The sequence below is a fragment of the Paraburkholderia fungorum genome (assembly GCF_046027215.1).
Classification (GTDB): Bacteria; Pseudomonadota; Gammaproteobacteria; order Burkholderiales; family Burkholderiaceae; genus Paraburkholderia; species Paraburkholderia fungorum_D.
This window is the reverse complement of sequence record NZ_JAQQEN010000001.1, coordinates 749731-806993: the sequence shown is the minus strand read 5'-3', so window position 1 is coordinate 806993 and position 57263 is coordinate 749731. Positions and strand designations below refer to the sequence as shown.

General features: G+C 62.4%; 53 protein-coding genes, 1 other RNA gene, 1 pseudogene and 1 riboswitch (2 of these 56 only partly in view). Of the genes and pseudogenes, 30 read left to right on the top strand and 25 right to left on the bottom strand.

Translation table 11 applies throughout. The features are described 5' to 3' along the window. Positions 1 to 771: the 3' portion of a threonine-phosphate decarboxylase CobD gene (gene cobD, locus PQR27_RS03630; RefSeq protein ID WP_408522351.1), read on the top strand. 252 nt of this gene lie to the left of the window's left edge; 771 of the gene's 1023 nt are visible here — the last part of the coding sequence; the start codon falls outside the window, past its left edge; it ends in the stop codon at positions 769 to 771. Between the two features lie 5 nt (positions 772 to 776). Next, complete coding sequence (locus PQR27_RS03625; protein WP_408522350.1) at positions 777 to 1691, top strand: cobalamin-binding protein; 915 nt, start codon at positions 777 to 779, stop codon at positions 1689 to 1691. Between the two features lie 28 nt (positions 1692 to 1719). On the opposite strand, the gene cobC is transcribed toward PQR27_RS03625, so the two are convergent. The 6 genes from cobC to PQR27_RS03595 are packed head-to-tail and all read right to left on the bottom strand — an operon-like array spanning position 1720 to position 8048. Further along, positions 1720 to 2310 carry an alpha-ribazole phosphatase gene (cobC, locus tag PQR27_RS03620; RefSeq protein WP_408522349.1) on the bottom strand — a complete coding sequence of 197 codons (591 nt, stop codon included), beginning with the start codon at positions 2308 to 2310 and terminating at the stop codon, positions 1720 to 1722. Next, entirely contained in the window at positions 2295 to 3071 is a 777-nt protein-coding gene (locus PQR27_RS03615; protein ID WP_408522348.1) for an adenosylcobinamide-GDP ribazoletransferase, read from the bottom strand. Before PQR27_RS03615 ends, cobC begins: the two co-directional genes overlap by 16 nt. Before the next feature lie 60 nt (positions 3072 to 3131). Beyond that, complete coding sequence (gene cobT / locus PQR27_RS03610; protein WP_408522347.1) at positions 3132 to 4193, bottom strand: nicotinate-nucleotide--dimethylbenzimidazole phosphoribosyltransferase; 1062 nt, start codon at positions 4191 to 4193, stop codon at positions 3132 to 3134. A 37-nt stretch (positions 4194 to 4230) separates the two neighbouring features. After that, positions 4231 to 5076 carry an ABC transporter ATP-binding protein gene (locus tag PQR27_RS03605; RefSeq protein ID WP_408522346.1) on the bottom strand — a complete coding sequence of 282 codons (846 nt, stop codon included), beginning with the start codon at positions 5074 to 5076 and terminating at the stop codon, positions 4231 to 4233. Then, positions 5073 to 6119: a FecCD family ABC transporter permease gene (locus PQR27_RS03600; RefSeq protein ID WP_408522345.1), complete on the bottom strand. Its 1047-nt coding sequence runs from the start codon at positions 6117 to 6119 to the stop codon at positions 5073 to 5075. The genes PQR27_RS03605 and PQR27_RS03600 overlap by 4 nt, the downstream gene beginning before the upstream one ends. A 27-nt stretch (positions 6120 to 6146) precedes the next feature. Beyond that, on the bottom strand, positions 6147 to 8048 hold the full coding sequence (locus tag PQR27_RS03595) for a TonB-dependent receptor domain-containing protein (protein WP_408522344.1): 1902 nt from the start codon (positions 8046 to 8048) through the stop codon (positions 6147 to 6149). Positions 8049 to 8140: 92 nt separating this feature from the next. Next, positions 8141 to 8396, bottom strand: a riboswitch (cobalamin riboswitch). 196 nt (positions 8397 to 8592) lie between these two features. On the opposite strand from PQR27_RS03595, the gene PQR27_RS03590 reads away from it, so the two are divergent. The 5 genes from PQR27_RS03590 to PQR27_RS03570 all read left to right on the top strand — a co-directional run bounded on the left by PQR27_RS03590 (position 8593) and on the right by PQR27_RS03570 (position 11042). Beyond that, on the top strand, positions 8593 to 8949 hold the full coding sequence (locus PQR27_RS03590; RefSeq protein ID WP_408522343.1) for an ATPase: 357 nt from the start codon (positions 8593 to 8595) through the stop codon (positions 8947 to 8949). Continuing rightward, positions 8946 to 9260 (top strand): cell division protein ZapA, encoded by a 315-nt coding sequence (locus tag PQR27_RS03585; RefSeq protein ID WP_064269037.1) that lies wholly within the window; start codon positions 8946 to 8948, stop codon positions 9258 to 9260. Before PQR27_RS03590 ends, PQR27_RS03585 begins: the two co-directional genes overlap by 4 nt. Positions 9261 to 9350: 90 nt before the next feature. After that, a non-coding RNA gene (ssrS, locus tag PQR27_RS03580) (6S RNA) lies at positions 9351 to 9532 on the top strand. A gap of 104 nt (positions 9533 to 9636) precedes the next feature. Then, positions 9637 to 10095: an EVE domain-containing protein gene (locus tag PQR27_RS03575; RefSeq protein WP_408522342.1), complete on the top strand. Its 459-nt coding sequence runs from the start codon at positions 9637 to 9639 to the stop codon at positions 10093 to 10095. Between the two features lie 215 nt (positions 10096 to 10310). Next, positions 10311 to 11042 carry an SIMPL domain-containing protein gene (locus tag PQR27_RS03570; protein ID WP_408522341.1) on the top strand — a complete coding sequence of 244 codons (732 nt, stop codon included), beginning with the start codon at positions 10311 to 10313 and terminating at the stop codon, positions 11040 to 11042. 87 nt (positions 11043 to 11129) lie between these two features. Here the strand turns inward: PQR27_RS03570 and lgt are convergent, their stop codons facing one another. Together lgt and PQR27_RS03560 are read right to left on the bottom strand one after the other, a co-directional pair. Next, entirely contained in the window at positions 11130 to 12035 is a 906-nt protein-coding gene (gene lgt / locus PQR27_RS03565) for a prolipoprotein diacylglyceryl transferase (protein WP_408522340.1), read from the bottom strand. Between the two features lie 60 nt (positions 12036 to 12095). Then, positions 12096 to 13085 carry a LysR family transcriptional regulator gene (locus tag PQR27_RS03560; RefSeq protein ID WP_408522339.1) on the bottom strand — a complete coding sequence of 330 codons (990 nt, stop codon included), beginning with the start codon at positions 13083 to 13085 and terminating at the stop codon, positions 12096 to 12098. Positions 13086 to 13255: 170 nt separating this feature from the next. Here PQR27_RS03560 and ilvD point away from each other — a divergent pair, with 170 nt between their 5' ends. After that, on the top strand, positions 13256 to 14929 hold the full coding sequence (gene ilvD, locus PQR27_RS03555; RefSeq protein WP_408522338.1) for a dihydroxy-acid dehydratase: 1674 nt from the start codon (positions 13256 to 13258) through the stop codon (positions 14927 to 14929). 171 nt (positions 14930 to 15100) lie between these two features. Continuing rightward, positions 15101 to 15442, top strand: coding sequence for a c-type cytochrome (locus PQR27_RS03550; RefSeq protein WP_408522337.1), 342 nt, complete (start codon positions 15101 to 15103; stop codon positions 15440 to 15442). Between the two features lie 45 nt (positions 15443 to 15487). On the opposite strand, the gene PQR27_RS03545 is transcribed toward PQR27_RS03550, so the two are convergent. From PQR27_RS03545 to PQR27_RS03535, 3 genes are all read right to left on the bottom strand, one after another. Then, positions 15488 to 16081 (bottom strand): DUF2486 family protein, encoded by a 594-nt coding sequence (locus PQR27_RS03545; protein WP_408522336.1) that lies wholly within the window; start codon positions 16079 to 16081, stop codon positions 15488 to 15490. A gap of 93 nt (positions 16082 to 16174) precedes the next feature. Then, a complete protein-coding gene (locus PQR27_RS03540) occupies positions 16175 to 16591 on the bottom strand; it encodes a DNA polymerase III subunit chi (RefSeq protein ID WP_408522335.1) in 417 nt (138 codons plus the stop codon). A gap of 37 nt (positions 16592 to 16628) precedes the next feature. Further along, positions 16629 to 18155, bottom strand: a complete 1527-nt coding sequence (locus tag PQR27_RS03535; RefSeq protein ID WP_408522334.1) for a leucyl aminopeptidase — start codon at positions 18153 to 18155, stop codon at positions 16629 to 16631. A gap of 137 nt (positions 18156 to 18292) precedes the next feature. On the opposite strand from PQR27_RS03535, the gene lptF reads away from it, so the two are divergent. From lptF to PQR27_RS03515, 4 genes are read left to right on the top strand one after another with little or no spacing between them, the layout of a single operon-like run. After that, on the top strand, positions 18293 to 19390 hold the full coding sequence (gene lptF, locus PQR27_RS03530; RefSeq protein WP_408522333.1) for an LPS export ABC transporter permease LptF: 1098 nt from the start codon (positions 18293 to 18295) through the stop codon (positions 19388 to 19390). A gap of 3 nt (positions 19391 to 19393) precedes the next feature. Continuing rightward, entirely contained in the window at positions 19394 to 20542 is a 1149-nt protein-coding gene (lptG, locus tag PQR27_RS03525) for an LPS export ABC transporter permease LptG (protein ID WP_408522332.1), read from the top strand. 10 nt (positions 20543 to 20552) lie between these two features. Next, positions 20553 to 20933 carry a sirohydrochlorin chelatase gene (locus PQR27_RS03520; RefSeq protein ID WP_408522331.1) on the top strand — a complete coding sequence of 127 codons (381 nt, stop codon included), beginning with the start codon at positions 20553 to 20555 and terminating at the stop codon, positions 20931 to 20933. Beyond that, positions 20821 to 21072: a hypothetical protein gene (locus PQR27_RS03515; protein WP_408525531.1), complete on the top strand. Its 252-nt coding sequence runs from the start codon at positions 20821 to 20823 to the stop codon at positions 21070 to 21072. Before PQR27_RS03520 ends, PQR27_RS03515 begins: the two co-directional genes overlap by 113 nt. Before the next feature lie 412 nt (positions 21073 to 21484). On the opposite strand, the gene PQR27_RS03510 is transcribed toward PQR27_RS03515, so the two are convergent. The 7 genes from PQR27_RS03510 to PQR27_RS03480 form a co-directional block, all read right to left on the bottom strand. Further along, positions 21485 to 22848 (bottom strand): IS3 family transposase gene (locus PQR27_RS03510; RefSeq protein WP_408522330.1). Its coding sequence is split into 2 segments (ribosomal slippage): positions 21485 to 22386 and positions 22386 to 22848, totalling 1365 coding nucleotides; the frame shifts between segments, so codons are not numbered across the junction. Positions 22849 to 23055: 207 nt separating this feature from the next. Then, positions 23056 to 23811 (bottom strand): uroporphyrinogen-III C-methyltransferase, encoded by a 756-nt coding sequence (gene cobA / locus PQR27_RS03505; RefSeq protein ID WP_408525393.1) that lies wholly within the window; start codon positions 23809 to 23811, stop codon positions 23056 to 23058. A gap of 55 nt (positions 23812 to 23866) precedes the next feature. After that, a complete protein-coding gene (gene cysN / locus PQR27_RS03500) occupies positions 23867 to 25180 on the bottom strand; it encodes a sulfate adenylyltransferase subunit CysN (protein ID WP_408522329.1) in 1314 nt (437 codons plus the stop codon). 22 nt (positions 25181 to 25202) lie between these two features. After that, the gene (gene cysD, locus PQR27_RS03495; RefSeq protein WP_408522328.1) at positions 25203 to 26165 is read right to left on the bottom strand and encodes a sulfate adenylyltransferase subunit CysD; all 963 of its coding nucleotides are present in this window, start codon (positions 26163 to 26165) and stop codon (positions 25203 to 25205) included. Positions 26166 to 26288: 123 nt separating this feature from the next. Further along, positions 26289 to 27035: a phosphoadenylyl-sulfate reductase gene (locus tag PQR27_RS03490; protein ID WP_408522327.1), complete on the bottom strand. Its 747-nt coding sequence runs from the start codon at positions 27033 to 27035 to the stop codon at positions 26289 to 26291. Beyond that, the gene (locus PQR27_RS03485) at positions 27032 to 27571 is read right to left on the bottom strand and encodes a DUF934 domain-containing protein (RefSeq protein WP_408522326.1); all 540 of its coding nucleotides are present in this window, start codon (positions 27569 to 27571) and stop codon (positions 27032 to 27034) included. The genes PQR27_RS03490 and PQR27_RS03485 overlap by 4 nt, the downstream gene beginning before the upstream one ends. A 25-nt stretch (positions 27572 to 27596) precedes the next feature. Further along, positions 27597 to 29276 carry a nitrite/sulfite reductase gene (locus tag PQR27_RS03480; protein WP_408522325.1) on the bottom strand — a complete coding sequence of 560 codons (1680 nt, stop codon included), beginning with the start codon at positions 29274 to 29276 and terminating at the stop codon, positions 27597 to 27599. A gap of 234 nt (positions 29277 to 29510) precedes the next feature. Here PQR27_RS03480 and PQR27_RS03475 point away from each other — a divergent pair, with 234 nt between their 5' ends. The 6 genes from PQR27_RS03475 to PQR27_RS03450 all read left to right on the top strand — a co-directional run bounded on the left by PQR27_RS03475 (position 29511) and on the right by PQR27_RS03450 (position 37765). Then, positions 29511 to 30452 (top strand): CysB family HTH-type transcriptional regulator, encoded by a 942-nt coding sequence (locus tag PQR27_RS03475; protein ID WP_408522324.1) that lies wholly within the window; start codon positions 29511 to 29513, stop codon positions 30450 to 30452. A 43-nt stretch (positions 30453 to 30495) separates the two neighbouring features. Beyond that, on the top strand, positions 30496 to 31656 hold the full coding sequence (locus tag PQR27_RS03470) for an ABC transporter substrate-binding protein (protein ID WP_408522323.1): 1161 nt from the start codon (positions 30496 to 30498) through the stop codon (positions 31654 to 31656). Positions 31657 to 31850: 194 nt separating this feature from the next. Beyond that, positions 31851 to 33044, top strand: coding sequence for an efflux RND transporter periplasmic adaptor subunit (locus tag PQR27_RS03465; RefSeq protein ID WP_408522322.1), 1194 nt, complete (start codon positions 31851 to 31853; stop codon positions 33042 to 33044). 15 nt (positions 33045 to 33059) lie between these two features. Further along, the gene (locus PQR27_RS03460) at positions 33060 to 36254 is read left to right on the top strand and encodes an efflux RND transporter permease subunit (protein WP_408522321.1); all 3195 of its coding nucleotides are present in this window, start codon (positions 33060 to 33062) and stop codon (positions 36252 to 36254) included. A gap of 61 nt (positions 36255 to 36315) precedes the next feature. Continuing rightward, positions 36316 to 36576, top strand: a complete 261-nt coding sequence (locus PQR27_RS03455) for a hypothetical protein (protein WP_012432018.1) — start codon at positions 36316 to 36318, stop codon at positions 36574 to 36576. A 319-nt stretch (positions 36577 to 36895) separates the two neighbouring features. Then, complete coding sequence (locus PQR27_RS03450) at positions 36896 to 37765, top strand: molecular chaperone DnaJ (protein WP_408522320.1); 870 nt, start codon at positions 36896 to 36898, stop codon at positions 37763 to 37765. Between the two features lie 39 nt (positions 37766 to 37804). Here the strand turns inward: PQR27_RS03450 and PQR27_RS03445 are convergent, their stop codons facing one another. The 6 genes from PQR27_RS03445 to PQR27_RS03420 form a co-directional block, all read right to left on the bottom strand. Further along, complete coding sequence (locus tag PQR27_RS03445) at positions 37805 to 38950, bottom strand: Gfo/Idh/MocA family protein (RefSeq protein ID WP_408522319.1); 1146 nt, start codon at positions 38948 to 38950, stop codon at positions 37805 to 37807. Positions 38951 to 38980: 30 nt separating this feature from the next. Beyond that, complete coding sequence (locus PQR27_RS03440) at positions 38981 to 40030, bottom strand: sugar phosphate isomerase/epimerase family protein (RefSeq protein ID WP_408522318.1); 1050 nt, start codon at positions 40028 to 40030, stop codon at positions 38981 to 38983. 58 nt (positions 40031 to 40088) lie between these two features. Continuing rightward, positions 40089 to 41051, bottom strand: a complete 963-nt coding sequence (locus PQR27_RS03435) for a substrate-binding domain-containing protein (protein ID WP_408522317.1) — start codon at positions 41049 to 41051, stop codon at positions 40089 to 40091. A 133-nt stretch (positions 41052 to 41184) separates the two neighbouring features. Then, complete coding sequence (locus PQR27_RS03430) at positions 41185 to 42198, bottom strand: ABC transporter permease (protein WP_408522316.1); 1014 nt, start codon at positions 42196 to 42198, stop codon at positions 41185 to 41187. Beyond that, positions 42179 to 43666 carry a sugar ABC transporter ATP-binding protein gene (locus PQR27_RS03425; RefSeq protein WP_408522315.1) on the bottom strand — a complete coding sequence of 496 codons (1488 nt, stop codon included), beginning with the start codon at positions 43664 to 43666 and terminating at the stop codon, positions 42179 to 42181. The genes PQR27_RS03430 and PQR27_RS03425 overlap by 20 nt, the downstream gene beginning before the upstream one ends. A 3-nt stretch (positions 43667 to 43669) precedes the next feature. Then, positions 43670 to 44656 carry a LacI family DNA-binding transcriptional regulator gene (locus tag PQR27_RS03420; protein WP_408525392.1) on the bottom strand — a complete coding sequence of 329 codons (987 nt, stop codon included), beginning with the start codon at positions 44654 to 44656 and terminating at the stop codon, positions 43670 to 43672. A gap of 385 nt (positions 44657 to 45041) precedes the next feature. Here PQR27_RS03420 and PQR27_RS03415 point away from each other — a divergent pair, with 385 nt between their 5' ends. The 7 genes from PQR27_RS03415 to PQR27_RS03385 all read left to right on the top strand — a co-directional run bounded on the left by PQR27_RS03415 (position 45042) and on the right by PQR27_RS03385 (position 51809). Further along, positions 45042 to 45695, top strand: a complete 654-nt coding sequence (locus PQR27_RS03415) for a protein-L-isoaspartate O-methyltransferase family protein (RefSeq protein ID WP_408522314.1) — start codon at positions 45042 to 45044, stop codon at positions 45693 to 45695. Between the two features lie 75 nt (positions 45696 to 45770). Beyond that, positions 45771 to 46094, top strand: coding sequence for a rhodanese-like domain-containing protein (locus PQR27_RS03410; protein ID WP_408522313.1), 324 nt, complete (start codon positions 45771 to 45773; stop codon positions 46092 to 46094). A 12-nt stretch (positions 46095 to 46106) separates the two neighbouring features. Continuing rightward, complete coding sequence (locus PQR27_RS03405) at positions 46107 to 47648, top strand: TolC family outer membrane protein (RefSeq protein WP_408522312.1); 1542 nt, start codon at positions 46107 to 46109, stop codon at positions 47646 to 47648. Between the two features lie 237 nt (positions 47649 to 47885). Then, entirely contained in the window at positions 47886 to 48362 is a 477-nt protein-coding gene (locus PQR27_RS03400; protein WP_408522311.1) for a DUF2844 domain-containing protein, read from the top strand. 32 nt (positions 48363 to 48394) lie between these two features. After that, positions 48395 to 49696: a DUF3443 domain-containing protein gene (locus tag PQR27_RS03395; protein WP_408522310.1), complete on the top strand. Its 1302-nt coding sequence runs from the start codon at positions 48395 to 48397 to the stop codon at positions 49694 to 49696. A 136-nt stretch (positions 49697 to 49832) separates the two neighbouring features. Then, the gene (locus PQR27_RS03390; RefSeq protein ID WP_408522309.1) at positions 49833 to 50285 is read left to right on the top strand and encodes a DUF2844 domain-containing protein; all 453 of its coding nucleotides are present in this window, start codon (positions 49833 to 49835) and stop codon (positions 50283 to 50285) included. A 423-nt stretch (positions 50286 to 50708) separates the two neighbouring features. Then, positions 50709 to 51809, top strand: a complete 1101-nt coding sequence (locus tag PQR27_RS03385) for a DUF3443 domain-containing protein (protein WP_408522308.1) — start codon at positions 50709 to 50711, stop codon at positions 51807 to 51809. 56 nt (positions 51810 to 51865) lie between these two features. On the opposite strand, the pseudogene PQR27_RS03380 reads toward PQR27_RS03385, so the two are convergent. Continuing rightward, positions 51866 to 52194 (bottom strand): annotated as a pseudogene (locus tag PQR27_RS03380) (hypothetical protein); the annotation flags it as partial. Between the two features lie 370 nt (positions 52195 to 52564). Between PQR27_RS03380 and urtA the strand changes: the two are divergent. From urtA to urtD, 4 genes are all read left to right on the top strand, one after another. Further along, positions 52565 to 53860 (top strand): urea ABC transporter substrate-binding protein, encoded by a 1296-nt coding sequence (gene urtA / locus PQR27_RS03375; RefSeq protein ID WP_408522307.1) that lies wholly within the window; start codon positions 52565 to 52567, stop codon positions 53858 to 53860. A gap of 95 nt (positions 53861 to 53955) precedes the next feature. Next, a complete protein-coding gene (gene urtB, locus PQR27_RS03370) occupies positions 53956 to 55581 on the top strand; it encodes an urea ABC transporter permease subunit UrtB (RefSeq protein WP_408522306.1) in 1626 nt (541 codons plus the stop codon). A 1-nt stretch (position 55582) separates the two neighbouring features. Beyond that, complete coding sequence (gene urtC, locus PQR27_RS03365; protein WP_408522305.1) at positions 55583 to 56767, top strand: urea ABC transporter permease subunit UrtC; 1185 nt, start codon at positions 55583 to 55585, stop codon at positions 56765 to 56767. Next, a protein-coding gene (urtD, locus tag PQR27_RS03360; RefSeq protein ID WP_408522304.1) for an urea ABC transporter ATP-binding protein UrtD crosses the window boundary here: on the top strand, positions 56764 to 57263 show its 5' portion. The gene runs 364 nt beyond the window's last position; 500 of the gene's 864 nt are visible here — the first part of the coding sequence; its start codon is at positions 56764 to 56766; its stop codon lies beyond the right edge, outside the window. Before urtC ends, urtD begins: the two co-directional genes overlap by 4 nt.

The following is a 57263-nucleotide window of genomic DNA, read 5'->3' as shown; positions in this document are numbered from 1 at the left end:
AGCCAGGCGGCGATTCGCGCGCTACCCTCGCTGCTGCCGCGCGCAACGGTCGGCATTGCGCCACTCACATACAGCGAATATGCACCCGCCTTCGAGCGAGCCGGCCATACGGTGATGCCGCTCGACGTGTCCTGCGAAACCCTGCCCGAGACGCTCACTCACGCGGTCATCGTGAATCCGAACAATCCGACCGCCGAGCACCTCAGTGCCGCCAGGCTGTTGCATTGGCATGCGCAACTCAGCGCACGCGGCGGCACGCTGCTGGTTGACGAAGCGTTTGCCGATGCGATGCCTGCGGCTTCGCTCGCGGCGCGCTGCCATCTCGGCGGGTTAATCGTGTTGCGCTCGCCGGGCAAATTCTTCGGGCTTGCCGGCGTGCGCGCGGGCTTCGTACTCGGTGCGCCGGCGCTGCTGGATGCGTTGCGTCATACGCTCGGGGCGTGGACGGTCAGCGGACCGGCTCGTCATGCCGTGCGGGCGGCGTTCGAGGACCTATCCTGGCAACAGCAGATGCGTGTCCGGTTAGCAGCAGACAGCGCCCGTCTCGTGGACCTGCTGCATGCGCAAGGTCTCGTCATGCAGAGCACGCCGCTCTTCGCCTGGAGCGACGATGCGCGCGCCGCTGCCTTGCACGGCGAATTGGCGCGGCGCGGTGTCTGGACGCGGCTCTTCACTGCATCGGGCAGCGTACGTTTCGGCCTGCCTGCGGACGAGACGGAATGGGTGCGTTTCGGCGCCAGTCTGCGCGACAGCATCCGGGCGATTGCATGAGCTGGATGAGCCGACTGCCTTTCTTCGCTAGCGCTGCCGCCGCGTTCTTCGTTAGTGCCATGCACGCGCAGGCCGCGATCACCGCCACCGACGATACCGGTGCGACCGTCACCCTGGCCGCGCCCGCACAACGCGTCATCAGCCTCGCGCCGCATGTCACCGAGTTGCTCTATGCCGCGGGTGGCGGCGCGAAGCTGGTCGGTGCCGTGTCCTACAGCGACTATCCGCCAGAAGCGCAGCAATTGCCGCGCGTCGGCGATAACAAGGCGCTCGACCTCGAACGCATCGTCGCCTTGAAGCCGGACCTGATCGTAGTGTGGCGGCACGGTAATGCCCAGCGTCAGCTCGAGCGTTTGCGCGACATGCATGTGCCGCTGTTCTTCAGCGAGCCGCATCGTCTCGACGACGTCGCGGTGTCGCTGACAAAGCTCGGACAATTGCTCGGCACGTCGCCGACCGCTGACGCCGCAGCGGCTCAATACCGGCACGACATCGCTCAATTGCGAACGCAGTACGCAAGCCGACCGCCTGTCAGCGTGTTCTACCAGGTGTGGGATCAGCCGCTGATGACGCTCAACGGCAAACATATGATTAGCGACGTGATCGCGCTGTGCGGCGGCCGCAACGTGTTCGCGAAACTCGAACCGCTGGTGCCGACGGTCTCGACGGAAGCGGTGCTCGCCGCGAACCCCGAAGCGATCATCACGGCCGCGCCGGGCGCGACCGCACCGGACACGACGCTGCCGCAGCTCAGCACATGGCGCGCGTGGCCAAGCCTCACAGCAGTGGCGAACAACAACCTGTTTGCCATCGACGGCGATCTGATCAATCGACCGGCACCACGGATCGCGCAAGGGGCGAAGCAGCTATGCGAAGACCTGGAGCTGGCGCGCTCGCGAAGGAAAGGCGGCGCGCCGTGATGGGCAGGCGTGCGGCCGAGGTTCTCCCTCACGCATTCCACCGCACCAGCGACCACTGCTGCGCTTCGTCGTCCCTGCGCAGCCAGACAATCCCGGCCATCGCGAGCGACCATCGCAAACAGCGCTCAAGCGGCACGTCCAGCACCATCGAAGCGATGGCCCGTATCACACCGGCGTGCGTCACCACATAGGCCGGTGTCAATTCACGCGTCAGTGCGAACGCATCGAACCATGCCCGCACACGTCCGACGAATTGCGCCACGCTCTCGCCGCCATGCGCGCGCGCGTGATCGAAGTTGGCCGCCCATTCGTCGAGTTCCGCGCGATCGATCGCGTCCCAGCGCTGCTGTTCCCACGTGCCGAAGTCCATTTCCTTCAGACGGTCGTCGTGACTCAGCGCGCAACCGAAATCATTGGCCATGACGCTGGCGAGCGTCGCGCAGCGCGTCAACGGACTCGACATCAGCACGCGCGGTGGTGGCACCTGCAAAGTGGCGAGCCGCAATGCCAGCGCGCTTGCGGACGCTTCGGCGTCACCGGCCAGCGCTACGTCGCTATAGCCATAACATACGCCTGCATCGAGCGCGACGGCCGGATGGCGAATCAGGACGATATCCATGCGAGCCCCACCAGGTAGATGCTCAATTCGAAAATCTGTTGCGCGAAGCCGAGACAATCGCCCGTATATCCGCCGATGCGTCTAACGAAATAACGGCCCAACGCAAATCGCAACGCCGCCAGTACCGCGAGCGTCACGCAGGCAAAGCGCCAATCTGGCAAACCCGCCACGTTCGGCCACAACAACCACGGCAAACCGAACACCGCAGCGCACATCAATGCGGGGTAGCTCAAACGTTGCGCGACCGGTTTGGCCTTGCCTTCAGCGCGCACGTAGTCGAGTGTGGCCAGATAGCTGATCGCCCATGTACGGCTCGCCGCATGCGCAGCAATCATCAGACCCGCGGCGCGCAGCGGCGGCAATGCGGCGAGTGTTTGCCACTTCAACGCGAGTGCGATCACAAGCGCGATGGCACCGAACGCACCGATGCGCGAGTCATGCATGATGCGTAGCACATCTTCACGTGTATAGGCGCCACCGAACGCATCGACGCAATCCGCGAGACCGTCTTCGTGAAACGCACCCGTGACGAACAATGATGCCGCCATCGACAACAGCACGGCAATACCCGCAGGAAACACGCGCAGCGCGGCAAGATAAACCAGCGCGCTCAATCCGCCGACCAGCACGCCGACGAGTGGAAAATAGCGCGCCGCAGCATTCAGATAATGCGGCTCATAGCCGACCCAGCGCGGCACCGGCACACGAGTGAAATAGCCGAGCGCCGTGAAGAAATAACGCAGTTCCGCGAGTGGGTTCATAGGCGGGCCGAGCGCAGGAATACGTATGACGCAGCGTATGACGCTGTTCTGTCCGATCGATCAGACATCGCGATTTGCGACTCCAGCCGATTCGAAGCTCGCCATCTCATTGACGAATGCCACCGCCGCGCGCAGCAGCGGCACTGCGAGTGCCGCGCCGGTGCCTTCGCCGAGACGCATATCGAGCGACAACAACGGCAGCGCGCCGAAATGGTCAAGCATGCGCCGATGCCCCGCTTCGTTCGACGCATGCGCGAACACGCAATACTCGCGCACGCTCGGCGCGAACGCGTCGGCGACCAACAGTGCCGAGGTGGCGATAAAGCCGTCGACCAGAATCGTCATGCGTGCTTCGGCGGCGGCGAGATATGCGCCCGCCATCATGGCGATTTCGAAGCCGCCGAAGGTGGACAACACGTCGAGCGGATCGGTGGAAACGGTGTGATGGGCGAGCGCCGACGCCAGCACGTTGCGCTTTTTTGCGAGCCCCGCGTCATCGAGACCCGTGCCTCGGCCAACGCATTCGTCGATCGGCACGCCGCACAGGCGGCTCATCAGGCAAGCCGCCGCTGACGTATTCGCAATACCCATCTCGCCGAAGCCGATCACGTTGCTGCCGAGCGCCGCGTGATGCCGCACGCGTGCGGCGCCGGCCTGCATCGCGGCGAGTGCCTGATCATGCGTCATCGCGGGTTCGTGCACGAAGTTGCGCGTGCCGGCCGCGACCGGAATGTCGACGAGGCCTTCATGCGCCGGCAATGACGATGCAATGCCCGCGTTGACCACTTCGAGTTCGATACCGGACACGCGGCTCAACGCATTGATCGCTGCACCGCCGGCCAGAAAATTGGCCACCATTTGCGCGGTGACAGCTTGCGGATATGGACTCACGCCTTCGTGCGCAATCCCGTGGTCACCGGCGAATACGATCATCGCCGGACGCTCGACGGTGGGATGCGTCGTGCGCTGGATCAAACCCATCTGCCGCGCGAGCGACTCGAGCCGGCCGAGACTGCCGGGCGGCTTGGTCCTGGTATCGATGATGTGCTGCAGTTCGGCACGCAGCGTCTGATCGAGCGGTTCGACTTCGGGCAATCCCGGCAAACGTGGCGAGGAGGTCATAGGCGTGTCTGAAAAGAAAAATGTTTGAATAGAATGGCTAGCCTGCCGATGTGTCATGGCCCGTAAGCGACTCATGACGCGAACGCGGCGCAGGGATTAATGCCTCGTGTTCGCCGTCGCGAATCAGGATCAACGGATAGCCGAATGCGCGGCTCGTGAGCGCCGGCGTCAGCACGTCGCGCACCGGCCCGGCATAGGCACTGCCCTGGCCGTCCAGCAATAGCGCATGCGTCGCGAAGCGGCGCGCAAGATTCATGTCGTGGCACGAAAACATCACTGTACGCCGAGGCTCACGCGTCCAGGCACTCAACGCGTCGAGGCAGTCGATCTGATGATGCAAATCCAGATGCGACAGCGGTTCATCAAGCAACAGCAACGGCGCGTCCTGACACAGGACCGCGGCCAGCGCGACGCGTTGACGTTCACCGCCCGAGAGCGAGAGCACGTCGCGCGCGGCGAACCCGGTGAGGCCCAGCACGTCGAGCGCGGCATGCGCGGCTGCGCGATCGGCCTCGCCCTCCCAACCCCAGCCGTTCAGATGCGGATAGCGGTTCAGCATCACGATGTCAAGCACGCTCGCGCTGAACGCGTCATGCGCGCTTTGCGGCATCAACGCACGACGCTGCGCAAGCGGCAGCGGCTGCCAGTCGGTGAGCCGCACACCATCGATTTCGACGTGCCCCGCCGAGGGTTGCGACAAACCAGCCAGCGCGGATATCAGTGTTGTCTTGCCCGCGCCGTTCGGGCCGGCGATGCACCAGATTTCACCTGGGTAGAACGTGTGCGTGAACGTATCGAGCAACGTGCGCGTGCCGGCACGCAATGTCAGGCGTTGCGCGCTGAGCGCGGTGCCAGGGGCATGGGAGGCATGGTGTGCTTTCATGACCGGCGCCTGCGCAGCAGCATCCACAGAAACACCGGTACGCCGATGATCGACGTAATCACGCCCACTGGCAGTTGCGCCGGGGCGATCACCGTTCGCGCGATCAGATCGGCGCCCATCACCGCGACGCCGCCGCCGAGTGCCGCCGCCGGCAGCAGCATGCGTTGATCATTGCCGAACGCGAGCCGCAACATATGCGGCACCACCAGGCCGACAAAGCCGATCGTGCCGGCGGTCGTCACCGCCGCGGCCGCCGCGAGCGACGCCACCAGATACACGCGCAGACGCAACGGCATCACCGCGACGCCGAGTGCCTGCGCGGCGGCGTCGCCGCGTAAAAGCACGTTGAGCCGCGGCGCAGCCGGCACGATCGCTACCAGCGCGACGACCAGCGCAGCAAGTGCCGTCCACGGCATCGCGCCGCCGTTGAGATCGCCGGTCAGCCAGAACAGCATGCCGCGCAGACGACTGTCCGGCGCGAGGTTGAGCAGCAAGGTGATGAGCGCGCCCCAGCCGGCCGCGATCACCGCGCCGGTCAACAGCAAACGCGGCGACGTGTCCTGCGGCTCACCGCGCCACAACTCGCGGCGCGCCAGGCCGAGCACTAGCAGGATCGACACGAACGCGCCCGCAAACGCGCTTGCATCGACGATCCACCACGCGCAGCCGGCGATCATCGCCATCAGCGCGAAACTTGCCGCGCCGCCCGAGACGCCTAAAACGTAGGGCTCGGCCAGAGGATTACGCAACAGCACCTGCAACAGCGCGCCGGCCAACGCGAGCAACGCGCCGCACGCAAAGCCGGCCACCGCTCGTGGTAAGCGCAGCGTACGCACGATCTCACCCGCCAGGTCGGCCGACTCGACATGCGACGGCAGCAGCGCTGCAATCACGCGCGCGGGGGCGAGCGACACACTGCCGAGCGCGAGCGACGCCATCAGCACCACCAGTGCGAGCACGGCAAGCGCGAGCCAGATCGCGGCCGCGCGCTTCGCGCTCATCACGCGCAGCGTCGCGGGCATCGAAGTCAAGTGGCGGTTCATTCGCGCGATCTCAGCGCGGCGCATCCGTCACTGCTGCTGCCAACCGACCGTGACATACGCACCACGCCGCGGTGAGTTATACGAGTAGGCCGTTTCATAGTCCTTGTTCAACAGGTTCTGGATTTGCGCCGCCACGTACCACGCCTTCGTGAAGTTATAGCGTGCCGACAGATTCACTACGCCGTAGCCACCCAGTGTGCCGCTGCTATCGTCGCGCGCGCCACTGACGATCCACTCGCCGCCGACGCGCCACCCCGCGATGCTGCGATTCACTGTTAGTGAAGCGAAGCGCCGCGCACGCCGCACGAGGTCGACGTCATTGTCGAGATCGACGGGATTTTGCAGCGTGAATGACGCACGCACATCCGTCTTGCCGACATGGCCGCTCCACGATCCCTCGAGCCCCTGCACCTTCGCGTGCCCGACGTTCTCCGCGAGAAAGACGCCCGGCGCGACCTGCGGATAATCGATCAGATTCGAATAGCGCGTCTGGAACGCAGTCAGACGCATCACGCCGAGCGCGTTGGACGCGTATTGCAATGCCGCTTCGATCGAATGGCTGCGCTCAGGCTGGATCGACGGATTGCCGCTGAACGGATAGTACAGATCGTCGAAGCTCGGTGCACGAAACGAATCCGAGTAGCTTGCAGTCGCCTTCCAATGCTCGGTGATGTCGAAACCGTAGCCGAGATAGTAACTGTTCGCCCCGCCGAAATCGGAATACTGGTCGCGCCTCAGGTTGGCCTGAATCTGATTGCGCCCAAAGCGCCCCGTATAGCCGATGAAGCCTGAATCCACATGCCGGTCGGGCGCCGCAAACGTATCCGAGTCGAGGCTCTGGTCGAGATGCTCGTAACCGATCTGCAGCTTCTGCTGCGCGGCGATGGCGAAATCGTTCTGCCATGTGTACTGGCGATTGTCCGTATCGAAGCGGCCGTTGTAGATGCCGTTGGTGTTCGATACGCTGCGATCGTCGCCTTCGGCGACAACGAAGTGTGTGGTCCACCAGTCGGTCAGCTTGCCATTCGCGAACACCGACACCTGGCGCACTTTGCTGTACAGGTTGTTCAGATCGGTCGGCACACCGTACGCGTTGTCGTAACTATTGTTGCCGTTCGACTGCAGATAGCTGACGCCGGCATCCCACTTCTCATTGAACTTGTGACGCAGAGAAGCCGAGATGCTCTCGTTCAGATAGCCGTTCGCATTCGGATTGGCCTGCGGCGCTTGCGCCGGATTGAGCGATGAGAAGCCATCGTCTTTCGAGCGCGCGAGTGTGATGCTGAAGGTGGTGTTGCCGTCTTTGTCCAGCGCGCCGTTCACGCCGGCCTGCTGCGTCTGCGTGTGATAGCTGCCGTAGCCGACGGAGAAATTGAAGCGCGGCGGATGATCGCCACCGTCCTTCGTGAACACCTGCACCACGCCGCCGATCGCGCCCGAACCATATAACGCCGACACGTTGCCGTTCACAACTTCAACGTGATCGATCTGGTCGAGCGGAATCTGCGCGAGTTGCGGCGCGCCGAGACTCACCGAATCGACCCGCACGCCGTCAATTAGCAGCAACGATTGTGTCGCCGACGCGCCGCGCAGGAACAGGCTGGCCGTCGAACCAGGGCCACCGGTGCGCGAAATCTGCGCACCGGGCGCGAGTTGCAGCAGGCCGGGTAGATCGGTCGCGGTCGTGTCGGCGATGTCCTGCTGATCGAATAGCGCGGTCTGCGGGATCGCATCGGCGAGCGGTTGTGGTCCGCGCTCCGCGGTAACGACGACGGGTGACAACACCGTCGGCGATGCATCGTCCGCGCCGGCATCCGGTGCCGGAGAAGAAGATGATGACGATGAAGATGAAGCGGCAGCCTGAGCATGCACGACGAGCGGCAGGCCCGCACAAGCGAGCAACGCCGCGCGGGCGAAGGGGGACAGCATGAGGTGACGGTCCTGTGGATAGCGTGCGCGGCCCGCTTCCCCGCAGGCCGATGCGTAACGAGGCGCTCGCGCTTTTTTATGGATTTGCGCGGGATCTCCCTCTCCCTCTGGCCGGTATCCGGGCTGACGACACATCGATCCCGCCTTCCCACGCGTGACGCGCAGTGGCACACTCGCGTGTTGAACTCAAACACGCGATCAGGATCGACCTGCATGACGAATGCGGTCGCTTACCGTTGCGGGGGCAGCGCAGGTTGGCGTGTTCTGTGGAACATTGCGCCCTGCTTCCCGTTTAACTGCGCGCACTGTCGAACAGCACGCGCGGGCACCAAAGTGCGGCCAGTTTAGGAGCGACCCCGAAGGTCGTCAAGAATGTTCAAACCATGCCGTTGAATGCAGGTTATTGTCCGATGCGTGAGTGCTTTTTCATCATATGGTCGGTCAAACCCTGCATAAAGCGATGTTGTTACGTCTCGAAACGAGACAATTGTCGGAACCTGCGATATTCCGCGCTAAAATGCGATGTCTTTAGAGGACGCAGCACATGCTCACCGAACTCGAAACACTTTCACAGAATATCGGCAAGCTGATCGCGATCAGTCAGCGCCACAATGAGGCGCGGGTCGCGCTCGAAGAGCAACTCGCACAATCGCGCGCCGATGCGGAGGCCACGCGTACCGAACTCGCGTTGCTGCGCGAGGAACGCAATGCGCTGCAAGCGGAACGCGACGCGCTGTCGGCAAAGATCGACGACGCGCAGGTCCGCCTGAATGCGATCCTCGAAAAATTGCCGCGGGCTCGCGCGCATAGCGAGCCGGACAATCAACTCGATCTGCTCGAGGCCGCGCCGCATGAGGTCGAAACGGAGAGCGACGCCACCCGCCACGGAGAAAATGCATGACCACGAAGCAGATCGAAGTATCGATTCTCGGCGTGCCCTACCGGCTCGCCTGCTCGCCGGAAACGGAAGGCGCGCTGCTTGAAGCGGTCGCGCGCGTGGACGCTGAAATGTCGAAGATCCGCAACAACAGCAACGTGCGCGGCACGGATCGTATTGCTGTCATGGCTGCGCTGTCGCTGGCATCAGAACTGCTTAAGCTACAAACGAGTGTGCGGCACGGTGAAGCATTTCCCGCTGAGGAAATCCGGCGTACAATGCATCAAATGAACGAACAACTAGGTACTGTGATTCAGCAGTACAGCATGCAATAATGATTGTGTGGCCGGTCCTGAGACCGGCTGCGAATTCAACCGAAGTGCGTAAGCGAAAGACTTGGCAAACGTTTGAATTCAATCGGTTTAGCTTCCCTGCCTGGTTCGCCAAGGTCATATATTCCTTGAACCAATGCCATGTGCACGGTTGTGGAAATTTGTAGCACGGGTGTGCGCGTCACTCTGTCTGATGTACCCGAAGTGCTGCTAACTGCGACCAATTCTGAACCCCCGGTTCAGGATGCCGGCCTAGCGGCTAAGGCGGGGACCTTATTTAGAACGGCATCGGACTCTGGTTCGATGCCGTTTTTCTTTGGGTCTCACGTTCTCTCAGGCTCCTTTCGCAACTTCACCTTCTCAACGTTCAATTCGATTCATGCGCTACTGGCTAATGAAGTCCGAACCGGACGAAGCAAGCATCGACCATCTCGCCCACGCACCGCACCGCACGTTGCCCTGGACGGGTGTGCGTAACTATCAGGCACGCAACTTCATGCGCGACATGATGCAGGTCGGCGATGGCGTGCTCTTCTATCACTCGAGCTGTCCCGAGCCCGGCATTGCGGGCATTGCCGAGGTGTCATCCACGGCCTATCCCGATCCCACGCAATTCGACAAGAAGAGTCCCTACTATGACCCGAAGTCGTCGCAGGAAACGCCACGCTGGCTGCTCGTCGACGTGGTGTTCAGAAAGAAGATTCCGCTGATTCCGCTTGCCGCGTTGCGCGAACATGAAGAACTGCAGGATATGCGCGTGCTCGCCAGAGGCAATCGTTTGTCGATTACGCCAGTGACCGAAGCCGAATGGCGCTTCATCACGAAGCGGCTGGTTTGACGCGATAGTCAAACGTAGCCGAACGCGGGTCTCAGTGTCGCTGCGTTGTGCGTGGCTCAGCAGAGCATGCACAGCCGAGCGCAAACGTTTAAGCGAACGTCAAATTGGGGAACCAAGCGCAGGTTACAAGCGCCTAACGGACTCGCAAACGCCGTGCCTGTTACACGGCGTTTGCCCCCAATCGTGCACAACCTGTTCCAGCAAGGAGTTCAAGAATGACAAAAAACACCGCACGCGCGCTCGCTCTCGCTCTCGTGTGCGTCGCACCTGCCGCGCTCACGCTCTCGCCGGCCGTAGCCCGCGCGCAGGGTGTGGCGCAATATCAGCCCGCCGGCGTGCTGTCGCTGAACGCACAGGCTAGCGTGGAAGTACCGCAGGACGTCGTCGATATCACGCTGTTTTACGAGCAGGAAGCAAGCGACCCGTCGGCGCTCACGTCAACGCTGAATCAACGTGCGGACGCAGCGCTGCAAAAAGCCAAGGGCGTCAATGGCGTGACCGCCCGCACAGGTTCGTTCTCGATCTATCCGTCTACTGATCGCGACGGCCGCATTTCAGCATGGCGCGGCCGTACGGAAATCGTGCTCGAATCGCATGACTTCGCCGCGGCGTCGAAACTCGCGGGGCAGATGGCATCGATCATGCAGGTGGGCAACGTGCAGTTCTCGCTGTCGCCGGAAGCGCAACGCGCCGCGGAACAGAAGCTCACCGGCGAAGCGATCAAGTCGTTCCGCGAGCAGGCGTCGTCGTCGGCGCAAGCGTTCGGCTACAGCGGCTATTCGATTCGCGAGGTCAACGTCGGGCATAACGGCGTCATGCCGCGTCCCATGATGATGATGAGCGCACGCGCCATGGGCGCCGATGCAAAGGCCTCGGCGCCGGTACCGCTCGAAGGCGGCACATCCACCGTGACGGTCAACGTGTCGGGTTCGGTGCAGATGAAGTAACGCGCTTCGTCGCTCGCTGTACCCGCTGAAATGAAAAACGCCACGGCATGCCGTGGCGTTTTTCATTGGCTACGATAAATCGTAGCGTCAGTTCACGCCGACCGCCTGCGCCGGTTCACGGCGCGCACGGCGATAAGCCCACACCAGCATCACGACACCGGCGAGGATCATCGGCAGCGACAACCATTGACCCATCGAGAGGCCCATCGCCAGAAGTCCGAGGAAGTCGTCGGGCTCACGCGCGAATTCCACTGTGAAACGGGCGAGGCCGTAGCCGATCAGGAACACGGCGGAAATCGCGCCCATGGGCTTCGGTTTGCGCGAAAAGAAAAACAGCACGAAGAACAGCGCGACGCCTTCGAGCGCAATCTCATACAGTTCCGACGGATGGCGCGGCAGCATGTGATATTGCGCAAACACTTCGTTCAGATGCCATTGCGCAGCCAGTTGCGGATGCGCGGCGAACCAGGCGGCGTCGTCAGGCGCGGCGCCCGGAAACAGCATGGCCCACGGCGCAGACGGATCGGTTACACGCCCCCACAACTCGCCGTTGATGAAGTTGCCGAGGCGCCCTGCCGCGAGCCCGGTCGGCACCATCGGCGCGACGAAATCGGTGACCTGCAGCCACGAGCGCTTGCGTTGCCAGGCGAACAGCACCATTGCGAACGTCACGCCGAGAAAGCCGCCGTGAAATGACATGCCGCCTTCCCACACCTTGAAGATGTCGAGCGGATGCGCGAAGTAGAAACTCGCCTTGTAGAACAGCACATAGCCGAGCCGGCCGCCAAGAATCGTACCGAGCACGCCGTAGAACAGCATGTCGTCGATATCCTTGGCGGTCCAGCCTTGCGCGGCGACATACGGCAAACGCAGCCGCAAGCGGCCGACGACGATCGCCGCGATGAACGCGACGAGGTACATCAGTCCATACCAGCGCACAGCGAGCGGCCCCAGATGAATGGCAACGGGGTCGAAATTCGGGTGAATGAGCATCGTGTTGTTATGGGCAGTTCAGGTTCAGGAGCGAATTGGACGGTTCGGCACGCATTGCGTTCACGGCGCGCCGGCAGACGCCACACGTGGCGTCGCGAGCGGCGCCTCGACCGCGGCAGCATGCGCGCGCACGATCTCGATAAAGCCGGCCAGCACCGGGCTCACCTCCGCCGTGCGCCAGACCAGCCCGGTCTCGATCGCCGGCACCGATTCACGCAAGGGGCGGTACACGACGCCGGTGCGGCGCAGATTACGCAACGATTGCGGCACGAGTGCGACACCCATTCCGGCCGACACCAGACTGACGATCGTCTGCATCTGGATCGCCTCCTGGCCGATCCTGGGCGCCAGCCCCGCCACGCCGTAGCAATCCATAATGATGTCATAAAAGCCTGGTGCCAGACGTCTTGGGAAGATCACGAGCGGCGCATCGGCGACGTCGCTCAGGCTGACCGGCGCGTCGAGCCACTCGGTCCGCGCGTCGTCAGGGTCTCCCACGCGCGCCGCCATCTCGGACGACATCGCGATCACCAGTGGCTCGCGGGCGATCGGCAGCCATGAGAGCTGCGTGGCATGGCGCGACGGCAGCGGTGCGATGACAAGACCGGCATCGATACGCCCGGCCACGAGTTCGTCGACCTGCACGTCGCTGGTCGCCTCAGTCAGTTCGAGCCGCACGCGGGGATGGCGTGCACCGAAGTCGCGCAGCAACAGCGGCAGCAAGCCGTAATCCGCGGTCGATACGAACGCCAGCGACAGCGCGCCCGCCTCGCCGCGCGCGAGGCTTTGCGCCAACGGCCGCAGCCCCTCGGCGCTGGCCAGCAGACGTTGCACTTCGGGCAGCAGGTCGGCGCCCACCGGCGTCAATTCGACCGAGCGCTTGGTACGCGCGAACAGCTCGACGCCGAGCGTCTCCTCGAGCGCCCGGATGGCTTGCGAGAGCGGCGGCTGCGTCATGGAAAGGCGCACGGCGGCTCGCCCGAAGTGTTTTTCTTCGGCGACGGTCACGAAATAGCGCAACTGGCGCAGATCAGGAATAGCGGGCAGCATGATTAATATATTTTACGACCTATTCGCGCCTGAATAATATATTGGACATGCGATTCGCAAAACTACATCCTTGCGCCACGCGTCAGAACTACACTGACTGATGCAGACGGCAGCGACTGCCGCACCCGAATTCGCCGCACGAATCAAAACAAAACAGACTGGAGCTCCCCATGGCATACAACCGTCGTTCGAAGAACATCACGCAAGGCGTGGCGCGTTCGCCGAACCGCTCGATGTACTACGCGCTTGGCTACGAAAAAGCCGACTTCGACAAACCGATGATCGGCATCGCCAATGGCCACTCGACCATCACGCCGTGCAACGCCGGCCTGCAGCGTCTGGCCGACGCAGCGGTCGCCGCGATCAAGGGTGCCGACGCGAATCCGCAGATCTTCGGCACGCCGACGATCTCGGACGGCATGTCGATGGGCACCGAAGGCATGAAGTACTCGCTGGTGTCGCGCGAAGTCATCTCCGACTGTATCGAGACGTGCGTGCAAGGCCAGTGGATGGACGGCGTGGTCGTGATCGGCGGCTGCGACAAGAATATGCCCGGTGGCATGATCGGCATGCTGCGCACCAACGTGCCGAGCATCTACGTGTATGGCGGCACGATCCGTCCGGGCAACTGGAAGGGCACCGACCTGACCATCGTGTCGTCGTTCGAAGCAGTGGGCGAATTCACGGCAGGCCGGATGTCGCAGGAAGATTTTGAAGGGGTCGAAAAGAACGCATGCCCGTCCACGGGTTCGTGCGGCGGCATGTACACCGCCAACACCATGAGCTCATCGTTCGAAGCGCTGGGCATGTCGCTGCTGTATTCGTCGACGATGGCCAATCCGGATCAGGAAAAGGTCGACTCGGCGGCCGAATCGGCACGCGTGCTGGTCGAAGCGGTCAAGAAAGATCTGAAGCCGCGCGACATCGTCACGAAGAAGGCGATCGAAAACGCCGTGGCCGTGATCATGGCCACCGGCGGCTCGACCAATGCCGTGCTGCACTTCCTCGCGATCGCCCACGCGGCCGAGGTGGAATGGACCATCGAGGACTTCGAGCGCATGCGCAAGAAGGTGCCGGTGATCTGCAACCTGAAGCCGTCGGGCCAGTTCGTCGCGACCGATCTGCACAAGGCCGGCGGCATCCCGCAAGTCATGAAGATCCTGCTCGACGCAGGCCTCCTGCACGGCGATTGCATGACGATCACCGGCAAGACGATCGCTGAAGAACTGAAGGACGTACCGAGCAAACCGCGCGCCGATCAGCAGGTGATCTTTCCGATCGACAAGGCGCTGTACAAGGAAGGCCACCTCGCGATCCTGAAGGGCAACCTGGCCGTCGACGGCGCGGTCGCCAAGATCACCGGCCTGAAGAACCCGGTCATCACCGGCCCGGCCCGCGTGTTCGACGACGAGCAAAGTGCGCTGGAAGCGATTCTGGCCGACAGGATCGTCGCCGGCGATGTGGTCGTGCTGCGCTACCTCGGTCCGAAGGGCGGCCCCGGCATGCCGGAAATGCTCGCGCCCACGTCCGCGATCATCGGCAAGGGCCTGGGCGAAAGCGTCGGCCTCATCACCGATGGCCGTTTCTCGGGCGGCACATGGGGCATGGTGGTCGGTCACGTTGCGCCGGAAGCATTCGTGGGCGGCACGATCGCCTTCGTGCAGGAAGGCGATTCGATCACCATCGACGCGCACAAGCTGCTCCTGCAACTGAACATCGACGACGCCGAACTGGAACGCCGCCGCGCCGCATGGCAGGCACCGAAGCCGCGTTACACGCGCGGCGTGCTGGCGAAGTACTCCGCGCTGGCGCTGCCGGCCAACAAAGGCGCGGTGACGGGCTAAACGCTGGCGCGCACGCCGGGTTCGTCCCGACTCGCGGCGACCCGGTGCAGTGCTCGAAGCGTGCGTCATGTACTACGTAAAAGCGCAAAGGGGCGCACGGAAAACCGTGTGCCCCTTTCCTTTTATAATGCGTGCACCACGAGTCGGGCACCCGCCCCGACGGAGACCAGAATGAAATCAATGTCGTATGCAGCACTTGCGGTAGCCAGTGTGCTGGGCGTTGCTTTGAGCGCCGGCAGCGTGCCGGTGCATGCGGAGGCTTCGGCCGGCCTTGCGCTTGCCCAGCAGCAGAACTGCATGAGCTGCCACTCGGTGACGCGCCAATTCATGGGCCCGGCTTTGCATGACGTCGCCGCGAAATACGCCGCGCGCGAAGACGCCGCAACCTATCTGAAGCGCAAGATTCTGGATGGCAGCACAGGTGTGTGGGGACCGGTACCGATGCCCGCGAATACGCAACTCACGCCTGATCAGGCGGCCACGCTCGCGAGCTGGGTGTTGACGCTCAAATAAAGCCTGCACGAAAGGCGCCTTTGATCAGGCCGCCCTCCTACTCGATCAGCTGCGGCCCTGGCGCCGTGCGATCTCTTCTTCAACCGCTTCCCGCACCCAGCCGGTCATTTCGGTTTCCAGCGCCAACGCGACTTCGCGCGTGATCTGATTGACGAGCCATGCAGTGTGATCCTGCAAGGCATCGCGGCAGCGCGCTTCGATGATCCCACGTCCTTCTCCCGTCAGGAAACCGGCAAACCGGCCGCGCAGACGCTCGGCGATCCCATCGGCATCGAGGCTGGAGTGGGCCGACGCGGACGCTCCGTGCGTGAGATCCGGCGGCACGATCGTGCCTGCCTCGACGGGCGCGTGCGGTTCGGCCCGATCGAACACCCCTGCTGACGGCGCAAACGCCGGCTCATGCGCGTGCCGCGCGTCGGCATGCGGATGGTGGGACTTCGAGCGTTTCTTCGGATGCGCCGGCTCTGGCGCATGCACCGGTTCCTGCGCGAAGGCAGGTTCCTGCGCGCTCACGGGGTCGGGCACCGGCTGTGCCGCTGGCGCAGCCGCGCCGTCAGGCGCAAGGCGCGCCTGGGCAGGGTCGCCCGGTACTAGAACCTCGTGCAGGACCGGGATCGAACTATCGTTGGGATCGGACACGTGCACCCTCCGGGTTGGGGTCGAAGCTGAAGCGGGCCGCGCCCACGTCGAATCCGGCACACCAGGAAACAACGCGACGCAGCGGCACGAGGCCTAACCGCCTTGCTTGTAGTTGTTCAAAGCATAGCCGCGATCGCGATAGAAACGATAGCGTTCGCGGCCCGCAGCGAGTTCGTCGTGTGCGTTACCGACCACTTCGAGCAATCTTTCGAAACGCGCGAACTGGGCCGGCACGGTGGCGCCGAGATTGAGCAGCACCTGATGGTGCGGCACATCGTCGAGGTTGGACGCCAGCACGATTGGCGTCTGCGCGGCGAGCGGCGTACCCGCCATGCAGTGCGGCACGAAGTCGAGCGGCGAGAACGTCCACAATTGTTCGTCGAATGCGCGCAGGCGCTCGGGCTCGGCCAGCACGATGGTCGGTTGGCCCGCCAGATACGCCTTGCGGATCAGGCGGCACGCATAGAGCAGCGAATCGCCGACGTTCGAGTGAAAGTCGATTCTCGTCATCGGCGATCCTGCCTTGCGTTCGCTTTACTGCAACGCGTCATTGGGTGGCGCGACCGTCCGCGGCCCGATCGATCAGGAACTGCGCGAGCAACGGCACCGGGCGGCCGGTGGCGCCCTTCGCCGCGCCGCTCTTCCATGCGGTGCCGGCGACGTCCAGGTGCGCCCACGGATACGCTTCGGTGAAGCGCGACAGGAAGCACGCCGCCGTCACGCTGCCCGCCGGACGGCCGCCGATGTTGGCGAGGTCCGCGAAGTTCGACTTGAGCTGATCCTGATACTCGTCGTCGAGCGGCATGCGCCAGGCCGGGTCGGAGGCTTCACGCGAGGCGTCGAGCAACTCGCCCGCCAGCGCGTCGTCTTTCGAGAAGAGGCCGCTGTTGTGATGGCCGAGCGCGATGATGCACGCACCCGTCAGCGTGGCGATGTCGACCACCGCCGCCGGCTTGAAGCGCTCGGCGTAGGTCAGCGCGTCGCACAGGATCAGCCGGCCTTCGGCGTCCGTGTTCAGCACTTCGATTGTCAGGCCCTTCATGCTGGTGACGATGTCGCCCGGCTTGGTGGCGGTTGCCGACGGCATGTTCTCGACCGCCGGAATGATGCCGACGACGTTGATCTTCAGACCCATTTCCGCGACGGCGCGCAACGTGCCCAGCACCGAGCCGGCGCCGCACATGTCGTACTTCATCTCGTCCATGCCCTCGCCCGGCTTGAGCGAGATGCCGCCGGTGTCGAACGTCACGCCCTTGCCGACCAGCACCACCGGCGCGGCCTTCGCGGCACCGCCCTGGTACTGCAGCACGATGAACTGTGCCGGCTCGACCGAGCCTGCCGTGACCGACAGGAACGAGCCCATCTTGAGCGCTTCGCACTGCTTTTCGCCGAGCACTTCGACCTTCAGCTTCCAGTCTTTGGCGAGCTTCCTGGCCGTGTTGGCGAGGTAAGTGGGCGTGCAGACGTTGCTCGGCAGATTGCCCAGGTCGCGCGTCAGATCCATGCCGTTGGCAAGCGCCGCGCCCTGCTTGGCGGCCAGCTTGGCGGCCTTTTCGTCGCCGGTATTGACGCTGAACACGACGCGCTTCAAGGCGCGCACCGAGTTGTCCGGCTTGCTCTTCATCTGCGTGAACCGGTAGGTCAGTTCGCGCAGCGCGAGGATCGCGGCGCGCACGCCCCAATCGGCCGAGCGCTCGACGATCGGCAACTGCGCGAGCGTGAACGTGACCTGAACGATCTTGGTGGCGAGCAATGCGCGCCAGGCGGCCCGCACGGCTTCGCCATAGGCTTTCTGGCTGAACGCGTCCTGCTTGCCGAGCCCGACCAGCAGGACCCGCGAGGCGCCGATACCGGACACTTCATGCAGGAACAGGGTGGTGCCGGCCTTGCCGTCCATGTCGCCGGCCTTGATGATGCGGGTCAGCAGGCCCTTGGTGGCCGCATCGATCTCCAGCGCGGCGCCCGAGAGCGTTTGCGACTCGAACACGCCGATTACGATGCAATCGGATTTCCCGGTCAGGAAACCGTTTGACGAGCCTTTGGTCCAATCACAGGCTTTTATGCTAAAGTCCATCGCGCTTGTCCTCGGATAAAATCTGGGCTTAGGATGAAAGCCGCAATTATCCGCTATTTTTCCCGCGGCGGCTGCACCGGAGGCGTGACGGGAACCAACCCGCGCGTCACTGAGAGCGCCCCCTCTCATCATCAATAATGATCTTCGAACGCTCCCTCCAGCGCGAACTCGCGTATACGGCTGGTGCCGTGTTCATGGTTCTCCTCACGCTCGTGCTGACGACGATGATGATCCGCATCGTCGGCTTCGCAGCCTCGGGCGAGATCGACCCGCGCGACGTGCTGGTCCTGATCGGCCTGACCGTGATCGGCTACCTGGCCATCATGCTCGTCGCGACGCTGTTCGTGTCGATCCTGTTCGTCCTGACCCGCTGGTACAAAGACTCCGAGATGGTCGTGTGGCTGTCCTCGGGCGTCAGTCTGACCCGCTTCATCAAGCCGATCGGTATTTTCGCCACGCCGATCGTGATTCTCATCATGTTCTTCGTGTTCGTCGGCTGGCCGTGGTCGAACCAGCAGAACAAGCTGATCCGCGCGCGCTTCCAGCAGCGCGACGAGGTCTCCCTGCTTGCACCGGGTCAGTTCCGCGAGTCGGCCGCCAGCCACCGGGTGTTCTTCATCGAGAAGATGTCGCCCGACCAGGCGCGCGTCGAAAACGTCTTCGTGACCAGCACCGAAAACGGCAAGGTCAACGTGGTCGTGTCGAAAACCGGCCACACTGAAACGCACAAGAACGGCGACCGCTTCGTCGTGCTGGAAAACGGCCGCCGCTATGACGGCGAGCCTGGGCACTCCGACTTCCGCATCATGGAGTTCGAGCGGTACGGCGTGAAGATCCAGAGCCAGCCGGTGGTCAACACGCCGAGCACCACCGGCACGCCCACGCTCGCGCTCCTGCGCAACCCGAGCAACGAGAACCTTGCCGAGTTCGCGTGGCGCGCGGGCTTGCCGCTGATTGCGATCAACCTGATGCTGCTGGCGATTCCGCTCGCGCACCAGAACCCGCGGCGCAGCCGCACCATCAATCTGGTGATGGCGGTCCTGATCTATCTGACCTATTCGAATCTGTTGAACGTGGTGCAGTCGTGGATCGAGCAAGGCAAGATGTCGTTCGGCGTGGGGCTCGTGGGCCTGCATATTGTGGTGGCGATCATTGTCGCGTTCATCTTCTGGCTGCGCGTGCGCAACCGGCCGCTGTTCACGCGGGCGACGTTCAGCCGTTCGCAGGGAGCCTGAGCGATGCGCATCTATGAAAAGTATTTTGCGCGTCAGGTCTACCTCACGTTCATCTTCATTCTGTTCGCGTTTTCGGGTCTGTTCTTTTTCTTCGACCTGATCAATGAACTCAACTCGGTTGGCCACGGCAACTACAAGTTCCAGTACGCGGTGCTGCGTGTCGCGCTGCAAACGCCGTCGCGCTTCTACGAAATCATTCCGGTGGCCGCGCTGATCAGCGCGATCTATGTGTTCGCGCAGATGGCGGCGAACTCCGAGTACACGATTTTCCGCGTGTCGGGTCTCGCGACCAATCAGGCGCTGCGCTCGCTGTTGAAGATCGGCATTCCGCTGGTGTTCCTGACCTACGTGATCGGCGAAGTGGTGGGTCCGTACACGGATCAACTATCGGAACGTGTGCGGCTCGAGGCGCTGGGCTCGTCGGTATCGACCAATTTCGAATCGGGCGTGTGGGTGAAGGACACGCTCACGGCCCGCGCGGATGGCGAGCAGGTGACGCGTTTTGTGAATGTTGGCGAGTTGAAGCCTGACGCGACCATCAGCAATGTGCGGATTTACGAATTCGATTCGAAGTTCCGCTTGTCCAACGTGCGGATTGCGAAGAGCGGCAAGTACCAGCCGCCGGGCCATTGGCAATTGACTGGCGTGACCGATACGCAATTGATCGACGTGCCCCCTCCTCCTGGCACCCCGGCCGACGCGTTGAACCCGGTGTACCGGGCGACGCAGGTGGCGGTGCCGGAGTACTCATTACGCTCCGAGTTGACGCCGCAGATTTTGTCGGTGTTGCTGGTGTCGCCTGACCGGATGTCGATGTTCAACCTGTTCCGCTACATCCAGCATTTGACTGAGAATCATCAGGACACCCAGCGATATGAAATTGCGCTGTGGCGCAAGCTGCTGTATCCGTTTGCGGTGTTCGTGATGCTGGTGCTGTCGTTGCCGTTTGCGTATCTGCATACGCGGGCTGGCGTGGTGGGTATGAAGGTTTTCGGCGGGATTATGCTGGGGATGAGTTTCCAGCTGTTCAACACGCTCTTCTCGCATATCGGTACGTTGAATACATGGCCTGCGCCTTTGACCGCGGCTACGCCTGGGTTGGTGTATCTGGTGCTGGGGCTAGTTGGATTGAAATGGGTTGATCGCCATTAGGAGCCTTTTTATGGCTACGCATGGGATTGTGCTGTTTGCGCATGGAGCGCGTGATGTTCGCTGGCGCGAGCCGTTTGAGAGGCTCGCTAGTAAGGTTAGCGCTGCGCGTGCTTCTGGTGGCGATGCCGGGCCGGTTTTGCTGGCGTTTCTTGAGTTGATGGAGCCGGATCTGCCCACCGCTGTGGGGCGTCTTGTCTCCGACGGGTGTGGTGCTGTCACCGTTGTGCCGGTGTTTTTTGGGCAAGGGGGGCATGTTCGGAAGGATCTACCCGAGGTGGTTGAGCACTGTCGTGGGTTGTATCCTTCTGTCAGGATTGAATGCGCTGGCGCTGTGGGTGAAGATGAGCAGGTTTTGGATGCTGTCGCTGGGTATTGCCTTCGGCAGGTTTGATTTTTTTGGTTTTTTGCCTTTGGCGGCGGCATTTCCTGGTTCTGGCTTCTTTGGCCTTTCCTTGCTTTGTTATTGGTTTATTAGCGTTCCCCCTGTGCGGGGGGCACCTACTTTTCTTTGCCGCCGCAAAGAAAAGTAGGCAAAAGAAAGCGGCTCAAACCGCCAACATTTAAGTGGGTCCCCTGGCTTGGAGGGGCTGGTGGTCCGATTAACGGATCACACCTCGGTCGGTAATCGTCAGTGACACAGCCGTCATCCGCTCCCACTCCGCACTACGTGCGTCGCGGATGGGTCCACCAGGGAAACCAGGGGCTTCGTTTGCGCGCGGTGGGGGCCATTGGCTTCACCTCGGCGAGGCGCCCAAATACACTGAGGTTTTGTGAAGTACCGCCTCGGCGCGCGCAGCGCCGCCGGAAGCATGACGGCCTGGTCACTCGCGCGGGCAGGTGCGCAGGCTCAATCTCTACGGAGCCACTACACCCTCCAAGCCAGGGGACCCGCTTAAAAGTTAGCGGTGTTGAACTGACCCCGCAAAGTTGGACAGTTTGCGTTCAGGTTTGAGAGGGCTGGGTTCTGTACATCACAGGACTCAGCCCGTTTAGTTTCAGCTTGATGCGTGTGTGGTTGTAGTAGTGAATGTATTGTCTGATGCCAGCCTTCAACTCGTCGATACTTTCAAACCTGCTCAGCCGGAAGAACTCCGCCTTGAGCGTGCCAAAGAAGCTTTCCATTGCCGCATTGTCGTAGCAGTTTGCCTTGCGCGACATGCTCTGCGTCAGGCCGTGTTGATCCAGCAGCCGTCGATAAGCAGGCATCTGGTACTGCCAGCCTTGGTCCGAATGCAGCAGCGGGGTCTCCTGAGGACCAAGCTTTGCCAGCGCTTTTTTCAGCATGCCGCTGACCAGATCGAAGACCGGTCGCGTGTTCATCTGATAAGCCACGATCTCGCCGTTATACAGATCCATGACCGGTGACAGATACAGCTTCTGCCCCAGCACGTTGAACTCCGTCACGTCCGTCACCCACTTCTGATTGGGCTGCTGTGCGCTGAACTCGCGGTTTAACAGGTTCGGCGCAATACGCCCGACTTCGCCGCGCCATGAGCGGTATTTCTTTGCGCGCACCAGCGATTTCAGTTTCAGTTGTCCCATCAGACGTTGCACCGTCTTGTGGTTCACGCTCTGGCCCGCCTGCCGGATCGCCGCCGTGATGCGCCGGTAGCCATAACGGCCCTTGTGGCGTTCATACACAGTCTTGATGCGGGTTTTGAGGTCCTTGTGCCGCTCACCGGCATCCGGCACGCTCAACTGGTAGTAGAACGTGCTGCGCGCCAGACCCGCTGCCTTGAGCAAAGCGGGCATCGGATGGTGCTGCCGGAGCTCCTGCACTATTTGCGCTTTTTCTTTTGCGCGCCCTGCTTCTTCGCCTGAAGCAGGGCATCGAGCTTTTTTAGATAGGCCACCTCCGCGCGCAGGTACTCGTTTTCCTTGAGCAACTGCTCACGCGTGCGCTTATCTGGCGCACTGACTTCGGTTGGCTTTTCAGGAACTGGCTGGGTCATTGTTTTGCGGCGCCCTCGTGGACGAGGCGCCAGTGCGTCGATACCGCCATCATGATACCGGCGTTCCCATTGCGCTATGCAGCCCGGACTGCGGATGTCGAACACCGCAGCCACCTGCCGGTATGGCAAATTCTTCTGCCACATGTGCATGAGTACCGACATCCTGAACTGCGCGTCATAGTGACTGAATTTCTTGCGCAGTCCGTCCCGTCCATGTTGCTCGTAGGCCGCAATCCAGAGCTGCAAAACCGAGCGGCTCACTCCGTACCGCTTTGCAAGTACCTCGACACCAGCCGAACCGGTCACGTACTGCTTCACCAGTTTCAGCTTTAACTGCTCACTGTACTTGGCCATGAAAAACACCCCAAAGGTTGGATCGGTGTCCAACTTTTGGGGTGCAGTTCATGTGAGCCGCTTTCTTTTGCCTACTTTTCTTTGCGGCGGCAAAGAAAAGTAGGTGCCCCCCCGCACAGGGGGAACGCTAATAAACCAATAAGAATAGAAACAACCAACGCCGTAGGCACAAGGAAAATGCCGCCGCCAAAGGCAAAAAAGACCCGCCTAAGCAGCCACCAAAAGCCCACCCGCGGAGCGGCCAACACCCTGCTGCCGAGCAGCAAAAGCCTCCCCGATCATCAACAAACTAGGCTGCGAAGCATCAACCCACACCTGCGCCGCGCCAGCGGCCAACTCGTCAAGCGTGAGCGTTAGCACCCGCTCCCGCTTGGTACTACAAGCCTCAACAATCGCCACCGGCGTAGACCCAGATTTCCCAGCATCAATCAACTGCTGCCCAATCTCGACCCCACTATCGCGGCCCATATAGAACACCAGCGAATCCGCATTAACCTGCTCGCGAATCTCCTCTGACCCCGGCGCACGGCTAAAAGTCGCCAACGCAACACTGCGTGAAACCCCACGCAAAGTCAAAGACCGCTTCAACGAAGCAGCACTAGCCAGCGCAGCCGTAATCCCAGGCACAACCTCATACTCGATGCCCGCGGCCTCAAGCGCCCGCATCTCCTCATCGGCACGCCCGAATAACATCGGATCGCCACCCTTCAGGCGCACCACCACGTCGTGCTCCAACGCGGCATCAACGATCTGCTTGTTGATGAACTGCTGCGCAGTGGAAAGCTGTCCACATCGCTTACCCACGGCAATCCGCCGTGCATGCGATGGCGCATAGTCGAGCATCGCCGGCTCGACCAACGCATCGTGCAGCACCACATCAGCGGCGCCCAGTAGCCGCGCCCCGCGTACCGTGATGAGGTCCGCGGCGCCCGGCCCTGCGCCGATCAGATAAACCTTGCCCATTTGCATCAACCTGTTCGTGAAGACGCGTGCGGTGCTCCGCCGCGCGCCGTTCCGCTTACGCCGAAAACGCCCGAATCATGCCGGCCGCGACTGTGTGATGCGTCGCTTCGTCGATCAGCACGAATGCACCCGTGCCCTGATGCGAGTCGTACGCGTCGCACACCAGCGGCTTTTGCAGCGTCAACGACACGCGGCCGATGTCGTTCATCGCCAGTTCCTTGCGATCAGTCGCTTGCGACAGCGTATGCACGTCCAGCACTTCCTTGATCGCGCCGATGCGCGCGAACACCGTATTGGTGGTCTGCTTCAACAGATACTTGCGTTGCGTCGACAGCGGCGTGTCGTCGAACCAGCACAAGTCGGCTTCGAGCTTCTTCGCCGGCTCCGGCGCCGCCTCGCGCAGCACGAAGGTGTCGCCGCGCGAAACGTCGACGTCTTCTGCCAGACGAATCGTTACGGTTTGGCCCGCAAACGCGCGATCCACCTGCGCGGTGCCGCCCGTCACCGGGGCGATAATCTCGGCAATCGTCGCTTCGCGATTCGCCGGCAACACGACGATCGTGTCGCCCACCTTCACTTCACCCGCTTCCACGCGGCCCATGTAGCCGCGGAAATCGTCGGCCTGGCTGCCGTCCTGGCGCGCCACCCATTGCACCGGAAAACGCAGCGCCTGACCGGTCGGCACTTCGACCGGCAACGCTTCGAGCACGTCGAGCAACGGCTCGCCCGCATACCACGGCATGCTTTCGCTCGCCGTCACGATGTTGTCGCCCTTGAGCGCCGACACCGGCACGAAGCGCACGTCGTTCAAACCCAGCTGACGCGCGAGTTCGACATACGCATCGCGAATCTCGTTGAAGCGCGTTTCGCTGTAGTCGACCAGATCCATTTTGTTGATCGCGACAATCGCATGCTGCAAGCCGAGCAGCTTCACGATCGCGCTATGACGCTTGGTTTGCGGCAACAGTTGCGCGACGCCATCCACAAAGGTCACACGCGTTGCGTCGACCAGGATGATCGCCGCGTGCGCGGTCGAGGCACCGGTCACCATATTGCGCGTGTACTGCTCATGGCCCGGCGTATCGGCGATGATGAACTTGCGCTTGGCCGTGGCGAAGTAGCGGTACGCGACGTCGATCGTGATGCCCTGCTCGCGCTCGGCTTCGAGGCCGTCGGTCAGCAGCGACAGATCGATTTCGTCGCCGACGGTACGCTTGTTTTTCGCGCGCGACAGTGCCGAGAGTTGATCGCTCAATACCGCTTTGCTGTCGTACAGCAGGCGGCCGATCAACGTGCTCTTGCCGTCGTCGACGCTACCCGCAGTGATGAAACGCAGCACGCCGAGGTCTTCTGGTTGATGAATATTCATTTGCATTGCCTTCGTCGTGTGCTTAGAAATAACCTTGCTTCTTGCGCTGTTCCATCGCGGCTTCGGAGACCTGATCGTCCATCCGCGTCGCGCCGCGTTCCGTGATTTCGGTTACGGCCGTTTCTGCGATGATCTTCTCGAGATCGTCCGCGTCGCTTTCCACCGGGCACGTGCAGCTGATATCGCCCACCGTGCGGAAACGCACCAGCGCGGTTTCGCTGGTTTCGCCTTCACGCATCGGCGTAATCGGCGTGACCGGCACCAGCAGGCCGTTGCGTCGCACGATCTCGCGCTGATGCGCGTAATAGATCGACGGCAGTTCCAGCTGTTCACGGGCGATGTATTGCCACACGTCGAGTTCCGTCCAGTTCGAAATCGGGAACACGCGCAGATGCTCGCCGTTGTGCAGACGCGCATTAAACAGGCTCCACAGTTCCGGGCGCTGCGCCTTCGGATCCCATTGGCCGAATTCGTCGCGGAACGAGAAGATCCGTTCTTTCGCACGGGCCTTTTCTTCGTCGCGGCGCGCGCCGCCGATCAGCGCGGTGTACTCATGTTCGGCGATCGTTTCGAGCAGCGTGACGGCTTGCGCGGCGTTGCGCGAATCCGTTTCGCGGCGCAGGCGCACGGTGCCGCGCTTGATCGAATCTTCAACGTGACCCACCACGAGTTCAGCGCCGATCTCTTTCGCACGACGATCGCGGAAGTCGATCACTTCGTCATAGTTGTGGCCGGTGTCGATATGCACGAGCGGGAACGGCAGCACGGTCTTGCGATTCGCGCCAATGCCGAAGGCCTTCAGTGCGAGGTGCAGCACCACTACCGAATCCTTGCCGCCCGAGAACAGCAGCGCAGGCTTGCTGCATTCGGCGACCAGTTCGCGCAGGATGTGAATCGACTCGGCTTCGAGCCAATCGAGGTGATCCATCCGGTTCGCCGTGTTGGCGAGCGGTGCATTGACAGTGGAATCGAGCGTGGTGCTCATATCTGGGTCCTTCGTTGGTTCGCGTCGCAAGCGGTTGCCTGCGTCGCGGAAGTATTCAAATCGGTATGTGCGGCGTTCAGTGCAAAAGCCAAGGCCTGAATTCACCTGGACTTTGCCGCACCGTCAAGCAGAGGCGTTTTCGCTGCTGCCGACGGGAATCGGTGTAATCGTCGTGATGTGCAGCCCGCATTCCTTCGTATCGCGCGACTCCCACCACCAGCGCCCTGCCCGGCTATCTTCGCCGGGACGGATCGCGCGGGTACAGGGCTCGCAGCCGATGCTCGGATAACCACGCGCATGCAGCGGATTGACCGGTACGTCGAACGCCTTGAGGTAGTCCCACACCTCGGTCTCGGTCCAGTCCGTCAGTGGATTGAACTTGGCGATATTGCGCGCGGCGTCGTGTTCTTCCGCGTGCAGTTCAGCACGCGTCACCGACTGCTCGCGGCGCTGGCCCGTTACCCATGCGCTGACATCCGAGAGCGCGCGGTTCAACGGCTCGACCTTGCGGATTTCGCAGCAGCGCTTGCGCAGATCGACGCTTTCGTAGAACGCATTCAGACCATGCGAAGCAACGTATTCATCGACCGCGGCAGCTTGCGGATGAAACTGCTCGATCTCGTAGCCATAGCGCTCTTTCACACGATCGAGCATGCCGAGCGTTTCAGCATGCAGACGCCCGGTATTCAGCGAGAAAATGCCGATCTTCACGCCGCGCGAGAGAATCGCGTGCGTGAGCAACATGTCTTCGGCAGCGAGACTGCTGGCGAGCTTCACGTTCGCGTGACGCGCGGCGATCGAGTCGAGCAATGCGTCGAGCCGCTCGACCTTCGCAGCAAGCTCCGGCGTGAGCGATTCTGCGCTGCTCATGCCGATGCCTTGGCCAGTTCGCCCGCTTCACGGCGGCGGAACAGCGGCGACGTGTTCACCGCGCCCTGGTAGTTGAAGCTGAATTCGTCGAACGCTTTCAGCGCGTCGTCGAAATCTTTGTCTTCGCGCAGCGCGTAGGCGTCGAAACCGCAGCGGAACATGAACGTGATCTGATCGCGCAGCACATCGCCGATCGCGCGCAGTTCACCCGTGTAGCCATAGCGCTCGCGCAACAGGCGGCCGATGCTATAGCCACGGCCGTCGCGGAACACCGGGAAGTCCACGCCGATCAGCGCAATCTTGTCGAAGTCGCCGACGATATCCGCCGGTTCGCTATCCGGCGCGAGCCACACGCCGATCTCGGCGGCGCTGCGCGAAGCGATCAACGCCTCGCGCGCAGCCTGCCAAAATGCGAGCGGCACCAGCACCTTGCCGGCCGGCAGTGCATCTACCGCGGGCAAGCTGCCGTCTTCCGCTGCGCGCACTACCGTCCAGTCATCGTTGACGATCGCGCGGTTCTTGATAATCGAAGCCATCTGCTAGTTCCTTGTATCGCGGCGGTTACGCGTGAGCCGGTTGGCGCGAGGCGTACACCCGTTCCTTGAACGGGGTGATGCCGATGCGGTTGTACGTTTCGATGAAGCGCTCGCCTTCGTGGCGGTTCTCCACGAACGTATCGATCACCTTGCTCATCACGTCCGGCATTTCTTCGGCCGAGAACGACGGGCCGATCACGCGGCCGAGGTGCGCGCCAGTCGCGCCCGTACCCTGCTCGCCGCCGAGCGTCACCTGATACCACTCCGAGCCGTCCTTATCGACGCCCAGAATGCCGATGTTGCCGACGTGGTGGTGACCGCACGCGTTGATACAGCCCGAAATGTTCAGCGACACGTCGCCCAGGTCGTACACGTAGTCGAGATCGTTGAAACGTTCCTGAATCGCCAGCGCGATCGGAATCGACTTCGCGTTCGCGAGCGAGCAGAAATCGCCACCCGGGCACGCGATGATGTCGGTCAGCAAGCCAATGTTCGGCGTCGCGAAACCTTGTGCCTTGGCTTTTTCCCACAGCGCGAACAGATCGCGCTTCTTCACGTTGGCGAGAATCAGGTTCTGTTCGTGCGACACGCGGATTTCGCCAAGCGAGTACTCGTCGGCCCAATCGGCCACCGCTTCCATTTGCGCGTCGGTTGCATCGCCCGGAGCGATCGTGGTCGGCTTCAGCGACAACGTGACCGATGCATAACCCGTCACCTTGTGCGGACGCACGTTACGTTCGACCCAGCGTGCAAACGGGCGGCTTTCCAGCAGATGCTTTTCGAACGATGCGTCGGTATCAGCCAGCTTTTCGTACACCGGCGGCTGGAAGTATTGCGACACGCGATCGACTTCGGCTTGCGTGAGGGTCGAAGGACCGTCCTTCAGGTGTTGCCATTCCTCTTCGACCTGCGCCGAGAATTTCTCCGGGCTCAGCGCCTTCACGAGAATCTTGATACGCGCCTTGTACATGTTGTCGCGACGGCCGTAGCGGTTGTACACGCGCAGCACGGCTTCGCAGTACGTCAGCAGGTGCTGCCACGGCAGATCGCGGCGGATGATCGCACCGATGATCGGCGTACGGCCCATGCCGCCGCCGGCCAGGATATCAGCCACCAGTTCGCCCTGCTCGTTCTTCTTCAGATACACGCCCATGTCGTGAATCTGCACGGCAGCACGGTCTTCCTTCGAACCCGACACAGCGATCTTGAACTTACGCGGCAGCCATGCGAATTCCGGATGGAACGTCGACCATTGACGCAGGATTTCTGCCCACGGACGCGGATCGACTACTTCGTCCGGCGCCACGCCGGCGAACTGGTCGGCCGTGATGTTACGAATACAGTTACCCGAAGTCTGGATGCCGTGCATCTGCACCGCGGCGAGCTTGCGCAGGATTTCCGGCGTTTCTTCGAGCTTGATCCAGTTGTACTGGATGTTCGAGCGCGTCGAAAAGTGGCCGTAACCGCGGTCGTGCTCGCGTGCGATCTGCGCCAGCACGCGCATCTGGTCGCTGCGCAGGTTGCCGTACGGAATCGCGATGCGGTGCATGTACGCGTGGCGCTGCAGGTACAGCCCGTTCTGCAGGCGCAGCGGACGGAACTCCTCTTCGCTCAATTCGCCCGACAAGCGGCGGCGAACCTGGTCGGCATACTGCACAACCCGTTCATCGACGATGGTCTGGTCGTACTGATCGTATTGGTACATTCGGGGACCCCAATTTTTTTGCAGTAACACACGGCGATCCGGGGGCCGGCCACCCGATTTCGCCGCGCTCCGGATATCTCTTTGTCAGCGCCTGAGAGTCAGGGTTTAGACCTATCTCTCATTTGCTTATGACAAATACAGATATCCATATTGAAAAAGATGGACAGATCGTAATAAACTCGCCTTATATTTCAAACGACTAAAAAATTATTTTGATATGCGGAGAGGTTATATATGAACCTGCACCAATTCCGCTTCGTCCGCGAGGCCGTGCGCCAGAACTTCAACCTCACCGAGGCGGCTAAAGCGCTGTTTACAAGCCAGCCGGGCGTCTCCAAGGCGATCATCGAGCTGGAGGATGAACTGGGCGTGGAAATCTTCACGCGGCACGGCAAACGCGTGCGTTCGCTGACCGAGCCGGGGCGCATCATTCTGCAGTCAGTCGAGAAGATCTTGCAGGAAGTCGAGAGCCTGAAGCGGGTCGGTAAAGATTACGCGGCGCAGGATCAGGGCAATCTGGTGATCGCCGCCACGCATACTCAGGCGCGCTACTCACTTCCGGCCGCCATCGCCGAATTCAAGAAGCGCTTCCCGAAAGTTCACCTTTCAATCTTGCAAGGCAGCCCGACCCAGGTGGCCGAAATGGTGCTGCACGATCAGGCGGACCTGGCCATCGCCACCGAAGCGATCGCTAACTATAAGGAACTGGTGTCGCTGCCGTGCTTCCAGTGGTACCACCTCGCCGTGATGCAGCCGGACCATCCGCTGCTCGACCGCAAACTTCTGTCGCTAGACGATCTGACCCAGTATCCGCTGATCACCTACGACAACGCGTTCGCCGGCCGCACCAAGATCAACGAGGCGTTCCGCCTGCGCGGGTTGCATCCGGACATCGTGCTGGAGGCGATCGACGCCGACGTGATCAAGACCTATGTGGAACTGGGTCTGGGCGTCGGCATCATGGCGGACATCGCGTTCAACGCCGAGCGCGACCGCCATTTGCGGGCGATGCCGGTCGGCCACCTGTTCGGCAGCAACGTGACGCGGGTCGCACTGAAACAGGGTGCCTATCTGCGCAGCTATGTGTATACGCTCGTCGAACTGCTGTCGCCGAGTATGAACCGCAAGCTGATCGAGCAGGCGCTAAAAGGCGAACACGAAACCTACGAACTTTAACATCACCACCGCTTCCTGCTATCCCCGCTACGGAGACCTCTCGATGACGTCGCATAAAAACAGACTTCGCGGCCTGGCCGCTCTCGGCGCGCTCTTGCTCGCCACCGCAGCACATGCCGATATCAAGGTCGGCATCGATCTGTCGAGCACCGGCCCGGCCGCCGTGATCGGCATCACCAGCAAGAACGCGATGCTGATGTGGACGGCCACGATCGCCGGCCAGAAAGCCGACTACATTTTCCTCGACGACGGTTCCGATCCGGGCACCGCCGTGCGCAACGTCCACAAGCTGATCAATGAAGATCATGTCGACGTGATCGTTGGCCCGAATATCACGCCGGCGGCGATGGCGGCGCTCGATCCGGTTGCCGAAAGCCAGACGCCGATGATCACGCTGGTCGGCTCCGCGAGCGTGGTCGAACCGCAGGAAGGCAAGAAGGTGTGGGCCTACAAGATGGCGCAGACCGACAGCGCGATGGCCGACGTGATGACGCGCTACATGTCGAACCACAACGTGAAGACGGTGGGCTTCATCGGTTTCGCGGACGGCTACGGCGAAAGCTGGCTCAACGAGTTCAGCAAGTTCGCGGCTTTGCGGCACATTCAACTGGTGGCAACGGAGCGCTATAACCGCACCGACGCCAGCGTCACTGGCCAGATTCTCAAGCTGATGGCCGCCAAACCCGACGCGATCCTGATTGCCGGCGCCGGCACGCCGACCGTGCTGCCGCAGCGCACGCTGATCGAACGCGGCTTCAAAGGCCCGATTTACCAGACCCATGGCATCGCCACGCCGGAATTCATCAAGCTGGGCGGCAAGGACGTGGAGGGTACGCTGTTCCCCACCCAGCCGGTGGTGGTCGCGCACACGCTGCCCGCCGATCATCCGGCCAGGAAAGCGGCGCTCGCGTTCACGAGCGAATATGAGGCGAAGTACGGTGCGGGCAGTGTCACCCAGTTCGCGGGCGATGCAGCGGGCGTGTATCCGCGTCTTCAGGACGCAGTGGCGCGCGCATTGAAAACGGCTCAGCCGGGCACGCCGGCATTCCGCGCGGCGTTGCGCGACGAACTGGAACATGCGCATGAACTGGTCGTGCCGAATGGCGTGGTCAATACGAGCGCCAAGGATCACGTCGGCCTCGATCAACGCGCCAGCGTGATGGGCGTCATCAAGAACGGCAAGTTCACGTACTTGAGTCAATAAGCGTCAAGAAAAGCATGCGCGCCGCCTGACTACGCCGTTTGGGTGCCGCGTATCGGGCACGCTGCGTGTACCATGCTGACGGCCAGCTTGCGGTGACCGCAGGCTCAGGCTAATTTGCCGATTCCGTGCGAGCGCGGCGCCCTGATCAGGCGTCGCCGCGCATCGCCCAGTCCGTGAAGTCCGTCAGACCGCGCATGCAAACAACCAGAAAACGCATCATCATCGCCACCGTTGTGGCTGTCGTGATCCTCGCCATCGCGATCGGCCAGGCCATCAGAAAGCGCAGCGCCCCCGCAGCCGCAACCGATACGGCCGCCTCGATCGTCGAATTCGCGCCCGAGGACCTCACCACCGTTAGCCGTCGTACGCTCTCCGAAACGCTGCCGCTGACGGGTTCGCTGCGCGCGGTCACGCAAGCCGCGGTGAAATCGAAAGTGGCCGGCTCCGCACTCGAAGTCGAGGTGCGCGAAGGCGATTCGGTCAAGACCGGTCAGATTCTCGCCAGAATCGATGCGCGCGACTATCTGGCACGCGCCGAGCAGACCCGCGGACAGATGGCGGCCATGGCCGGCCAGCTCGACATCGCCAAACAGACGCTCGACAACAATCGCGTGCTGGTCGAGAAAGGCTTCATTTCGAAGAACGCGTTCGACACCGCGCAGAGCCAGTACGAAATCGCCCGCGCGAATCTCGACGCGGCGAAGGCCGCGCTCGCTTCGTCGAATCTGTCGCTGGCCGATACCGTCGTACGCTCGCCTCTGGACGGGCAGATCGCGTCGCGCTCGGTCGAGCCCGGCGAGAAAGTCGCCGTCGATACCAAGCTGTTCGACGTGGTGGATCTGCGCACGCTCGAACTGGAGGCGCCGGTGCCGGTCGGCGAGATCGGGCGGGTGCGGATCGGCCAGCCGGTGCGCATCGCCTTCGACGGCATCGACGCGCCCGTGCTCGGCGCGATCACGCGCATCAACCCGGCCGCTCAGGCCGGCTCGCGTTCCATCATGGTGTATGTGCGGATCGCCAATCCGTCGGCCACGCTGCGGGTCGGCATGTTCGGCACCGGCACGATCGCGGTCGGCAGCCGGCAGAACGTGCTGGTCGTGCCCGCCACCGCGGTGCGCACCGACGGCACGCGCCGCAGCGTCTACGCGCTGATCGACGGCAAGCTGGTCGAACAGCCGGTGCAGACCGGCGCAACCGGCGACGCCGACGGCGAAGGCAACGACGACGCGTGGACCGAGATCAGCGGCGGCCCGTTGGCGCTCGGCCAGCAGATCGTCAGGAACAATCTCGGCTCGTTGCGGATCGGCAGCACCGTGCATGTCGTGAAGCCTGCGCAAGCTGGGCCATCTGGGCAATCCGGGCCGCAAGCGGCCGGCGCCACTCGCTGACCGGAGCCCCGCCCTATGTGGTTCACCCGCATCAGCATCGGCAACCCGGTGCTCGCCACGATGATGATGATGGCGTTTGTCGTCATCGGTCTGTTTTCGTATCAGCGGCTGAAGGTCGATCAGTTCCCGGACATCACCTTCCCGATCGTGGTCGTCCAGACCGCCTATCCGGGCGCGTCGCCGGAATCGGTCGAGTCCGACGTGACGCGCAAGATCGAGGAGGCGGTCAATACGATCAGCGGCATCGACGAAATCACGTCGCGTTCGTATGACGCGCAGTCGGTCGTGATCGTGCAGTTCGATTTGTCCGTGGATGCGGTGCAGGCCGCCCAGGACGTGCGCGACAAGATCGCGCTGATCCGCCCCGATCTGCGCGACGGCGTGAAGGAGCCGCGCGTGCTGCGTTACGATCCGGCGGATATGCCGATTGTCACGGTGGCCGTATCGAACGCGCCGGGCGCATCGCTGTCGACGCGCGATCTCACCACCGTCGCCGATCAGATCGTGCGCAAGCGGCTCGAAACGGTGCGTGGCGTCGGCTCGGTCACGCTCGTGGGCGGCGTGAAGCGCCAGGTGCAGATCGACGTGAATCCGCAGAAGCTGCAGGCGTTGTCGATCGGCGTCGACCAGGTGATCCGCGCGGTGCAGAACGAGAATCAGGAGATTCCCGCCGGCCCGCTGACCTCCCGCAACGTCGAGCAGACCGTGCAGGTCAAGGGCCGCTTCGAGAAGCCGGACGATTTCAAGCGCATCATCGTCGCGCGGCGCGGCGCGCAGTCGGCGATTCCGAGCGCGTCTTCCGCCACGCAGCCGGTCACGCTCGATCAGGTCGCCGATGTCGTGGACGGTCAGCAGGAACCCGACAGCATGGCGTTGCTGAACGGCCAGCGCGCGTTGTTCCTGTCGATCATCAAGGCGCAAGGCGAGAACACGGTGGATGTCGCCCACGGCGTACGCGACGAAGTCGCGCGTTTGCAGCCGCAACTTCCACCCGGTGTGCAACTCAGCATCACCGACGATTCGTCGATCAATATCGAAGACAGCGTCAACGAAGTGAAGCGCACGCTGCTGGAAGGCGCGCTGCTGACGGTGCTGATCGTGTTCCTGTTCCTCGGCTCGTGGCGCAGCACGGTGATCACTGGCCTCACGCTGCCGATCGCGCTGATCGGCACGTTCGCCGTGATGTACGCGTGTGGCTTCACGATCAATGTGATCACGCTGATGGCGCTGTCGCTCTGCGTCGGTTTGCTGATCGACGACGCAATCGTGGTGCGCGAGAACATCGTGCGCCACGTGCAACTCGGCGCGGACCATCGCACGGCCGCGCTCGACGGCACGAAGGAAATCGCGCTCGCCGTGCTGGCGACCACCTTCTCGATCGTCGCCGTGTTCCTGCCGGTGGGTTTCATGGGCGGGATCATCGGCCGCTTCTTCCATCAGTTCGGCATTACGGTGGCCGCGGCCGTGCTGATCTCGATGTTCGTGTCGTTCACGCTCGACCCGATGTTGTCGTCGATCTGGCCGGACCCCGATCTGCATGACGCCGACACCGGCCGCAAGGGCTATCGCTACGGACGCACCATCGCGCGTTTTCTGCATCTGTTCGACACGCAGATCGACCGCCTCACCGGGTTCTATCAGCGCCTGCTCGGCTGGTCGCTCAGGCATCGCGCGATCACGCTGGTGGTGGCCGCGGCGACCTTCTTCGGCAGCCTGTTTCTGGTGCCGTTCGTGGGTACGGAATTCGTGCCGAACGCGGACTTCTCCGAAACGCAGATCGGCTTGAACACGCCGGTGGGCACCTCGCTCGAAGCCACCTCGGACAAGGTCGAACAGGTGCAGGCGATTCTCGCCACCTACCCGGAGGTGCGCTTCACGTATGCGACGATCAATTCCGGCAACACGCAAGGCAAGAACACCGCGCTGATTACCGTGCGGCTGAAAGACCGGCGCGATCGCACGCGTGGCATGGTGGAACTGAACCAGGTGTTTCGCGCGCGCCTCGCTTCCGTGGCGGGCGTGGAGATTACCGAAATCGGCGTGCCGGACGGCGCCGGCAGCACGAAGGCGATCCAGTTGAGCATGCAGGGCGACAACATCGACGAACTGCGCCGCCTATCCGATGCCGCGCAGGCGCGCATGGCGAAGATTCCCGGCCTTGTCGATCTCGATTCGAGCCTCAAGGCGGATAAGCCGATCGTGGCGATCAACGTCAAGCGTGAACTGGCGTCCGATCTGGGCGTTGGCGTCGCCGATATCGGCACGGCGCTGCGGCCGCTTCTGTCGGGCGACGCCATCAGCACATGGCGCGCGCCCGACGACCAGGACTACGACGTCAGCGTGCGGTTGCCGCGTTCGCAGCGCCAGGACGTCGACGATCTGGCGAAGCTGATGATCGCCACCAATCGCACCGACGCGAACGGTGCGCCCGTGCTGGTGCCGCTGCGGCAGATCGCGGATATCGTCACGACGACCGGGCCGGATGTGTTGAACCGGCGCGACCTGCAACGCGAGGTGATGTTGTCGGCGAACGTGAACGGCCGCTCGCCCGGCGAAGTCGCTTCGGATATCGCGAAGACGCTCGACGCCATGCATCTGCCGGCGGGCTATCACTACCGCTTCGAAGGCTCGACCAAGAGCATGAACGAATCGTTCGTGTACGCGGTGGAGGCGTTGGCGCTGGCGGTGGTGTTCATTTACATGATCCTGGCGTCGCAGTTCGCGAGCTTCGCGCAGCCGCTCGCGATCATGGCGTCGCTGCCGCTCACGCTGATCGGCGTGCTGATCGCACTGCTGCTGTTCGGCAGCACGCTGAACATGTTTTCGATCATCGGCTTCGTGATGTTGATGGGCCTCGTGACGAAGAACGCAATTCTGCTGGTGGACTTCGCGAATCAGGCCCGGCGTGGCACCCTGCTCGACGCGTCCGGCAAGGGCCGGATGATGGAGCGGCGCGAGGCGCTGCTCGAAGCAGCGCGCGTGCGTCTGCGGCCGATTCTGATGACCACGCTGGCGATGATCTTCGGCATGCTGCCGCTGGCGGCCGGTCTCGGCGAAGGCGGCGAGCAGCGCGGGCCGCTCGGGCAGACGGCGATCGGCGGGGTGATTACGTCGTCGATCCTGACGCTGGTGGTGGTGCCGGTGGTGTATACGGTGCTGGAGGATTGGGGGGACTGGGTGCGGCGTAAATTCCGCCGCTCGGCGCAATGACGCGCGCCACTCTCGAAGTTGCTACAGTAGAACTCTTTCACCGACCCGGCAGTCCCACATCATGCGCACCACCCGAGCCATCCACGCTGTCGAGCGTCTGAAAACGCGCAGCGGCAACCCGCAGTTCGCCGCGATCAGCCTCTCCGGCGGCCTGTTCTATCTGGTCGATAAATCGAGCGGCACCGACAAGAAAGTGTCCGATCCGCTCACACTCGACGACTTCGTGAAGTTTGTAGACGGTTTCGGGCCGCCGAAACCACGCAAGGCAAGCAAGCTGGACATCGCGTTCGAAGAACAGATCAAGAAAAGCAAGGGCGGTTGAGCCGCGCCATCAACAACTCGACTATCAACGAGATGCCTTCATGACCGAGACAAATGCCAAGTCTGTCAGCATTGCGCCCGACCACAACCAGCCCGTCCTGTCGAAAGCCCAGAAAGCGTTCAACGCGCTTATCAAACGGATTCAAAAGCGCCGTGCCACCTTGAGTGCCTGGGAAAACTTTGCGCCGGGTTTCCACCGCAAGTACGTCGACGAACTGCTGCCGCTAAAAGACGCGTATCTGGGCTTGCGGATCGACATGGCATGTTGCCTCGACGCAGCGTCTAACCGCAAAGAACTCACAGCGTCCGAGCGACGGAACGTGGCCGAATTCGCCAGCACGATGGCCAGAAATCTGCTCGCCCAACGTGAAGACGCACGATTGAAGGAAATCTACAATCGGCACAGCGGTTCGGACTATGACCGTGAAGCCGCCGCCGAGTTGAAGGATTTCAAGGCAAACCTCGAAGAAATGTTGGGCACGGAACTGGGCGACGATCTCGACATGAGTTCGCGCGACGAAGTGCTGGCACGCGTTCATGCTCTAAGGGCTCAACACGAAGCAAAAGAGAACGCCGCAAACAAACCACCGGAAGACAAGCCCGAGACCGCGAGCAAGAAATCCGCGCAACGGCTGGCGGCAGAGAAAAGGCACATGGAAGAAGGGGCTCAACGCAACCTGTCGCTTCGCGAGCTTTATCGCAAGCTAGCCAGTGAGTTGCACCCCGACCGCGAAAGCGACCCGGAAACGCGCAAGAGCAAAACTGCATTGATGCAGCGAGCAAATGACGCTTACAACAAGAGAAATCTGTTGCAATTGCTGGAATTGCAGCTTGAGTTGGAGCATCTCGATCAGAATGCAGTCAACGCAATTAGCGAAGAGCGGTTGAAATACTACAACCAGATTCTGAAGCAGCAAGTTGCCGATCTGGACCAGGAAATCGTCCGCGTCGAGACTGACCTCAAGGCAACCTACGGCCTGGATCCCTACGACTTCGCCACACCGAAAGACATGACAAGCGATCTCGCCTACGAGATTCTCGCGCACCAGCAATGGATCGTCGAAATCCAGCAGGATCTGACCGACTTCGAAGATATCCGGAACGTCAAGATCTGGCTCAAGGAGAAGGTCGAGGAGATGAAGCTGCAAAAGAAAATCGCCCGCATTGATATTAGCCGCTATCTCGCGTGAGAACCTGAGGACCGGTGCGATCTGTCTGCATCGGCGGCGTCAGTGAATCTCGCGCCACTGCCCGTCCGCCGCACTACTCGCCAGCACGGCATCGATAAAACGCAAACCGGCAACGCCATCGTCCACCGTGGTGAGCAAAAGGCTTTCGGCGGGCAACGCGCCACCCCCGTTCAAAGCTTCGATCTGCAACGCTGCATCCTTGTACAACTGCGCGAACGCTTCCAGATAACCTTCAGGATGTCCCGGCGGAACGCGCGTCGCATGCGCCGCGATCGCGCCTTTCACGCGCCCGCGCGTCAGGCGCTCAGCCGAACCGCCCAACGGCGTGAACCACAATTCGTTCGGGTTCTCCTGATCGAAGCTCAACCCCGCTTTCGTCCCATACACCCGTAGACGCAACGCGTTTTCCGCCCCCGCCGCCACCTGGCTGGCCCACAGCATGCCACGCGCGCCGTTCGCATAACGCAGCATGGCCTGCACGTGATCGTCGATGCGGCGTCCCGGAACAAACGTATGCAACTCCGCCGAAAGCGACGACGGCGTCATCCCCGTAATGAACGCGGCAAGGTGGTACGCGTGCGTGCCGATGTCGCCGAGACAGCCGGCAGGACCCGCGAGAGACGGGTCCGTACGCCAGCCCGCCTGCTTGTTCGTGCCGCTCGTTTCTAGCGGTTCAGAGAGCCAGTCCTGCGCGTACTCGACTTGCACCACGCGTATTTCACCCAGCTCACCTGCTTCGACGAGTTCGCGCGCGTGCCGCACCAGCGGATACCCGGAATACGTATGCGTCAGCGCGAACAGCCTGTTCTTCTCACGCGCGAGCTTTGCGAGCGCCTCGCCTTCAGCAAGTGAAATCGCGAGCGGCTTGTCGCAGATCACGTGAATACCGGCTTCGAGAAACGCCGTTGCCACCGGTGCGTGCAGATGATTCGGCGTGACGATCGCTACCGCGTCGATACCGTCGGTACGCGCAGCTTCTGCACGCGCCATCTCGCGCCAGTCCGCGTAGCTGCGCGCGATGCCGGCCTCGGCGGCGCTCGCCTGCGCACGCTGCGGATCGGACGACAACGCGCCCGCCACCAGTTCGAAACGATCGTCGAGCCGTGCCGCGATCCGATGCACCGCGCCGATGAACGCGCCCTGCCCGCCGCCGACCATGCCCAACCTGAGCCTTCTGTGTGACATCGCTCTGACTCCTTCTGCGATCGATCGTGGTCAAATACCCAGCACGCGGTTCAACTGCGCCGCATCAACGCCGCTCCCGGCAAAATCGTCGAATGTATGTTCGGCAACCCGAATGATGTGCCGACGAATGAACTCCGCGCCTTCGCTCGCGCCGTCCTGTGGATGCTTCAGCGCGCACTCCCATTCGAGCACCGCCCAGCCGGGAAAATCGTATTGCGCCATCTTCGAGAAGATCGCGCCGAAATCAATCTGTCCGTCGCCGAGTGAACGGAAGCGCCCAGGGCGCTCGGTCCAGCCGCTATAACTGCCGTACACGCCTGCCCGGCCGGTCGGACGAAACTCCGCATCCTTCACGTGAAAGACCTTGATGCGCTCGTGATAAATATCGATGAAGGACAGGTAATCGAGTTGCTGCAGCACGTAGTGGCTCGGATCGAACAGGATGTTCGCGCGCCGGTGCCCATCCACCCGCTCGAGAAAACGTTCGAACGTCACGCCATCGTGCAGGTCCTCGCCCGGATGCAACTCGTAGGCGATGTCGACGCCGGCTTCGTCGAACGCATCGAGAATCGGCCGCCAGCGGCGCGCGAGTTCATCGAACGCGGTTTCGACCAGACCAGCGGGACGCTGCGGCCACGGATACACGTAGGGCCACGCAAGCGCGCCAGAAAACGACACATGGGTATCAAGCCCAAGGCGCCGCGACGCCTGCGCGCACAGCTTCAACTGCTGGATTGCCCACTCGGTGCGCGCTTGCGGATTGCCGCGCACGTGCGGCGCGGCGAAGCCGTCAAATAGCAGGTCATACGCGGGATGCACCGCAACCAGTTGGCCTTGCAGATGCGAAGCCAGCTCGGTGATCTGCACACCCGCGTCGGCCACCGTGCCAAGCAATTCATCGCAATACGTCTGGCTCGACGCCGCCTGTTCGATGTCGATCAGCCGCGTATCCACCGGCACCTGAATGCCTTTGTAGCCCAGACTCGCGGCCCATGTGGCCATGTTTTCGAGCGTGTCGAAAGGCGCCTTGTCGCCCAGAAACTGGGCCAGGTAAATCGCCGGCCCCTTGATGGTTTTCATCGTATTGCTCCTCGATCAAAGGATAGGACGCCCGCCGTCAAGCGGGCGCCATCACGCGTCAGAACGGCGAAGCGGGGAAGTAGTATTCCTTGGCATTTTCCTTGGTGACGAGCACCGACGGCACGATCGTCGTCGCCGGCAGCTTTTCACCCTTCAGGCGCGCCTCAGCCGTGAGTTTGATTGCGTCGTAGATGAATTTCGGCGAATACGTGACGTCGGCGTTGATCAGCTTGTCGCCATCCATCACACGCTTGATCATCTCTTTCGAACCCGCGCCGCCCAGCACTTCCTTGATGTCAGTACGCTTGGCCTGATCGATCGCCTTGAGCACGCCCACCGACATGTCGTCATCCGCGGACCACACTGCGTCGATGTGCTTGAAGCGCGTCAGGTAATCCTGCATCACCTTGAATGCGTCGTCGCGGTTCCAGTTGGCGTATTTGGCGTCGAGCACCTTCACGCCAGGGCACGCCTTCAACGCGGCGGTAAACGCGGTGTAGCGTTCGTTATCGAGCGTGGTCGGAATGCCGCGCAACGCGACGATGTCGCCCTTGCCGTTCAGCGATTTGCAGAAGTACTCGCCGGCGAGCCGGCCAAACGCGGTGTTGTCGCCCGCCACATACGCATCCTGTGCGCTAGTGTCGGTGAGCCCGCGATCGACCACCGTCACGTAGATCCCCTTCTTCTTCACCTGCGCAACCGGTTGCGTCAGCGAGGCCGATTCATGCGGGAAGATCACGAGCGCGTTGATCTTGTTGACGGTCACCATGTCCTGCAGCTGGTTCGCCTGCTCCGGTGCGCTCGCCGAGGTCTTCAGGATCACTTTCAGGTCGGGATGCGCCTTCTCCATATCCTCTTTGGCTTTATTGGCCCACCAGTCGATGCCGCCCGTAAAACCGTGATCCGCGGTCGGTATCGCCACGCCCAGAATCACCTTGTCGTCGGCGCGCGCCGCGCCCGCCGTGCCCAGTATCCCCAACGCCAGCACGCCGGCGCTGATCGCTCGAATGACCTGCTTCATGTTGTGTCTCCTGTGTCGACCAGAGTTGGCCTTGTAGCGGTTACTCCGGAACCATGCGAGATGGTTGCTGGTTATGAGGCCCTCACGCGCCCCGCATTGCTGGACTGCTTTTCTACCCACCCACTTCCACCACTTACCGTCGTCCGCGCTGCAGAAACGCCACGACGATAATCACGGCGCCCTGCACCGCAGCGTTCAGATACACGCTGATGATGCTGGTCAGATTGAGAATGTTGGCGATCACGGACAGCAGGATCGCGCCGATGACGGTGCCCACCACGCGCCCTTCGCCGCCTTTAAGCGCGGTGCCGCCGACCACCACTGCCGCGATCGCTTCCAGTTCCCACAAAATTCCGGTGGTGGGTGTCGCGGAACCGAGGCGCGGCACATACAGCACCGTCGCGACGCCCACGCAGATACCCAGGAGCACGTACGTGACGATCTTCACCGTATCGACACGAATTGCCGCGTAGCGCGCCACCTGTTCATTTGAGCCGATTGCCTGCACATGCCGTCCAAATGCGGTGCGATTCAGGATCAACGCACCACCGGCGGCAACCACCAGAAAAACCCAGATCGGCACCGGCACGCCGAGCAGACTGGCGTAATAGACGGGGCTGTAGAGATCGGTCAACGAATTGTTGAGCGTGAGCGCGCCGCCATCCGCGAGCCACGTCAGCACTGCGCGAAAAATGCCGAGCGTGCCCAACGTGACGATGAACGGTTCGATCCGCCCTTTGGTGATCAGCAGGCCGTGCGCCCAGCCAAACAGTCCACCGAGCACCAGCGCGACCACCATGCCGAGCGCGATGATCATCAACGGCGAAAACGTGTGGCCGCCGACGCCCGCCGAAAGCCCGTTCATCAGCCAGATCATGCTGCCCGCGATCAGCGCCGCCATCGAACCGACCGACAGATCGATACCGCCCGAGATAATGACAAAGGTCTCGCCCACCGCGATGATGCCGATAAACGACGTGCGCGTAAGCACGTTCATCATGTTGTCGACGGTGGCGAAATCGTGATTGAGCAACGTGCCGGCGATGCACAGCACGACCAGCCCCGCGAGCGGACCAAGCCCGTAGAGATGGTGCGCGAGACGCATCGCGCGGCCGGATTGCGCAGCTTCAGTGGGTGCCGGTCGCATGAGCGATCAACTCCTCTTCGGTCAGGTGATCGAGATCGAGCGTCGCCTGCAGACGCCCCGCGCGCATCACGGCGACGCGATGGCATAAGCCGATCAGTTCGATCAGTTCGGATGAAATGACGATCACCGCGCGGCCCTGCGCGGCGAGACGGTGAATCAGGAAATAGATGTCGCGCTTCGAACCGACGTCGACGCCGCGCGTCGGTTCGTCGAGCACGATCACGTTGGGATTGGGCTGCAGGAATTTGGCGAGCGCGAGTTTCTGCTGGTTGCCGCCGGAGAGCATGCGCGCGCGGCTCGACAGATCGCCGGTGCGGATGCCGAAATCGCTCACGGCCTGGGCCAGCGCCGCGCGCCCCGCCTTCAGATCGAGCAGCGGATGCGTGTAGCGTTCGAGCGTCATCAACGTGAGGTTGTCCTGAAGATTCAGATTCACATGCAGGGCCTTGCCCTTGCGGTCTTCGCTCAGATACGTGAGGCCATGGCGCATCGCATCGCGTGGTTTCTTGAGGTCCACTGCCTGGCCGCCAATCTCTATGCGACCTGCCGTGCGCCTGCGCAAGCCCAGGATCGCCTCGAAGGCCTCGGTACGCCCTGCACCGACGAGGCCGGCAAAGCCCAGCACTTCGCCCGCGCGCACCTCGAAGCTCAACTCCTCGACCCAGTCCGGCACGACGAGGCCATTCACTTTCAGCGCAATGGGCGCATCGGCGGGCACAGCCACCTTGTCCGGGAACATGTCGGAGAGGTCGCGACCTACCATCAAATTGGCCATCTGCTGGCGCGCGAGTCCTGACGTTTCGCCACGCGCGACGAAGCGGCCGTCGCGCATCACGATCACCTCGTCGGTAATGTGTTCGACCTCATCGAGCTTGTGCGAGATGTAGATCAGGGTGACGCCCTCCGCCTTCAACTTTTTCATCAGCGTGAAGAGGCGCTCGGTTTCGGACGGCGTGAGCGTGGCGGTCGGCTCGTCCATGATCAGCAGACGCGCGTTGCGCGACAGCGCCTTGGCGATCTCCACCATCTGCTTCTCGGCGACGATCAGGTCGCGCACCTTGGTATCCGGCGGCTTCGCAAGCCCCACTGCCGCCAGGTAGCGCTTCGCCTCGCTGCGCATCGCGGCATCGTCGACCATCCAGCCGCGGCGCTTTTCGTGGCCGAGGTACATGTTCTGCGCAATCGACATGTGCTCCGCCAGATTGAATTCCTGGTGGATCAGCACAATGCCCGCCGCTTCCGCATCACGCGAACTGGTGAACTGCTGCGCGTGGCCGTCGATCAGTAACGTGCCGGTGGTCGCGGACTCGTAGCCGGAGAGGATTTTCATCAGTGTCGATTTGCCCGCGCCGTTCTCGCCGAGCAAGCCGTAAATACGCCCTGGCGCAAGGTCGAAACTCACCCCATGCAGCACGCGCACTGGCCCAAAGTCTTTGCGGATGTCGTCGAAACGGACGGCGAGGCTCATGACTTATGCGCTCCCGCGGATCACGAGCCGATGCGGCAGCAGCACGCCCGGCACGTTCGCCAAAGGATTTGCGAGCCGTTGCAGCAGCAGGCGCGCAGCCGTTTCGCCGAGTTCGCGCATCGGCTGGGCAATGGTGGTGAGTGGCGGATCGATTTGCGCGGCAAGCGAAATATCGTCGAAGCCGACTACCGCGATATCGTCCGGCACGCGTTTGCCGACACTGCGCAGGCCGTGGATCACACCGATCGCGAGCGTGTCGGACACCGCGAAGATCGCGCTCGGCGCCTGCGGTTGCTGCACCAGCACGGCCGCGGCCGACGCGCCCGCTTCGTAGTCGAGACTGTTCAGGTTCATCCGCCAATGCTCGTGCGGCGTAATGCCGGCCTCGGCCAGCGCGTCCAGATAGCCCTGCTGACGCTGCCGCGCATAGAGGTAGTCCACGTCCGAATTGATCAGCCCAATGCGCCGATGACCGCGCGCAAGCAGATGCCGCACGGCGTCGCCTGCCGCGCGGTAATTGTCGATGCCCACATACGGCACGCCCACCGCCGGGTCGAACTCGCAGCAGGCCACCCAGGGCAGCGCACTGGATGCTTCGCCGAGCGCCTGTTGAATGGCCGCCGGATCGAGACAGATCGCGCCGTCCGCGCGGCGGCGCCGCAGCAGGTCGAAGTAGCTGCGCTCGCGGCCCGGATCGGCGCCGGTGTCGCATAGCAGCATGAAGTAGCCGTGCTGGCGCGCGACGCTATCGATGCCGCGCACGATCTCCGCATAGAACGGGTTGCCGACGTCGGGCACCATGGTCAGCAGCAGGCGGCTTTCCGCCGTGCGCAGATTGCGCGCGAGTTCGTTGACGCGATAGCCGCTGGCGTCGATGGCGGCCAGCACCTTGTCGCGAGTCGCGGGCCGCACGTTCTCGTGGCCGTTCAGCACACGCGATACCGTCGCCACCGACACCCCCGCCTGCTGCGCCACGTCGGCAATCGACATGCCTTCGGCCGGACGCACCGGCTGAACCTCGGTCAGCCGACGCGCCCCGGACGTGTCCGCAGACAACGCTTTGGGCAGCGATTTGGACAAGTGAACCGGCCTCGAAAATGTAATCGATTACATTTTTGAGCGATGGGAGCGGGAATCGCAAGGACAGATGGCTAGGGATTAACACGGGGGCGCTCAGGGTGCGCCGGGGGGGTGCCGGATGTGCGCCAGGGCTGCGGCGAAGCCGCGCGGTGCCCGCAACGGCGTGGATTGACGCCGTCATTTGGTACAATCCCGCAGTTACCCTGCGTGGCCCTCGTGCTGAGTAATGCGCCGAGGCCGCCGGTCAGTGGCAAAAAATCGCCAAACTCGCCAAACCAAACCGCCGAACCCCACCATGAACATCGAGCAAGCGCGTTTCAACATGATCGAACAGCAGATCCGCCCCTGGGAAGTGCTCGACCAGGACGTGCTGAATCTGCTCTCGATCGTCAAGCGTGAAAACTTCGTCCCCGCTGTGTACCGCGATCTGGCCTTCGTCGACTTCGAAGTGCCGCTGCCGGCTGGCCAGCACATGCTGGCGCCGCGCATCGAGGCGCGCGTGCTGCAGGAACTGGCGGTGAAGAAACACGAGAGCGTGCTTGAAATCGGTGCGGGCTCGGGCTACATGGCCGCGTTGCTCGCGCATCGCGCGCAGCACGTGCTGACGGTCGATATCGAACCGGAACTGGCTGAACTGGCCAGAAACAACCTGATCGCCAACGGCGTGCTGAACGCCGAAGTCACCACCGGCGACGCTTCGCGCGGCTGGGCCGACGCTGCGCCTTACGACGTGATCTGCGTGTCGGGCGGCCTGCCCGTGCTGCCGCAGGAAATCCTCGAACAGCTGAAGGTCGGTGGCCGTCTGGCAGCTTTCGTCGGCGCCGCGCCGGTCATGAAGGCGCAGATCATCACGCGTATCGACGACAAGCAATTCCGTATTGCCGACGTCTTCGAAACGTATATCGAGCCGTTGCTGAACGCTGTGCAGCCGCCGCGCTTCAAGTTTTGATTTGCGTATTTCGCACGTTTCACGTTTATCCGTGCGGTGGGTTTGCCGCCGCAACCTGAACTGGATGTCTTGCCGATGCAAAATCTGTCCGCTCCCGCGCTCGCCGAATGGCTCGCCGATCAATCGCGTCCCGCTCCCGTGCTGCTCGACGTGCGCGAGCCGTGGGAAATCCAGACGGCGTCGATCGCCGGCGCCGTATTGATTCCGATGCGCGAGATTCCCGCCCGCAGCGAAGAACTCGACGACGACGCACAGATCGTCTGCGTGTGCCATCACGGCGCGCGCAGCGCCCAGGTCGCGATGTTCCTCGAATCGCGCGGCCATACCAACGTTTTCAATCTGCAAGGCGGGATCGACGCGTGGTCGCGCCAGGTCGATCCGTCGGTTCCCACTTACTGACCGCACGGTCCCATGATGCGCCGGCGGGTGCCGGTCCTCGCGGCTGCTCTGGCGCTCGGCTGCGCGTTTGGCGGTGCGCTTCCCGCGCAGGCCGTCGGCCTCTCCCAGCTCTACGACGAAGCGCTTTCAAGCGACGCGCAACTGCAAAGCGCGCGCGCCGCACTCGCGGCCAATAGCGAAGAGCTGCCGCTCGCCCGCGCCAAACTGCTGCCGCAAGTCTCCGCGTCGCTCACCGCGAACCGCCAGAACACCGATTTCGGCGGCGGCTTTCCGGCGTCCTATGGCAATAGCAATGGCTACGTGATTTCGCTCACGCAGCCGCTGATTCACGTGGATAGCTGGTATGGCTACGCGCAGGGCAAGCTCGCGGTCGATTCCGCGCAGGCGTCGTTTGCACAGGCGCGTCAGGATCTGATCGTGCGGCTCGGCCAGGCTTACTTCGACGCGCTCACCGCGCAAGATAGTCTTGCGATTGTGCGTTCGCAGAAGACCTCGATCGCGCAGCAGCTCGAATCGGCCAAACGGTCCTTTGAAGTCGGCAATACGACGATCACGGATACCAACGAAGCGCAGGCCAAATACGATCAGGCGATTTCGCAGGAAATCGCCGCGCAGAACGATCTCGCGGTGAAGCTGGCCGCGTTGCAGCAGATCGTCGGGCATCCGGTCGAGCGTGTCGACGGACTCGTCGCCAGTGCGCCGCTGCCGCCACCCGTTCCTGCCGACATCAACCAGTGGGTCGACGCGGCAAGCGACGCCAACTATCAGGTCGTGCTCAAACAGATCGCGCTGGATAGCGCGCAACGCGAGACGTCGAAGGCCAAGGCCGGCCATCTGCCGACTGTCGATCTGGTCGCGAGCCGCTCGCGCAGCAGCCTCGGCGCGGCCGGCGCGGGCAACTTCGGTGGCAATTTCGGTGGCGGCTTTGGCAGCGGCGCGAATACGCCGGCGCCCGGCACGCCGGCGCTCGCCGCGGAACTGGGCAACCTGGGGTCGACATACACCAACAGCACGATCGGCGTGCAGGTCACGATTCCCATCTTCGCGGGCGGCGCGACGCAAAGCCGTGTGCGCCAAACGCTCGCGCTGGAAGACCAGGCCGCCGCCGATCTCGACACCGCCCGGCGCAACGCGGCACTGACCGCGCGCCAGGCGTTTCTCGGCGTAGTAAGCGGATTGGCGCAGGTGCGTGCGCTACAGACCGCGGAGCAGTCCGCGCGTACCTCGCTCGAATCGAATCTGCTTGGCTATCAGGTCGGCGTGCGCATCAATATCGATGTGCTCAATGCACAAGACCAGCTGTTTTCGGCACGCCGCGATCTGGCGAAGGCGCGCTATGACACGTTGATCAATAGCCTGAAGCTGAAGGCCTCCACCGCGAATCTCACCGATCAGGATGTGCTGCAGTTGAGCGCGTTGCTATCGCCCGTCGATGACGGCGCGTTGACCGCGCTGCCGCATGTTCCTGCCGTGCCGCATCCGGGTGTCGCGGCAAAAGGTGCCGCCGGCAAACTCGGGCGGCGGATGATGCCGAACGGCGCGGCGCCTCAGTAGGCGTCGTTTGGCTTCCGTCCTTTTGTCCATTCGGCCGGGCAATGCCTGCCCGCGCGCCTGCTCATCGCCGGCTTACGCTGCGCCTTGTCTGCGCTTTGCAACTTGAGACAGGTTGCAACAATCCTGACTCGATGCTTTCATTGAGCCCCTTCCCGTTGTCGTCAAGGAAATTTCCTACGGTTTCCTGATCATCCCGCAGGCAACATGCTCCGACCGTTTTTTCCCCGGAGCAGTGTGATGAGACTCGTGAAGATCGCGATGCTGACGGCCATGCTGTCGCCGCTTGCGTCGTATGCAACCTTGGGCGGAGCGCCGAGCGCCGGCACAACCACGTCCAGCCCCACTCAATCCATGTTGCGTGCCGCGCCGCAATCCGCCGCAGGCGCCGTAACCGCTGCCGCCGCCACGCCGTACACCACACGTGAATCGCGCGACGCCAACGGCGTCACGATCCGCGAATACGTGCTGCCGTCCAACACCGTGTTCGCCGTTGCCTGGGAAGGTCCGATCCGTCCGGACATGACTGCGTTGCTCGGCAGCTATTTTCCCAACTTCGTCGCCGCTGGCGAAAGCCGTGCGCGCGGTACCGGTCCGCTGATCGAAGGCAACGGTGACTTCCGCATCGAGTCAGCCGGGCGTCTGGGGCATTTCTTCGGCATGGCGTATCTGCCGCGCCTGATGCCGGCGAACGTCCGCCCGGGCGATCTCAAGTAATACGGCCCATCGATTTCGCGGAAGACAACAAGATGAAGACAATCAACAAGACATTCTGGCTCGCGCTGGTGGCGCTTGGCCTGACGCTGTCCGCGTGTGGCGGCGGAGGTGATGGCAACGGAAGCAAGAACAATGGCTCAATCGCCTGGTCCGCGGATCCCGACTGGATCAAGAAGCCAGATGGCTCGGGCGGTTCGGGGAATTCGGGGAATACCTCCAGCAACGGCAGTAACACGGTGCCGATTCGGGTCGACAACTCGATGGGCAGCATCAACATGCTGTCCGCGACAATCACCGTGTGCGTCCCCGGCACGCAAGGCGCAAACCAGTGCACGACGGTCGACCGCATGCTGGTGGATACGGGATCGGTGGGCGTACGCATCATGGCCAGCGCGCTGCCCACACTCGCTTCCCAGTTGCTCACGCAAGTCGGCGCCGTGGACGACGCAAGCGGCGTTGCGCCAGTCGCGGAATGCATGCCGTTTGGCTCCGGCACGACCTGGGGCACGGTGAAACGTGCCGATATCAAAATCGGCAGCCGCACCGCAAGCAACATCCCTATTCAGCTGGTTGGCGACGGCGCGTACAACATCCCATCGGACTGCGTCGCGCACGGTGGCCCGGACCTCAGCACCGCCGAAAGACTTGGCGCCAACGGGATTCTCGGCATCGGCTACGGCACCTATGACTCGAAAGATGCGTTGACTACCGCCCTGCCGGGGAATTACTACTATTGCACGGCCGCCAACGCTTGCTTCAACACGCGCATGCTGATGAACAAGGAGGTAATCAATCCGGTCGCTGCTTTCTCGAGCGATAACAACGGCACGATCATCCGCTTGCCGAAGCTGCCTGCGGGCGGCCAGGCGAGTGTCACGGGCGAACTGGTGTTCGGTATCAGCACGCAGTCGAACAACGCATTGCCATCGAATGTGAAGGTTCTGGCGTTGGATGAATACGGCGAATTCACGACCCAGTATCAAGGTCAGGTGTTCAACTGGAGCATGATCGACAGCGGCACCAACGGGTTCGCGTTCCCGGACGATTCGATTCCTACCACGTCGAACTGGTACACGCCGTCGACCGCGCTGAACCTGGCCGCCACGATGGAGGCCACTAACGGCAAGGGGACACCCGTCAATATGCCTTTCACGATCGACAGCGCCTTCCGCTTGTTGGCGAACGGCTACGCCGCTTACGACAACGTCGGCTGGTACGAGTCCAAATCGAAAATGTTCATGTGGGGTCTGCCGTTCTTTTACGGCCGCAGTGTGTATACGACCGTCGGCAGCGACACGATCGGTAAGCAGAGCGGACCGTTTGTCGCGTTCTGACGAATGCCAGCGGGCGGACAGTGTTGTGAGACACCGTCCGCCCGGGGTCGTTTCTGACTCCCGCTTAGGACTTTTCAGCACCTCTCATTAATCGCCCGCAGGCACCATGCTCCGACCTGTTTTCCGGAGCAATGTGATGAAATTTGTGAAGATCGTGCTGACGGTGTCGGCTCTTTTTCCGCACGCGTCGTATGCGGCGTTGGGTGGTGCACCGGGTGCCGGTTCGGCCCCGAAGTCCCTGCTCCAGTCTGCAGCGCCTGCCTCCTCTGCTGCATCCACCGCGGCTTATACCGTGCGTGAGTCGCGTGACGCCGACGGTGTCAGGATTCGCGAATACGTGCTGCCTTCTAACGTCGTGTTTGCCGTCACGTGGCAAGGGCCGGTGCGCCCCGACATGGTCGCGTTGCTTGGCAGCTATTTCCCGAACGCAGTCGCGGCAGGCACCGGACGCGCGCGCGGCACCGGCCCATTGATCGAACGCAACGGCGATTTTCAGATCGAGTCCGCGGGCCGGGCTGGAAACTTCTTCGGCAAGGCAGTTCTGCCGCGCCTCGTCCCCGTCAATGTCCGTGCTGAAGATCTGCAGTGATGCGGCGCGTCTATTTCACGAAACACAAGAAACATGAAGACTCTCAATAAGAAACTTTGCCTCGCGCTGCTGACGGCCAGCGTGGCTCTCTCGGCCTGCGGTGGTGGTGGTGGTGGCGAGGATGGCAGTTCGAACGCGACCAAGGATAATGAGAAGCCGGCGACGCCGAGTCCGGTTCCGACCCCTGCTCCGAGTCCGAGTCCGAGTCCTACTCCGACTCCTGCACCGACTCCGAGTCCTACTCCGACGCCGCCCCCAACTCCGACTCCAACGCCGACGCCGACGCCGACGCCAACTCCGGCTCCGGCTCCGACGCCGACGCCGACTCCGTCTCCGACTCCGGCTCCGGCTCCGACTCCGGCTCCGACTCCGACTCCGACTCCGACTCCGACTCCAACGCCAACGCCGACTCCGGACGCTGACGTGAACACTGTGCCAATCGTCGTCGATCGGACGATGGGCGAGACCAACATGCTCTACGTGAGCGCAACCATATGCCTCCCCGGCTCGCAAGGCGGCACCCAATGCTCGACAGTCGATCACATGCTGCTCGACACTGGTTCAGTCGGCGTGCGCGTGATGGCAAGCGCGCTGGGTTCGACACTCGCGTCCCGCTTGCCGGCACAGACCGGAGCTTCGAAGGATCCGACCGGAGGCGCTCCAATTGCCCAATGCGCGCCTTTCATGGGCGGCTACACGTGGGGCTCGATCAAACGAGCTGACGTGACAATCGGAGGCAAGACAGCAGGCAATCTGCCGGTCCAGTTGATTGGCGACGGCACATATGCGATGCCGGCGGAGTGCAATTCCCGCGGCATGATTGGTCTCAATACGGCGGCCGCGCTTGGCGCCAACGGCGTGATCGGCATCGGCCATACGACGCGCGACTTTCCGCTCGCGGCGCGACAAGTATTGCCGGCGACCTACTACTACTGCCCCTCCACGGGCTCGTGCACGGGCACGAGCGTACCGCTCGATACGCAAGTCATGAATCCTGTCGCCGACTTTACCTCCGACAACAACGGCACGATTATCCGTTTGCCGGCATTACCCGCAGACGGTCAGACGACGGCCACGGGTGAGCTCGTGTTCGGCGTCGGGACGCGTCAGAACAACGCGCTGCCGTCGACGGTGAATATCGTGCCGGTGGATCAGAACGGATTCTTCACGACCGTGTACAAGGGCATCGCACTCACCGGCGTGTTCGACAGTGGCACGAATGTGTATTACTTTCCGGATGGCACAATCCCCTACACGGGCGTCTGGTATACACCGTCGTCCCCTCTTAGCCTGTCCGCCGTTTTGAAGGCTAGTAGCGGAGCCAGCACTCCCGTCACAGTGCCGTTCTCGGTCGGCAACGGACTCAGCTTGCGAGCAAACCTGAACGCAGCCTACGACAATCTCGGCGCGAGACTTTCCGGAGGTTTCATGTGGGGTCTGCCGTTCTTCTTCGGCCGCAATGTGTACACCGTGCTGGAAGGCGCGAAGATCGGCACGCAGACCGGGCCGTTCGTCGCGTTCTGAACTCAACAATGGTATGCGCGTAATACAAGAGGCCGGCGCCGCGAGGCGCCGGCCTCTTAACTTGCAGACCGTCTTGGCGTCCGGGAACACTGTCCCGCCCAGCCCCACACCGTCTCCCTCAACACCTCCGCCACCGTCCCAACGATCTCCTCGATCTGCGCTTCTTCAATAATCAACGGCGGCGAAAACGCCAGAATGTCCCCCGTAAAACGCGTCAACACCCCTTCTCAAAGCACCGCACAAACACATCATAAGCACGCGCGCCTGGCGCTCCAGTACGCGATGCCAACTCCAGCCCACCCGCCACTCCAGGATTACGCACATCGATCACATGACGTGCGTCGCGCAGCTTGTGAATCTCGCGCTCGACATATCCGGCAGATCGGCGGTGGTGTACTCATTCATGTTGTGCCTCCTCGCGTGAGTGGTCTTCCAGCCTAGCCAGAGCGCGGCGCATGCACAAAGGGGCGGCGGTCATGCACCGCCGACGCCCGCTGGCGGATAGGCACGCTTCGTTGCGGCGCGATACGCACCTGAATAAGGCGCGCAGCCCGCAACTGCACCAATCTTGCGCCGCACGACGCATCGCTCGCGCGGCCCGCTACCGCGCCGCAGCACGCAAGACGCGGAGTTTCCGTCGAAATCGCAACATGGCATGTGGCTTGCAGTACACAAGCGGCAAGTCATGCGGGACAAGCCCTGCTGGCTGAAAACGACGCCCATAAACACTCACCATCAATGGCAAGGGGATGCACATGAAACGTCGCAGTCTGTTGAAGTTTGGCTCTATGTCGGGCGCACTGGCGCTCGCCGGTCAGGTTCCGTTTGCCCGGGCGCAGGACAGCGGTCCGATCAAGGTGGGTATTCTGCATTCCCTGTCTGGGACGATGGCGATCTCGGAGACGTCGCTCAAGGACACCGCGTTGATGACCATCGCGGACATCAACAAGAACGGCGGCATCATGGGCCGCCAACTGCAGCCGGTGGTGGTCGACCCGGCATCGAACTGGCCGCTGTTCGCCGAAAAGGCACGCCAGTTGATCACCCAGGATAAGTGCTCCGTGGTGTTCGGCTGCTGGACCTCGGTATCGCGCAAATCCGTGCTGCCGGTATTCGAGGAGCTCAATGGGCTGCTCTTCTACCCGGTGCAGTACGAAGGCGAAGAAATGTCGCGCAACGTGTTCTACACGGGCGCGGCGCCGAATCAGCAGGCGATTCCGGCGACCGAATACCTGATGAGTGCCGAAGGCGGCGGCGCCAAGCGCTTCTTCCTGTTAGGCACTGACTACGTGTATCCGCGCACGACCAACAAGATCTTGCGCGCGTTCCTCAAGTCCAAAGGCGTCCAGGAGGCGGATATTCAGGAGGTCTACACGCCGTTCGGCCATAGCGACTATCAAACCATCGTCGCGAACATCAAGACCTTCTCGCAAGGCGGCAAGACCGCGGTGATCTCGACCGTCAACGGCGATTCGAACGTGCCGTTCTACAAGGAACTCGGCAACCAGGGGCTGAAGGCATCCGACGTGCCGGTCGTCGCGTTCTCGGTGGGCGAAGAGGAGCTGCGCGGCATCGATACGAAGCCGCTGGTCGGCAACCTCGCGGCATGGAACTACTTCATGTCGCTGAAGAACCCGACCAATACCAAGTTCAAGGCGCAGTGGGCCGAATGGGTCAAGTCGCAGAATCTGCCTGGCGGCACCAAGCGCGTGACCAATGACCCGATGGAAGCGACCTTTGTCGGCATCCATTTGTGGAAGCAGGCTGTGGAAAAGGCAAAGAGCACGGACGTGGACAAGGTGCGCGTCGCGATGGTCGGCCAGCAGTTCGCCGCGCCGTCAGGCTTCGTTCTGGAAATGGACGGCAATCACCATCTGCACAAGCCGGTGATGATCGGTGAAGTGCGCGCCGACGGCCAGTTCAACGTGGTGTGGCGGACCAAGACCGCGATTCGCGCGCAGCCGTGGAGCCCGTTCATCGCCGGCAATTCGAGCAAGCCGGATATCGTCAGTTCGATTCCGGCGTTCCTGAAACGCTCGCGAGTTGCCTGACAGGACTGCAGCACTCCAACGGCGCGGCAGCGGTGCTGACTTAACCAGTCAGCGCGCTGCCGCGCCGGCCTGCCGGTACTTCTTCAAAGGCCACTATGGCGCTTTCATTCCTCACGTTCGCCCGGCGCAACATCGGCAGGCTCGCGCTTGCGCTCCTCGCTAGCGCGCCGCTGGTCGCCTTTGCGCTGACGCCGGCCGATGTCACGCCGCTCGCCGGCGATGACTTCGACGCGAAATCCGCGGCCATCGACAAGCTGATTGCCAACCACGACAAGGAATCGTTGGCCGTGCTGAAAGCCCTGTCCGAAGACAGCGCGCTCGCCACGGATGCCGGCGCGGTGCTGCTGCAGGACGGCGACACGGCCCGCGATGCCGTCACCGGCAAAACGGTCGCAGCGGGTGACGCGCAACCCGTCACACTGAACAATCTGTTGCGCTCGAAGGTAGCGGGCGCGCTGTCGGGCCTGCAACTCGATTCACCCGATACGGCCGCGCGCGCCGCCGCCATTACGGCGCTGCTGCAAAATCCCGATCCGTCGATCAAACCGCTCGTCGACGCGGCTCGCGCGAAGGAAACCGATCCCGCGCTGAAGAAGCGCCTCGACACCTTGTGGGCCATGACCGCATTGCACGACGCCGATCCGGCCAAACGCCTCGAAGCCGTGCAACTGGTCGCCGCGCGGCATGATCTCGACATGAACGAACTGCTGCGCCCGCTCGTCGCGAAGAAGCCGGATGGCCGCTTCAACGAAGCCGACGACCGCGTGCGGGCTGCTGCGCAAAGCGGCATCGACGAACTCGACACAATCCAGCGCCGCAGTCAGATTGCGGGCACCTTGTTCGCCGGTTTGTCGCTGGGCAGCGTGCTGTTGCTCGCCGCCCTGGGCCTTGCGATCACATATGGTCTGATCGGCGTCATCAACATGGCGCATGGCGAATTCCTGATGATCGGCGCGTACGCCACGTATGTCGTGCAGAACCTGTTTCAACGTTTCGCGCCCGGCGCGTTCGACTGGTATCCGCTGCTCGCGGTGCCGGCGTCGTTCGCCGCTGCCGGGCTGGTCGGCATCGTGCTCGAACGGCTGGTGCTCAAGCATCTGTACGGCCGTCCGCTTGAAACCCTGCTCACAACCTTCGGCGTCAGTCTGATCCTGATCCAGGCGACGCGCATGCTGTTCGGCGCGCAAAACGTGCAGGTGATCAACCCGGCGTGGATGAGCGGCGGTGTCACCGTCCTGCCGAATCTGATCCTGCCGTACAACCGGCTCGCGATTCTGGCGTTTTCGCTGATCGTGGTCGGCATAGCATGGGCCGTGCTGACCAAAACACGCCTGGGCCTCTTCGTGCGCGCCGTGACGCAGAACCGCCGGATGGCGGCGTGCGTCGGTGTGAAGACCGCGCGGGTGGATTCGTATGCGTTTGCGTTCGGTGCCGGCATCGCCGGCCTGGGTGGCTGTGCGCTGTCGCAGATCGGCAATGTCGGTCCGGACCTCGGCCAGAGTTACATCATCGATTCGTTCATGGCCGTGGTGCTCGGTGGTGTCGGACAACTCGCCGGAACGGTGATCGGCGGCTTTGGCCTCGGACTCGTCAGCAAGGCGATCGAACCGTTCTGGGGCGCGGTACTCGCGAAGATCGCGGTGCTCGTGCTGATCGTGTTGTTCATCCAGAAGCGTCCGCAGGGCATGTTCGCCCTCAAGGGCCGCAGCGCGGAGGCATGAGATGACATCGGCAACCTCATCGGCTCATATCGGCGCAGCGAGCGGGGGCGCCACCGCCGAACGCGAAGCGCAGTCCGGCTTCGCGCTCGGCTTGCCGCCGCGTCCCGCGTTACTGTCGCGCCGTGCATGGCTCGCGTTGATCGCGCTGATCATCGTATTCGGTCTCGGCGTGCCGTTCGCCACGCTGGTGGTGCCGGAGAGCAGCGCGCTCCATCTGTCCGCTTACGCGACGACGATCGCCGGCAAGTTCATGTGCTATGCGATTGCCGCGCTCGCGCTCGATCTCGTGTGGGGCTACTGCGGCATTCTGAGTCTGGGACATGCGCTGTTCTTCGCGTTGGGCGGCTACGCGATCGGCATGTACCTGATGCGTGCGATCGGCCACGACGGCAAATACGGCAGCGACCTGCCCGACTTCATGGTGTTTCTCGACTGGCATCAGTTGCCGTGGTACTGGCAAGGCACACAGCATCTCGGCTATGCGTTGCTGCTGGTGGTGCTGGTGCCGGCGGTAGTCGCATGGGTGTTCGGCTTCTTCACGTTCCGTTCGCGGGTGAAGGGCGTGTATCTGTCGATCATCACGCAAGCCATGACGTTTGCCGCGATGCTGCTGTTCTATCGCAACGAGACCGGCTTTGGCGGCAATAACGGCTTCACCGACTTTAAACGCATCGGCGGCTTTCCGATTACGCATCCGGGCACGCGCACTGCCCTCCTGCTGATCACGTTCGCGGTACTGATCCTGGCGTTTATCGGTGCGCGCGCGATCGTCGCGTCGAAGCTTGGGCGCGTGGTAACCGCAGTGCGCGACGGCGAGACGCGTTTGATGTTCCTCGGCTATAGCCCGCTTGCGTACAAGCTGTTCGTGTGGACGGTGTCGGCGGTTCTGTGTGGCATTGCCGGTGCGTTGTATGTGCCCCAGGTCGGCATCATCAACCCGGGTGAGATGTCGCCGGGCAACTCGATCGAAATGGCGATCTGGGTCGCCGTGGGTGGGCGCGGCACGTTGATTGGACCGATCATCGGCGCATTCGCGGTGAATGGCGCAAAGAGTTTTTTCACGGCGAATTTCCCTGAATACTGGCTGTTCTTTCTCGGCCTGATTTTCGTGCTGGTCCCGCTGTTATTGCCGAACGGCATCATGGGGCTGATTGAGGTTGTGATGCGCAAGGGCAAACGCTCATGAACGAAAACCCGATGGTTCCTGATCTTGCGTTGCCTGAAGAACCCGCAGAGCATTCATTGAGCGGTGTCGCCAGCATGGGGCACGCGGTGGTGCCGGGTGAGATTGACATTTCGCACGGGACGATTCTGTACCTTGAAGACGTGACCGTCAGTTTCGATGGGTTTCGCGCGTTGAACGCGCTGACTTTATCGATCGAAGCGGGTGAGTTGCGTTGCATCATCGGTCCAAACGGCGCGGGCAAGACCACGATGATGGATGTCATCACCGGGAAGACCGAGCCGGATTCCGGCAAGGTTTTTCTGGGGCAGTCGATCGATCTGACGCGGATGAATGAGCCTTCGATTGCGCGAGCCGGGATTGGGCGCAAGTTTCAGAAGCCGACTGTTTTTGAACAGCATCCTGTTTGGGAGAACCTTGAGTTGGCCATGAAGGCTGACAAGGGATGGTGGGCTTCGTTACGCGCGCGATTGGATCGCGACGCGCAAGCGCGGATTGA

Coding starts and splice junctions, on each gene's coding strand:
- PQR27_RS03625 (WP_408522350.1), top strand. CDS start 777: ATGAGCCGACTGCCTTTCTTCGCTAGCGCTGCCGCCGCGTTCTTCGTT.
- cobC (WP_408522349.1), bottom strand. CDS start 2,310: ATGGATATCGTCCTGATTCGCCATCCGGCCGTCGCGCTCGATGCAGGC.
- PQR27_RS03615 (WP_408522348.1), bottom strand. CDS start 3,071: ATGAACCCACTCGCGGAACTGCGTTATTTCTTCACGGCGCTCGGCTAT.
- cobT (WP_408522347.1), bottom strand. CDS start 4,193: ATGACCTCCTCGCCACGTTTGCCGGGATTGCCCGAAGTCGAACCGCTC.
- PQR27_RS03605 (WP_408522346.1), bottom strand. CDS start 5,076: ATGAAAGCACACCATGCCTCCCATGCCCCTGGCACCGCGCTCAGCGCG.
- PQR27_RS03600 (WP_408522345.1), bottom strand. CDS start 6,119: ATGAACCGCCACTTGACTTCGATGCCCGCGACGCTGCGCGTGATGAGC.
- PQR27_RS03595 (WP_408522344.1), bottom strand. CDS start 8,048: ATGCTGTCCCCCTTCGCCCGCGCGGCGTTGCTCGCTTGTGCGGGCCTG.
- PQR27_RS03590 (WP_408522343.1), top strand. CDS start 8,593: ATGCTCACCGAACTCGAAACACTTTCACAGAATATCGGCAAGCTGATC.
- PQR27_RS03585 (WP_064269037.1), top strand. CDS start 8,946: ATGACCACGAAGCAGATCGAAGTATCGATTCTCGGCGTGCCCTACCGG.
- PQR27_RS03575 (WP_408522342.1), top strand. CDS start 9,637: ATGCGCTACTGGCTAATGAAGTCCGAACCGGACGAAGCAAGCATCGAC.
- PQR27_RS03570 (WP_408522341.1), top strand. CDS start 10,311: ATGACAAAAAACACCGCACGCGCGCTCGCTCTCGCTCTCGTGTGCGTC.
- lgt (WP_408522340.1), bottom strand. CDS start 12,035: ATGCTCATTCACCCGAATTTCGACCCCGTTGCCATTCATCTGGGGCCG.
- PQR27_RS03560 (WP_408522339.1), bottom strand. CDS start 13,085: ATGCTGCCCGCTATTCCTGATCTGCGCCAGTTGCGCTATTTCGTGACC.
- ilvD (WP_408522338.1), top strand. CDS start 13,256: ATGGCATACAACCGTCGTTCGAAGAACATCACGCAAGGCGTGGCGCGT.
- PQR27_RS03550 (WP_408522337.1), top strand. CDS start 15,101: ATGAAATCAATGTCGTATGCAGCACTTGCGGTAGCCAGTGTGCTGGGC.
- PQR27_RS03540 (WP_408522335.1), bottom strand. CDS start 16,591: ATGACGAGAATCGACTTTCACTCGAACGTCGGCGATTCGCTGCTCTAT.
- PQR27_RS03535 (WP_408522334.1), bottom strand. CDS start 18,155: ATGGACTTTAGCATAAAAGCCTGTGATTGGACCAAAGGCTCGTCAAAC.
- lptF (WP_408522333.1), top strand. CDS start 18,293: ATGATCTTCGAACGCTCCCTCCAGCGCGAACTCGCGTATACGGCTGGT.
- lptG (WP_408522332.1), top strand. CDS start 19,394: ATGCGCATCTATGAAAAGTATTTTGCGCGTCAGGTCTACCTCACGTTC.
- PQR27_RS03520 (WP_408522331.1), top strand. CDS start 20,553: ATGGCTACGCATGGGATTGTGCTGTTTGCGCATGGAGCGCGTGATGTT.
- cobA (WP_408525393.1), bottom strand. CDS start 23,811: ATGGGCAAGGTTTATCTGATCGGCGCAGGGCCGGGCGCCGCGGACCTC.
- cysN (WP_408522329.1), bottom strand. CDS start 25,180: ATGAATATTCATCAACCAGAAGACCTCGGCGTGCTGCGTTTCATCACT.
- cysD (WP_408522328.1), bottom strand. CDS start 26,165: ATGAGCACCACGCTCGATTCCACTGTCAATGCACCGCTCGCCAACACG.
- PQR27_RS03490 (WP_408522327.1), bottom strand. CDS start 27,035: ATGAGCAGCGCAGAATCGCTCACGCCGGAGCTTGCTGCGAAGGTCGAG.
- PQR27_RS03485 (WP_408522326.1), bottom strand. CDS start 27,571: ATGGCTTCGATTATCAAGAACCGCGCGATCGTCAACGATGACTGGACG.
- PQR27_RS03480 (WP_408522325.1), bottom strand. CDS start 29,276: ATGTACCAATACGATCAGTACGACCAGACCATCGTCGATGAACGGGTT.
- PQR27_RS03475 (WP_408522324.1), top strand. CDS start 29,511: ATGAACCTGCACCAATTCCGCTTCGTCCGCGAGGCCGTGCGCCAGAAC.
- PQR27_RS03470 (WP_408522323.1), top strand. CDS start 30,496: ATGACGTCGCATAAAAACAGACTTCGCGGCCTGGCCGCTCTCGGCGCG.
- PQR27_RS03465 (WP_408522322.1), top strand. CDS start 31,851: ATGCAAACAACCAGAAAACGCATCATCATCGCCACCGTTGTGGCTGTC.
- PQR27_RS03460 (WP_408522321.1), top strand. CDS start 33,060: ATGTGGTTCACCCGCATCAGCATCGGCAACCCGGTGCTCGCCACGATG.
- PQR27_RS03455 (WP_012432018.1), top strand. CDS start 36,316: ATGCGCACCACCCGAGCCATCCACGCTGTCGAGCGTCTGAAAACGCGC.
- PQR27_RS03445 (WP_408522319.1), bottom strand. CDS start 38,950: ATGTCACACAGAAGGCTCAGGTTGGGCATGGTCGGCGGCGGGCAGGGC.
- PQR27_RS03440 (WP_408522318.1), bottom strand. CDS start 40,030: ATGAAAACCATCAAGGGGCCGGCGATTTACCTGGCCCAGTTTCTGGGC.
- PQR27_RS03435 (WP_408522317.1), bottom strand. CDS start 41,051: ATGAAGCAGGTCATTCGAGCGATCAGCGCCGGCGTGCTGGCGTTGGGG.
- PQR27_RS03430 (WP_408522316.1), bottom strand. CDS start 42,198: ATGCGACCGGCACCCACTGAAGCTGCGCAATCCGGCCGCGCGATGCGT.
- PQR27_RS03425 (WP_408522315.1), bottom strand. CDS start 43,666: ATGAGCCTCGCCGTCCGTTTCGACGACATCCGCAAAGACTTTGGGCCA.
- PQR27_RS03420 (WP_408525392.1), bottom strand. CDS start 44,656: ATGTCGATTGCCGACGTGGCGCAGCAGGCGGGGGTGTCGGTGGCGACG.
- PQR27_RS03415 (WP_408522314.1), top strand. CDS start 45,042: ATGAACATCGAGCAAGCGCGTTTCAACATGATCGAACAGCAGATCCGC.
- PQR27_RS03410 (WP_408522313.1), top strand. CDS start 45,771: ATGCAAAATCTGTCCGCTCCCGCGCTCGCCGAATGGCTCGCCGATCAA.
- PQR27_RS03405 (WP_408522312.1), top strand. CDS start 46,107: ATGATGCGCCGGCGGGTGCCGGTCCTCGCGGCTGCTCTGGCGCTCGGC.
- PQR27_RS03400 (WP_408522311.1), top strand. CDS start 47,886: ATGAGACTCGTGAAGATCGCGATGCTGACGGCCATGCTGTCGCCGCTT.
- PQR27_RS03395 (WP_408522310.1), top strand. CDS start 48,395: ATGAAGACAATCAACAAGACATTCTGGCTCGCGCTGGTGGCGCTTGGC.
- PQR27_RS03390 (WP_408522309.1), top strand. CDS start 49,833: ATGAAATTTGTGAAGATCGTGCTGACGGTGTCGGCTCTTTTTCCGCAC.
- urtA (WP_408522307.1), top strand. CDS start 52,565: ATGAAACGTCGCAGTCTGTTGAAGTTTGGCTCTATGTCGGGCGCACTG.
- urtB (WP_408522306.1), top strand. CDS start 53,956: ATGGCGCTTTCATTCCTCACGTTCGCCCGGCGCAACATCGGCAGGCTC.
- urtC (WP_408522305.1), top strand. CDS start 55,583: ATGACATCGGCAACCTCATCGGCTCATATCGGCGCAGCGAGCGGGGGC.